This window comes from Streptomyces sp. NPDC029216 (assembly GCF_040648015.1).
Taxonomy (GTDB): domain Bacteria; phylum Actinomycetota; class Actinomycetes; order Streptomycetales; family Streptomycetaceae; genus Streptomyces.
The window spans coordinates 1-56387 of sequence record NZ_JBEZWL010000009.1; the positions used below are offsets into that span (position 1 = coordinate 1).

The window sequence follows — 56387 nt, forward strand, 5'->3', positions numbered from 1 at the left end:
CGCGCCGACTGGCTCCAGGAGGCCGAGCCGTACCTCGCCGGGGGCGGGGCCTCCCGCACGGTGGCCCGGCGGGAGGACGGCGGCGTCGACGTCGAGTGGCACACCACCGCCGCCCGCCACGAGGCCGGCTCCCCGAACGTCATCGGCGTCTACTCCATCGCCTCCGCCTGCCGGGCGCTGGAGGAGGCCGGGTTCGAGGACCTCGTCGCCCGCGAACGCCACCTCATCGCGAAGGTCCGCGAGGGGCTGGCGGAGGTCCCCGAGGTGCGGATCCTCTCCCTCTTCGGCGACGACGCCCCGCGCGTCGGCGTCATCTCCTTCGTCGTGGACGGCTGGAACAGCTCGCACTTCGCGGCCGCGCTGTCGGCGGAGTACGGGATCGGCGTCCGCGACGGCCTGTTCTGCGCCCACCCGCTGGTCCGCACCCTGCTCGGCAGCGAGCCGCAGGCCCAGGGCGAATGCGGGGCCCCCGAGGCGGCCCCGGGGGAGCGATCGCTGAACGCGATCCGCGTCAGCTTCGGGGCGGGGACGCCGGACGAGCACGTGGACCGCTTCGTGCGGGCGGTCAAGGAACTCGTCGTGGACGGCGCGAAGTGGCAGTACCGCACGGAGGACGGCCGCTGCGTTCCGGCCGTGTAGGCCGGGTGCGCCGCTGCGCGGGGCTGGAATTGCCGCGCAGCGGCAGAATCCAGCCCCGCCGGCGATTGAGGCGGGAACGGTGAAAGGGCGGGGCGGGGAGAGAGAACTACGCGTCGAGCCCGATGGCGAAGGCGGCTTCCAGGTCGTGCTGGGAGTACGTGCGGAACGCCACGTGCGTGTCGGTCGCCTCGACGCCCGGGATCTTGCTGATCCGGCCGGGGATGATGTCCGCCAGGTTCTCGTGGCGGGCCACGCGGACCAGCGCGATCAGGTCGTACGTACCGGTGACGGAGTAGACCTCGCTGACGCTGTCCAGCTGGGCGATGGACTCGGCGATCTCGGGGATCCGGTCCACGCTGGTCTTGATGAGAACGATCGCGGTGATCACGGTTGGCTGTCTCCCTCGGTCGCCGTCGCTGGTCGCCTCACTCTAGTCGTACGCCGGTACCGCGCCCACGCGTAGCAGAACCCGACGGAGAAGCCCACGACGTGGGCGAGGTACGCCACCCCCGGCCCGCTCCCCGCCCGGTGCGCGGCCAGCCACTGCAGCCCGAACCAGAACATCAGCACGATCCACGCCGGGAACCGCAGCGGCAGGAACAGCAGGAAGGGGAACAGGCTCGTCACCCGGGCCTGCGGGAACAGGCACAGGAACGCCCCCAGCGCCGCCGAGATCGCGCCGGACGCCCCGACGAGGGTCTGGTCCGAGGAGGAGTTGGCCGCCGCGTACGCCGCCAGGGCCACGTAGCCGGTGCAGAGGTAGAAGACGAGGAACGCTGGCCGGCCCATCCGCTCCTCCGTCATCGCGCCGAAGACGTAGAGGAAGAGCATGTTCCCGAGCAGGTGCGGCCAGCTGCCGTGGACGAAGAGGGCCGTCAGCGGGGTCAGCAGCGGGCGCGCGGCCCCCGAGAACAGCTCGTCGGGGACCACGCCCCAGTGCCGGAAGTAGGCCGTCCCCGTCGCCATCAGCCGGTCGCCCGTACCGAACGACGGGTTCAGGCCGGATGCCGGACTCGTCAGGAACACCGCGCAGCAGCCGGCGATCAGCGCGTACGTGACCACGGGGCCCCGGGCGGCCTCCCGCACGGCCCGCCACTTTACGATCATGCGACAGAGCATGACGCAGGCGGACCCCCCGGAGGGTGGTGCCAGGCCGTAGGGTTACGTGCTGCGGTCCTGCGGCCGCCGCGGAAGGCTTTAATTGAATGAGCTACGAAGGAGAGAGCGGCCTGATGACGACGGTTCCCCTGCCGACCGACACCACCCGGTGGCGCTGCACCCTGTGCGGCAACCTCACGCGGTTCGATGTCACCCGATCGTCGAAGGTGGTGGAGTACGTCCACCTCGACCTCGCCGGGGAGCCCAAGGTCGAGGAGCGCGAGGTGGTCAGTGAGACCATCGAGTCGGTCCGCTGCCGCTGGTGCAACGCGGTGGACCAGATCGAGCTCGTCGACAGGCCGGGCACCGACTCCTGACGGAGCCGGGCCCACGGTAGATCACGGTAGGGGTGACGGATTGTGGAGCCAGCAAGCGGCGCCGGGGCGGCCGACGCGGCCGGCGACTCCGCGGAGGTCCTCGACCGCCCGCTGCCGGAAGGCGTGCGGCGCCGGGTCGTCTCGCTCGTCTCGGACGCCTTCGGCGGCCTGACGGTCGCCGACCTCCCGGCGCAGCTGCGCCAGTACGCCCGGTTCACCCCGACCCGGCGCGCCAAGTTCGCGGGCAACGCCATGGCCGCCGCCGTGGAGAGCGACGGCGTCTTCCGCAGCCGGGTCGCGGAGAAGGTGCGCGAGGCCCAGCCGGAACTGGCCGGGGCGCTGGACTCCGGTGCCCCGCCGGCCGCCGCGGACCCGCTGGACGTGGCGGCCGCCGCGTACGTGCTGCGTCCGGCAGGCTGGGTCAAGCTGGTGGCCGCCGCCGGCGAGGAGGCGCTGCGCGCCGACGCCGAGCGGATCGGTGACGAGAACCGCCGCGAGCTGGAGCGGCTGCGCGAGGAGCTGGCCCAGCTGCGGGAGGCCCAGCGCAGCGGCGGTGAGCACGTACGGGCCGAGCTGGACGCCGCCCGCAAGGAAGCGGAATCGCTTCAGCGCAAGCTGCGCAGCGCCCTGAGCGACGTCAAGCGGGGCGAGGCGGCCCTGCGCAAGCTCGGCTCCGAGATCGACGGGATCCGCGGTGAGGCGGCCGCGCAGGTGGCCGCCGCCGAGAGCGAGTCGCGTCGGCTGAAGTCCCGCCTGGCGGAGACGGAGTCGGCGCTGGAGACCGCGCGCCGGGCCACCCGTGAGGGGCGCAGCGTCGAGGACATGCGGCTGCGGCTGCTGCTGGACACCGTGCTCGACGCGGCGGCGGGGCTGCGCCGCGAGCTGGCGCTGCCGCCGGTGTCGACGCGGCCCGCGGACACCGTGGACGCCGTGGAGCCGGGCCGGATGACCCCGAAGGACATCGCGGCGCGGGCCCTGTCGGAGACCGATCCGGCGTTGCTGGACCAGCTGTTGGCGCTGCCGCAGGCCCATCTGGTGGTCGACGGGTACAACGTGACGAAGACCGGCTACCCGACGATGCCGCTGGAGAAGCAGCGGCTGCGGCTGCTGGGCGGGCTGTCGATGCTGGCCGCGCAGACCGGCGCCGAGATGACCTGCGTTTTCGACGGGGCGGAGCTGGCGGCGCCCGTGCTGCTCGCACCGCCGCGCGGGGTGCGGGTGCTCTTCTCCAAGGCCGGGGTGACGGCCGACGAGCTGATCCGCCAGCTGGTGCGGGCCGAGCCGCCCGGCCGTCCGGTGGTCGTGGTCTCCACGGACCGCGAGGTGGCCGACGGGGTGGCGAAGGCGGGTGCCCGGCCGGTGGCGTCGGCGCTGCTGCTCAAGCGGCTCGCGCGCGTTTCGTAGCACTTGGCGGCTTGTGCCGCCGATGTAACTCCTGGGCGGGATGCCCGGATTGACGGTGCGGGCGGGAGACGCACCGTCAAGGGCGCGGCACACAGCGTGGGCCCCGGGTAAAGAAGCCGGAAGGGCAGCGGATTTTTACGTTCCGGGATTTGAACTCCTCACCGGCGGGTCACTAGGGTCTGTTCAAACCTTCGTGCGGTAGCGCACCCATTCGGGTGCGTGCGGAGGCCTGCCGCCGATCGTCCGCGGCGGTTCCAGGAATGAAGGAGCTCGCGTTCGTGGCGTCCCACCGTCGACCCAAGCCGCCGACCCGCACCCGCGTGAGCATCCTCACCGCCCTCGCCACCGCGGCCGTCGCCCTCTCCGCCCAGTCCGCCTCGGCCGCCCCGGACAAGCCGAACAAGGACGAGGTCAAGACCAAGGTCGACGCCCTCTACGAGGAGGCCGAGCAGGCCACCGAGAAGTTCAACGGGGCCAAGGACCGCCAGGACAAGCTGGAGAAGGAGATCGGCTACCTCCAGGACCAGGTGGCGCGCGGCCAGGCCGACCTCAACGACCTGCGCAACACGCTCGGTTCGATGGCCGCCGCCCAGTACCGCGGCGGCGGCATCGACCCGTCGGTGGAACTCCTGCTCTCCGGCGACCCGCAGACCTACCTCGACAAGTCCGCCACGCTCCAGCAGCTGAGCGGCCGGCAGGTCGAGGCGATATCCAAGATCCAGGCCAAACAGCGGGCCCTGGCCCAGCAGCGCGCGGAGGCCGCCGGCAAGCTCGGCGACCTGGACGCCGTCCGCAAGGAGCTCGCCGAGAAGAAGGCGACCGCCCAGAGCAAGCTCGCCGACGCCCAGGCCCTCCTCAACTCCCTGACCGCCGAGGAACGCAGCCAGCTCAAGAGCGACGCGGCCAAGGACGGCGCGACCGCGGAGAAGGCCGCCGGCGGGGGCACCAAGACCGCCCCGAAGGGGTCGGGACGGGCCGCGGCCGCCCTCGCCGCCGCCATCACCCAGGAAGGCGACGCCTACCACATGGGCGACACCGGCCCCAATTCCTGGGACTGCTCGGGCCTGACCCAGTGGGCGTACGGCCAGGCCGGCGTCGACATCAGCCGCACCACCTACACCCAGGCCAACGACGGCACCCGCATCGGCCGCAGCGAACTCCAGCCCGGCGACCTGGTCTTCTTCTACAGCGACCTGCACCACGTCGGCCTCTACGCGGGCAACGGCCAGGTCTTCCACGCCTCCAACCCCACCGGCGGCGTGCGCTACGAGGCCATGAGCAACATGCCCTTCCAGTTCGGCGTCCGCGTCGGCTGACCCGCCCCCGCCCGGGACGCGCCGCACACCGCCCATCCGGGCGAATTGCGCGGACCCGCCCTGACCGCGCGCCCCGCCCCTGACCTGTGTCAGAGGCGGGGCGCCGTCGTACGGGCCCTCCCGCGGTCGTTGGCCGGTGTGTCGTCGCGCGGTTACTGTCTGCCAGCGCGGAACCCGGTACACGGCCGTCCACGGGGGCGGACCCGGGCCCCGCAGCGGAAGGGAGCGGTGCCACGTGGGGTCCCATCGCAGGCCCGGGAGCGGCGGCCTCGACCGCAACGCCAAGGTCACCGTCCTCACCGCCGCCGCGGCCACCGCCGCCGTGGCCATGACGGGCACACCCGCCGGTGCCGCCCCCGGCCTCCCGCGGGAACCCGCCACGAGCTCCCGCGCCCAGGTCGACCGGCTCTTCGAGGAAGCCGAGCAGGCGACCGAGAAGTACAACCGGGCGGGCGAGAAGGCCGACGCCGTGCGCGCCGAGATCAGCCGCGCCCAGGACGCCGTCGCCCGCGCCCAGGACCGCGTCAACACCATGCGCGGGGTCCTCGGCACCTTCGCCGGGGCCCAGTACCGCTCCGGCGGCCTCGACCCCACCGTCGAGCTGATGCTCTCCGAGGACCCCGGCGCCTACCTCGACAAGGCCGCCGTCCTCGACCGGCTCAGCGGCCGCCAGGCCCGCCAGCTCGCCGAACTGCGCGAGGAACAGCGCCGGATCGGCCAGCAGCGCCAGGACGCCACCCGCAAGCTCGCCGAACTGGAGGCCCTGCGCACCGAGGTGGCCACCCAGAAGCGCGCCGTCACGGCGAAGCTCGCCGCCGCCCGCAGGCTCCTCGACGTCATGCCGTCCGAGGAGCGGGCCGACTTCGAGCGGGCCTCGCGCTCCGGCGGCCGTGCCGACGCCCTGCCGGACCTGCCCGGGGGCGGCGGCCGGGGCTCCGGCCGGGGCATGGCCGCCGTGATGGCCGCGCGGGCGGCGCTGGGCAAGCCATACGTATGGGGCTCCACCGGCCCCTCCGGCTTCGACTGCTCCGGGCTGATGGTGTGGTCGTACCGGCAGGCCGGGGTCTCCCTGCCGCGCACCTCGCAGGCGCAGCGGCACGCGGGCCGCCAGGTGCCGCTCTCGCAGGCCCAGCCCGGGGACCTGGTCACGTACCGCTCGGACGCCAGCCACGTCGGCATGTACGTCGGCAACGGCCAGGTGATCCACGCCCCCTACCCGGGGGCGCGGGTGCGCTACGACCCCGTCGGAATGATGCCGGTGTCCTCCGTCACCAGGCCCTGACCCCCGCGGTGCGTACGATCGGCGGGTGAACGCCGCCCGCCGTGCCCTCGTGCGCCTGCTCGCGCCGGCCCTGTGCCTGCTCGTGGCGGTGGCCGGGTGCGCGGCGCCCGCCCCGCCCGTCGACGCGCAGGTGCGGCGGGCCGTCGCCGACTGGGCGGCGGCCCCGCCCGCGCGGCTCGCCGGGATCCCGCTGGAGGGCTGGACCTACGAGGTCACCTCCGTCCGGCGCGAGGGCGCGCGGGCGCACGCGCACGCCGAGCTGCGCTACCGCCTCGCCGGCTACGACTCCGCCCCCACGGGGTCGGCCCGCGAGCTGCTGCTGGCCCGGAACGGGGGCGGCCCGACCTGGCGGGTCATCGCCGAATGGTCCGCCCAGGGGGCCCCGTCGCAGCTGTGGGACCAGCCGGAGCCCGTCGCCGTCGTACGGGGCGCCCACTCCCTGGTCCTCGGCGTCGGCCAGAGCCGGCAGACCCTGTCGGAGATCGCCGCCGAGGCCGACCGGGCCGTCCCGGCGGCCGGCGCCGCCTGGCCGGGACCGTGGGCGCGGCGGGTGGTGGTGCTGGTCCCCGCCACCCTGAACGCGATGGCCGAGCTGCTGGGCCGCCCGGCCGACACCTACCGGGGCCTGGGGGCCGTCACCACGGGAGCCACCGGCGGCGGCCCCGCCCCGGCCGACCGGGTGGTGGTCAACCCCGAGGGGTACGCGGAGCTCTCGCAGGCCGGCCGGCAGATCGTCCTCACCCACGAGACCACCCACGTCGCGACCCGCACCGCCACCACCGCCCGCACCCCGCAGTGGCTCTCCGAGGGCTTCGCGGACTGGGCGGCGTACCGGCAGAGCCCCCTCGGCCCGACGGAGGCCGCCCCCACCCTCGCGCGGGCCGTCCGCCTCGGCGACCTCCCGGCGGCCCTCCCGGCGGACGCCGCCTTCGCCTTCGGCGGCGACCGGGACGCCACGGCCCGCGCCTACGAGGGCGCCTGGCTCGCCTGCCGGCTCGTCGCCGCGCGCTGGGGTGACGCGGCCCTGGTCCGGCTCTACGAACTCGTCGGCCGCGAACCCCTGCCGGCCGCCCTGGACCAGGCCCTGGGCACGGACCTGCCCACCCTGACCGGGGCCTGGCAGCAGGCACTGCGCGAGGAGCTCGGCTAGCCGTCCGGTACGTTGGCGGGGATGCACAAGACGCTGATCGTGACCAACGACTTCCCGCCGCGCCCGGGCGGCATCCAGGCCTTCCTGCACAACATGGCCCTGCGGCTGGACCCGGACCGGGTCGTCGTCTACGCCTCCACCTGGAAGCACAGCGCCGAGGGCCGCGAGGCCACCGCCGCCTTCGACGCCGAGCAGCCGTTCACCGTGGTCCGCGACCGCACCACGATGCTGCTGCCGACGCCCCGCGTGACCCGGCGTGCGGTGTCCCTGCTGCGCGAACACGGCTGCGAGTCGGTGTGGTTCGGGGCCGCCGCCCCGCTGGGCCTGATGGGCCCGGCGCTGCGCCGGGCGGGCGCGCGGCGGCTGGTCGCCACCACCCACGGGCACGAGGCGGGCTGGGCGCAGCTGCCGGCCGCGCGGCAGCTGCTGCGGCGGATCGGCGAGGGCACGGACACCCTGACGTACCTGGGCGAGTACACGCGCTCGCGGATCGCCTCGGCGGTGACGGAACGGGCCGCGGCCCGGATGGTGCAACTCCCGCCGGGCGTCGACGAGAAGACCTTCCACCCCGGCTCGGGCGGCGCCGAGGTCCGGGCCCGGCTGGGGCTGACCGACCGCCCGGTGGTGGTGTGCGTCTCGCGCCTCGTCCCGCGCAAGGGGCAGGACACCCTGATCGAGGCGATGCCGGGGATCCTGGCGGAGGTCCCCGACGCGGTCCTGCTGATCGTGGGCGGCGGCCCGTACGAGGCGGACCTGCGGGCGCTGGCCGCGGCCACGGGGGTCGCGGACTCGGTGGTCTTCACGGGCGCCGTCCCGTGGTCGGAGCTGCCGGCCCACTACGGGGCCGGGGACGTCTTCGCGATGCCGTGCCGGACGCGGCGGGGCGGGCTGGACGTGGAGGGCCTCGGGATCGTCTACCTGGAGGCCTCGGCCACGGGGCTGCCGGTGGTCGCCGGGGACTCGGGCGGGGCGCCGGACGCGGTGCTCGACGGTGAGACCGGGTGGGTGGTCCGCGGCGGGGACCCCGCCGCGGCCGCGGACCGCATCGTCCCCCTCCTCAAGGACCCGGACCTCCGCGCCCGCATGGGCGCGGCCGGCCGCGCCTGGGTCGAGGAGAAGTGGCGCTGGGACCTCCTGGCGAACCGCCTCCGCGAGCTGCTGTAGCCCTCGGGGGTGCCGCTGAGGGACAGGGCTGACTGTTACTCAGATGCGTGGCACCCCTCCTTATGGCCGCTTCGGCGGAATCCGCTCATGATGCGCCCATGACCCCCGACCTGACGCGCCGTCAACTCGGCCTCGCCGCCCTCCGGACCGCCGCCGCCCTCGGCCTCACCCGTATCGGCCTCACCACCGCCACCGCGCAAGAGGCACCCCCCGCCGCCCGCTACGCCCCCGCCATCGTCGTCGGATCCGGCTACGGATCCGCCGTCGCCGCGCTCAGACTCGGGCGGGCCGGCGTCCGTACCGTCGTCCTGGAGATGGGGCGGCTGTGGGACACCCCCGGCCCCGACGGCAAGGTCTTCCCCTCCACCACCGCCCCCGACCAGCGGTCCATGTGGTTCCGCCACCGCACCGAGGCCCCCCTCGCCACCTTCCTCTGGCTGGACGTGGTCAACCGCGACATCAGCCCGTACCCCGGCGTCCTCGACCGCGTGAACTACGGCGACATGTCCGTCTACGTCGGCCGCGGCGTCGGCGGCGGGTCCCTCGTCAACGGCGGCATGGCGCCGACGCCCCGCCGTTCCTACTTCTCCGAGGTGCTGCCCCAGGTCGACGCCGAGGAGATGTACGCCACCTACTACCCGCGCGCCCGCGCCATGCTCGGCGTCAACACCGTCGACCCCGACTGGTTCGAGTCGACCGAGTGGTACCGCTTCGCCCGCGTCTCCCGCAAGCACGCCCAGAACACCGGCCTGAAGACCACCTTCGTGCCCAACGTCTACGACTTCGGGTACATGCAGCGCGAGGCGGCCGGCACCGCCACCAGATCAGCGCTCGCCGGCGAGGTCATCTACGGCAACAACCACGGCAAGAAGAGCGTCGACAAGACCTACCTCGCGGCCGCCCTCGGCACCGGCAACGTCACCATCGAGACCATGCAGCGCGTCATCGGCGTACGCCAGGACCCCGCCGGAGGGTACGTCCTCACCGTCCAGACCAGCGACGTCACCGGCAAGGTCACCCAGGTCCGCGAACTCGGCTGCGCGCAGCTCTTCCTGGGCGCCGGCAGCCTCGGCACCACCGAGATCCTGCTGCGGGCCCGCGAGACCGGCACCCTGCCCGCGCTCAGCGACCGCGTCGGACAGGGCTGGGGCACCAACGGCAACGTCATGACCGCCCGCGCCAACCACCTCTGGGACACGGTCGGCGCCAACCAGGCCACCATGCCCGCCCTGGGCATCGACGACTGGGACAACGCCGCCAACCCGGTCTTCGCGGAGATAGCCCCGCTCCCCATGGGCATCGAGCACTGGATCTCGATGTACCTGGCCATCACCAGGAACCCGGAGCGCGGCCACTTCACCTACGACGCCGCCACCGACTCGGCCCGGCTCCAGTGGACCCGGGACCAGAACACCCCGTCGGTGCAGGCGGCCAAGAACCTCTTCGACCGCATCAACCTGAGGAACTTCACGATGTACCGCTACGACCTGTTCGGCGACAACAAGGCCTTCGCCGACACCTTCACGTACCACCCGCTCGGCGGCTGCGTCCTCGGCGAGGCCACGGACGGCTACGGGCGGGTCAAGGGGTACCGGGGGCTCTACGTCCTCGACGGGTCGCTCGTCCCCGGCTCGCTCGGCGTGAACCCGTTCGTGACGATCACGGCCCTCGCCGAGCGGAACATGGAGCGGATCCTCGCCGAGGACCCGCGCTAGAGCGGGTACCGGCTCAGGAGCGGTACAGGGCCTCGATCTCGTCCGCGAAGTCCTTCGCCACCACATTGCGCTTGAGCTTCAGCGACGGCGTGATGTGGCCCGACTCCTCCGTGAACTGGGAGGGGAGGATGCGGAACTTCCGCACCGACTCCGCCTTGGAGACCGCCGCGTTGCCGTCGTCCACGGCCTTCTGGACGGCGGCCATCAGATCCGCGTCCTCGCGCAGGTCGGCCGCCGTCGAACCGGCCGGCTTGCCGTTCTCCGCGGCCCACCGGCCGAGGAACTCCTCGTCGATGGTGACCAGCGCCGCCACGAACGGCTTGCCGTCGCCGACCACCATGCACTCGGCGACCAGCGCGTGGGCCCGGATCCGGTCCTCGATCACGGCGGGGGCGACGTTCTTGCCGCCCGCCGTGACGATGAGCTCCTTCTTGCGGCCGGTGATCTTCAGGTAGCCGTCCTCGTCGAGGGTGCCGACGTCACCGGTGTGGAACCAGCCGTCGGACATCGCCTCGGCGGTGGCCGCCTCGTTCTTCCAGTACTCCTTGAAGACGTGCTCGCCGTGCACCAGCACCTCGCCGTCGTCGGCGATGCGCAGCACCGAGCCCGGGAGCGGCTGGCCGACCGTGCCGATCTTCTGCTTGTCCCAGGGCAGGAACGCCGTGGCCGCGCAGGTCTCCGTCAGGCCGTAGCCCTCCAGCACCGTGAAGCCGATGCCGCGGAAGAAGTGGCCGAGGCGCTCGCCCAGCGGGGCGCCGCCGGAGATCGCGTACTCGCCGCGGCCGCCGAGGACGGCGTGCAGCTTGCTGTAGACCAGCTTGGAGAAGATCTTGTGCTTGAGCTTCAGCCCGAAGGACGGGCCCGAGGGCAGGTCCAGCGCGCGGCTGTACGCGATCGCCGTCTCGGCGGCGGCGTCGAAGATCTTCCCCTTGCCGTCGGCCTGGGCCTTGGCGCGCGCCGAGTTGTAGACCTTCTCGAAGACGCGCGGCACGCCGAGGATCAGCGTCGGCCGGAACGACTGCAGCTCGTCGGTGAGGTTCTTGATGTCCGGTACGCAGCCCAGCCGGATCGGCGCCAGGACCGCCGCGACCTCCACCAGGCGGCCGAAGACGTGCGCGGCCGGGAGGAACAGCAGCACCGAGCACTCACCGGTGCGGAAGAGCGGCTTCAGCCGCTCCACGACGTTGCCGCACTCGGCGAAGAAGTTGCGGTGGGTCAGCACGCAGCCCTTGGGGCGGCCGGTGGTGCCCGAGGTGTAGACGATGGTGGCCGGGTCGTCGGCGTTCGCGAGGGAGCTGCGCGCGTCCACGTCGGCGTCCGGGACCTCGGCCCCGGCGGCCTTCAGCGCGCCGAAGGCGTCCTGCTCGATCTCCCAGACCTCGCGCAGGTCCGGCAGCCGGTCGCGCAGGGCGGCCACGTTCGCCTTGTGCCCCGGGCTCTCCACGATCGCCGCGACGGCGCCGGAGTCGCCGAGGATCCACTGGATCTGCTCGGGGGAGCTGGTCTCGTAGACCGGCACGGTGACCGCGCCGGCGGTCCAGATCGCGAAGTCGAACAGGACCCACTCGTAGCGGGTGCGGGAGATCAGCGCGACCCGGTCACCGGGCTGGATGCCCGCCGCGATCAGGCCCTTGGCGGCGGCCCGCACCTCGGCGAGGAACTCCGTCGCGGTCACGTCCTGCCACCGGCCGCCGACCTTGCGGCTCATGACGGCGGTGTCTGGGTGCTGGGCGGCGTTGCGGCGGATGAGATCCGTCAGGTTCCCGTCCGACGGGACCTCGTACAGGGCCGGAAGGCTGAACTCGCGCAAGACTGCTGCTCCTCTGGGCGCCATCGCCACCGTGTGGACCGACCGGACGTTACCCACCGGTAGTGGGTTCCCGATAGAGGGAACCGGCCAGATGTTCCGTGCGTCACATTCTGGACTTCGCCGTGCATCGCAAACGCCGCCACAGCGCTGCCGACAGTAGTCGACCGTGCTCAGGACTCGGAAGTAACCGCAGGTCCGGCCGCCTGCGAGCCCCGCTCTACCCGCCGGGCACGCCCACCCCTAGGGTGGCGGCATGGGTGCCAGCAAGAGGCGTACACGGGTCCACGTCGTCAGCGACGTCCACGGCAACACCGAAGCGCTCGCACGCGCCGGCGACGGCGCGGACGCCCTCGTCTGCCTCGGTGACCTGGTCCTCTTCCTGGACTACGCCGACCACTCGCGGGGGATCTTCCCGGACCTCTTCGGCGTCGAGAACGCCCACCGGATCGTCGAACTGCGCACGGCGCGCCGCTTCGCCGAAGCACGCGAATTCGGCCGCCGGCTGTGGGACGGGCTGGACAGGGAACGGATGATCGAGGAAGCGGTGCGCCGCCAGTACGCGCAGATGTTCGCCGCCTTCCCCAGCCCGACGTACGCCACGTACGGCAACGTCGACATGCCCGGCCTGTGGCACGAGTACGCCGGACCCGGCACCACCGTCCTCGACGGACAGCGGGTGGAGATCGGCGGCCGCGTCTTCGGCTTCGTCGGCGGCGGGCTGCCGTCGCCGATGCGGACCCCGTACGAGGTCGACGAGGACGAGTACGCCGCGAAGGTCGAGGCGCTCGGCGAGGTCGACGTGCTGTGCTCGCACATCCCGCCGGAGGTCCCGGAACTCTGCTACGACACGGTCGCCCGCCGCTTCGAACGCGGCAGCGCCGCCCTGCTGGCCGCCATCCGCCGCACCCGGCCGCGGTACGCCCTCTTCGGGCACGTGCACCAGCCGCTGGCGCGGCGGATGCGGATCGGGGCCACGGAGTGCGTGAACGTCGGACACTTCGCGGCGACGGGGAGGCCGTGGGCCCTGGAGTGGTGAGCGCGCGCGTGGGCCAGGGCCCCGGACCGGCGGGGCCCGTGCGCGCGATAGCCTTCACGCGGCGGCCGGAGGCCCCCGCACCCTTGCCGAATTCTCCCTGGAGGAGCGACCGCGATGGCGGAACACACCAGCTCTAGCATCACGATCGAGGCCGCACCGGCCGAGGTCATGGCCGTCATCGCCGACTTCGCCCGCTACCCCGAGTGGACCGGTGAGGTGAAGGAGGCCGAGGTGCTGTCCACCGACGCCGAGGGCCGCGCCGAGAAGGTACGGCTGCTGCTGGACGCGGGCGCGATCAAGGACGACCACACGTTGGCGTACAGCTGGAAGGGCCAGGACGAGGTCAGCTGGACCCTGGACAAGTCCCAGATGCTGCGGCAGCTGGACGGCTCCTACCGGCTCGCTCCGCTGGACGGCGGGCGACGGACCGAGGTCACCTACCAGCTGACCGTGGACGTCAAGATCCCGATGCTCGGCATGATCAAGCGCAAGGCCGAGAAGGTCATCATCGACCGCGCCCTGGCGGGCCTGAAGAAGCGCGTCGAAGCCCCGGCGTCCTGACGCGCCGGCGGGCTGGATTTCGCGCAGCGGAATTCCAGCCCGCGCGGCATGTGAGCGCACCGGGCGCGCAGCGCACGGTCTCCGGGTCCGGGGCGCAGCCCCTGGGGGCACCTCCCCGCGGTAGCCGGGGGAGGAACGGTGGAAGGGCGGGGAGGGACCGGCCCCGCGCAGCGGCACACCCACAGCCACCGGCGACGCCCCCGCCCGGCAGGGCGACGGCCGACCCCACGAAACCGGCGGCGGCCGCCCGGCGTAGCGTTCCGCCGAGGACGATCTACCACCCGGAGCCCCGCACCATGCCGCACACCCTGCTCATCACCGGCCCCGGAGGGTCAGGCCGCACCACCGTCGCCGCCGCCACCGCGCTCGCCGCGGCCCGCGCCGGCCGGCGCGTGCTCCTGCTGGGCACCGAAGACCCCTGGGCCGGCGCGGACGCCCCCGTCCCCGACCGGCTCCGTCTCGCCCGCATCGACTCCGGCGAGGAGTTCCGTACCGAACTCGCCGCCCTCCAGGAACGCGGCGCCTCCCTCCTCGGCATGCTCGGCGGCAGCCCCCTCGGCGCCGAGGAACTCACCGAACTCCCCGGCGCCGAACAGTTCGCCCTGCTCCGCGGCCTGCGCCGGGCCGCCGCCACCCCCGCCACCGACCTCGTCGTCGTGGACATGCCCCCGATCCACCAGGCCCTGACCACCCTCGCCCTCCCCGCCCAGCTGCGCCGCTACCTGGCCCGCCTGCTGCCCGCCGAGCGCCAGGCGGCCCGCGCCCTGCGCCCCGTACTGGCCCAGCTCGCCGGCGTCCCCATGCCCGCCCAGTGGCTCTACGAGACCGCCGCCCGCTGGGACGAGGAGCTCGCCGCCGTCCAGGCCGTCGTCGAGGCCCCCACCACCCGGGTCCGGCTCGTCGCCGAACCCGGACCCGCCGCCGACGCCGCCCTGCGCGCCGGCACGCTCGGCCTCGCCCTGTACGAACTGCCCGTGCAGGACCTGGTGGCCAACCGCCTCGTCCCGCAGGACTCCGCCGACCCCTGGCTGGCCGGGCTCGCCGCCCAGCAGCAGACGTACCTGGCGGAGTGGGAGCGGGAGACCCCGGTCGTCCCCCTCGCGCACCTCGGCCGGGACCCCGAGCGGCCCGACGCGCTCGCAGCCGCCCCCGGGCTCGCCCCGGACCCCGCCGCCCCCGCGCCCCGCCCCGGCTGGACCGTCGAGGACCGGCTCGCCGACGACGGGGTGCTGGTCTGGGCGGTACCCCTGCCCCGCGCCCGCAAGAGCGAGCTCGACCTGATCCGGCGCAGCGACGAGCTGCTGCTCGCGGTGGGCCCCTACCGCAGGACCGTTTCCCTCCCCTCCGCCCTGCGCCGCTGCACCGTCTCCGGCGCCGCCCTCACCGACGGGGTGCTCCGCGTCCGGTTCACCCCCGATCCGCAGCTGTGGCCCCGCTCGCGCTGAGACGCGTACACGGGCGCGTACCCCCGTTCGGGTACCGTCGGAAGTAGCCCCTACCGCAGCCGCCGCAGGAGAGTCCGCCATGAGCGAGGCCACCGACCGCCCCACCGAAGACGACGCCTGGGCGAAGGCCTGCGCCGAGGACCTCGCCGCCGAACGGGAGCGCCGCCGTGCCGAGCGCGAGCAGGGCGCGGGCACCGGCGCGGGAGCCGCCACCGGCACTGCCGCCGAGGAACTGTTCAAGCTCTTCGGCGCCGTCGCCGACAAGGTCTCCGCCCTCAACAACCCCGAGCTCGCCGCAGCCGCCCAGGACGCCGTACGCCAGTTCGTCAACCAGGCCAAGACCGCCGCCAAGCCCGTCATCGAGCGCAATCCGGAGGTCTTCGGCCACCTCGCGGCGGCCGGATCGGAGCTGCTCGCCGCCTACCGCTCCGCCGTGGAAAGGCATGAACGCCGCTGGACCCGGGACGAGCCCCCGGCCCCCCGCCGGCACACCGACGGCGACGAAGGGGGACCCGACGAGGGCCCGGCCCAGCGGATCGATCTCGACTGAGACTCCGTCGGCCTCGGGTACGGTTGGCCGTGGCGGGGCTTGACCGGAAACCGAGGGACTAATGGGACTCACCATCGGCGTCGACATCGGCGGCACGAAGATCGCGGCCGGCGTGGTCGACGAAGAGGGCACCATCCTTGAGACGTACAAGGTGCCCACCCCGCCGACCGCGGACGGCGTGACGGAGGCGATCTGCGCCGCCGTCTCCGAGGTCAGCAGCAACCACACCATCGACGCCGTCGGCATCGGCGCCGCCGGATACGTGGACGACAAGCGCGCGACCGTGCTCTTCGCGCCGAACATCAACTGGCGGCACGAGCCCCTCAAGGACAAGGTCGAGCAGCGCATCGGCCTGCCGGTCGTCGTCGAGAACGACGCGAACTGCGCCGCCTGGGGCGAGTACCGCTTCGGCGCCGGCCAGGGCCACGAGGACGTCATCTGCATCACCCTCGGCACGGGCCTGGGCGGCGGCATCATCATCGGCAACAAGCTGCGGCGCGGGCGCTTCGGCGTCGCCGCCGAATTCGGGCACATCCGCGTCGTCCCCGACGGCCTGCTGTGCGGCTGCGGCAGCCAGGGCTGCTGGGAGCAGTACGCCTCCGGCCGCGCGCTCGTCCGGTACGCGAAGCAGCGCGCCAACGCCACCCCCGAGAACGCGACGGTCCTGCTGGGGCTCGGCGACGGCACCCCCGAGGGCATCGAGGGCAAGCACATCAGCGCGGCCGCCCGGCAGGGCGACCCGGTGGCCATCGACTCCTTCCGCGAGCTGGCCCGCTGGGCGGGCGCGGGCCTGGCCGACCTGGCCTCCCTCTTCGACCCGTCGGCGTTCATCGTCGGCGGCGGGGTCTCCGACGAGGGCGACCTCGTCCTCGACCCGATCCGCAAGTCCTTCAAGCGCTGGCTGATCGGCGGCGCCTGGCGCCCGCACGCCCAGGTGCTGGCCGCGCAGCTCGGCAGCAAGGCCGGGCTGGTCGGCGCGGCGGACCTGGCCCGCCAGGGCTGACCCGCACTCGGGCACACCTGGAGCCGCCCGCCGCGCCCCCTGTGGGAGCGGCGGGCGGCTGCGTATCTTGCGGAGCATGGTGCCTGACACGTTGCCGATGCCGCTGCCCCTGCCCGACGCGGTGCCCGACGCACTGCCCAAGTCCGTGACGGAGCCGGACGGTTCCGCCGTGATCCGGGTCCTCAGCTACAACGTCCGTTCGCTGCGCGACGACGAGGAGGCGCTGGCCCGGGTGATCCGGGCCTGCGCGCCCGACCTGGTCTTCATCCAGGAGGCCCCGAGGTTCTTCCGCTGGCGCAAGCACGCGGCCCGGCTGGCCGCGAAGACCGACCTGGTGGTCCTGAGCGGGGGAGCGACGGCGGCCGGCCCGCTGCTGCTGTGCTCGCTACGGGCCTTCGTGGAGCGGACGGAGGACGTCCTGCTCCCGCTCACCCCCGGCCTGCACCGACGCGGCTTCGCGACGGCGGTGGTCCGCTTCGGGGCGGCCCGCGTGGGGGTGGTCAGCGCCCACCTGTCACTGGACGCCGCCGAGCGGGCGGCACAGGCCGGCCTCCTCCTGGAGCGGGTCGAGGGCCTGGACACCCCGCACGCGATCGCCGCGGCCGACGTCAACGAGCCCCCGGGCGGCCCCGCCTTCGGCCGCCTCGCGGGGGCCCTCCAGGACTGCTGGACGGTGGCCCCCTGGGGCGGCGGCCCCACCTTCCCGTCGGCCGCCCCGGACCGCCGCATCGACGCGGTGTTCGCCTCCCGGGGGGTGGAGGTCCTCGCCTGCGGAGTCCCGACGGGCCTCCCGGCCACCGACCTCCGCACGGCAACGGACCACCTCCCGGTCCTGGCGGCGGTGCGGCTGGCGGCGGGGGCGTAGGGGTTCCTCGCGGCGCGGGCCCGCCATCTCCCCCGCGAGGGGCCGGGGGCGGGCCGGTGTTCGCCCACCCGCCTCCCCGTCTGCGGGCCGGTGGGCCGGGGGCGGGGTCCCGACGGGGCGGCACTGGCCGGCCGGCCGGAAGCGGGGAGGGCGGTGCCTGGGCGCGGCGGTCTCAGAGACGGTCGGGGGGTTCCCGCCAGTCTCATCGTCCTTCCGCGTCGGGCCGGCCTGTCAAGGGCGCTCCCTTCGGTCGCGTCGCTGCGCGATCGCCTGCGGCGACCCTTGACAGACCGACCCGCCGCGAAATGCCGAAAACTGCCGGGAACCCCCCAAAGGAACGGGACGGACGACAGTCATGCAATCGGCTCCCTCAGCGATCAGGCGGGGTGGCCGGGCCCGCCCCGCCAGGCATCCGGGCCCCATCAGGCGCAGCCGGGGCCTCCGCCCGCGTCAGATCGCTACGCGCTTCTCCCGTCTCGGCGTCCGGCGGCCGGCCGGGGTTGCTACCTGCACCACATGCCAACCAGATCGGTATCGGGGGCCGGTGGGCGCGTCAGATCGCTACGCGCTCCTCAGATCTCAGCGTCTGGCGGCCGCCTTGGGCTGATGCCAGCAGCGAACGAGATCTCGTGGGAGGCCCACTCCCTTACATCTGCGAGGTGATTCGGCTGGAGCCCGCAGTGGGGGTCCGGTTGGACGAGGAGGGTGGGGTGGCCTCGGGCGGTCCGATCGGCGGCCCAGGCGTGGTCGAGGTCCGTGAAGTCGTCGTCGATCCAGGCGACCGCTGATCCGCCGAGCCACGGTTCGACATGGTCGCGCTTCCAGAGGTAGCCGTTGGGGTGGCTGGTGGTGATCCGGGGGCGGGGGAGGTCGAGGTACGGGAAGCCGGGCAGGCCGAGGAGCGGGCCGACGATGGTGGTGGCGTCCTTGCGCCAGCTCGTGCACCACACCGGACTGACGAGACCGCCGGCCAGGAAGCCGTTGAGCATCGGGCCGTGGGCGGGGTTGAGCCAGATGGCCACGGGGTCTTCGGGGTTGCGGCCCGTGGGGAGGACGGTGTGGCGGGCGTGGGTGGGTGGGGTGCTGCCGTCGGGCTTCGGGAAGGGGATGAGGACGCCGTCGATGTCCAGGAGGAGGTGCGGTAGGGGCATCGGTGCCTCCGGTGGCGGTCAGCGTTTGCGGGCGGTGATCAGGAGGGTGGTGGGCCACGGGTCCAGGCGCGGGTGGCGCAGATCGAGGGCGGCGGTGATGCGCAGGCCGGTGCGGGAGAGGTGGGCGGCCCAGCGGTGGGCGTCGTACTCCCAGCGGGCGATGGGGTGGCGGGTGCGGTCGGGCATGGTGACGTAGTCCTCGCGGGGGCGGTCGTCCGGCGAAGGATGTCTTCCGGCCCGGGCCGGGTGGGGGACCGAGAAGGCCAGGACGCCGCCGGGTGCCAGGCGGCGGGAGATCTCGGCGAGGAGGAGGCCCGGGGCGACCAGGCCTACGGCGCCGAAGACGGAGTAGATCCCGTCGAAGGTCCGGGTGGTGGCCTGGAGGTGGTGCAGGGCGTGGCCGGCCGAGAAGGTGGTGCCGGTGATGTGGCCGTAGTGGGAGCGTGCCCGGCGGACCTGGAGGCCGACCAAGTCGACGCCAGTCGTGGGGGCCTGGTGGTGGTGGGCGAGGTGGGCGACGTTGTGGCCCGGGCCGCAGCCCAGTTCCAGCAGACGCTTGCCGCGCAGGTCCCGGCCGAGGAGCTCCGCGCCGGGGCCCAGGCCCGGGCGGGTGGTCCACTCCATCCGTGCGGGAGGACTGAGGGCGTGCGTCGGGGCGCCGGCGAGGCGCTGCACGGCGTGGGCGTACCAGGGGGAGACCTGGGCGAGCACTAGACCTCCAGGAAGCGGACCACGTCGCCCAGGTGACGGCGGACGACGGGGATGTACGCGAAGTCCCTGGTCGGGTCGTTGATCCAGCGGATCGCCTGCTCCATGAACCACTCGACGGCCCACATGCGGTGCCAGCCCAGGGCCCATGCCTCGGCGGTCAGGCCGCCCCGGCTGGCGAGGGCGTCCTCGTGGCCGCCTGCGGTGACGTACTGCTCCAGGAAGACCCGGAGGCGGACGGGGTCCGGTGTGCCGGTGGTGCCGTGGTACGAGGCGAGGTCGATCAGGCCGGGGCCGGTGAAGGCGCGGGCGAAGTCGAGCAGGTGCCAGCCGTTCTCGCCGATGTGGAGGCTGGTGGGGTGGAACTCGGAGTGGACCCAGCCGAACGGGTCCAGTGTCGCTCCCCGGGCGCGGGGCCCGGCCGCGGCGGAGGTCTTTCGCAGTGCGGTTTCGATGTCGTCGCATTCCGTCCACCGACCGGCTTTGCGGAGGCGCTGGAGGTGGTCGAGGGCCCGGGTGGGGAGGGACACCAGACCGTTGCCGTCGAGGAAGGGCAGACCGTTGGCCGGACGGGCCCGGTGGAGCAGGACGGCGGCGGTGGCAGCGTCTACGTCGTCGGCCTCACGCACCGGAGTGCCGAGGTCGTCCATGAGCATCCCGAGCCAGTTGTCCTGCATGGCGGTGGCGTGGAGCTCGGGGACCGGCAGGCCGCGCTGGTGGGCGATTCGCAGGGACTGGGCCTCGCGGTCGAAGGGTTCCTTGGCGTACTTGAAGACGGAGGTGGTCCCGTCGGGGAAGGTGACGCGTTCGACTCCGGACATGCCCCAGACGCGGATTTCGGTGCGTTGGGGGACGGGCTTGTGAAGGAGGGTGCACAGGTCGCCGAGGAGGGCGGTGGTCAGGCTCTGGTCCATGGGGGGGGGTCTCCGGGGGACGGTCGGCTTCGGGGCGAGCGTGTCGTCCGCCCCGAAGCCGTACGGGGGGTTACTCGGGGGCGGTCACGCGGTGGGCGTAGACCTGCTCGATCCAGCCCGCCTTGAACGCGGCGAGGTCGTCTCGGAAGCTGGCCATCAAGGCGCCGTAGGGAGCGACGACGCCACCGGTCTGGTCCGGTACGGACTGGCAGCCGTGCACGAGGCGGCCGCCGAGGGCGGCGTGGGCCTTGATGGACTCGATGCGGCGGTGCTCGTTGAACCAGCCGCCGTGGTAGACCTCGTCGAGCATGCCGCCCATCTCGTCCTCCAGGTCGAAGACGACGGAGGTGGCGGCGGGGAAGAACCAGCACGGGCCGACGTTGGAGATGTGCCCGTCCAGCTCGACCTTGTTGAGCGCCATGAGCGTGGCGGCCTCGCGGAGCATCCGCAGGTGGTCGGCGGTGATCTGCGGCAGACCGAGGCCGGCGAGGTGCTCGTCGCGGAAGAGGTACGCGTACACCTCGTACGCCGTCGTCAGGACGCGGGCGGCATCCGACGTGGACGCGGCGTGGTTCTTGATGAAGTCGAGGGCCAGCTGCTCGACCGCACTCTCGGTCGTCTCGTCGACGTCCAGGAGCTGGGCCTTGACCAGCTCCCAGTCGGCGAGGAGCCAGCTGCTGGACTCGAAGCGGAAGAAGTACTCGGCCGGGTCGATGGTGATGCGTCGCCCCTCGACCTGGATACCGGGCAGCCGGCTCCAGCGCGGGTCGAAGGCGTCAGGCAGCTCGACCGTGATGGTCGTGGTGTCGATGATGGTCACCGTGTCTCCGTCTCTGATCGTCCGGGCCAGGGCATAGGAATGCCCGAGCCCGTTAGGGCGTACGGAACTTGGGGGCCGCCCGGCCCGAAAGTGGGGCGGCTGTCGATAAGTGAACCGTCCGCTACGCAGAGTGGGTACCGTGTGACCGGGCCCAAGCGGTATACGCGGTTTACAGCTCCGGGACGGAGGAACGTGCCAGCGCCGACCGACGCCAACTCCCGCCTGCGCGAGACGATCCACGAGGCCGGATGCACATATGAATCGCTCGCCCACGACGTCCGCCGCATTGCCGCCGAGAACGGTGAACTCCTCCAGACCAACAAGTCCGCGATCTCCCACTGGGCCAACGGCACCCGCGAGCCCTCAGGCCGGACCGGCCAGTACTTAGCCGAAGCCCTCTCCCGCCGCCTCGGCCGCATCGTCACCCCGACCGAGATCGGCCTTCAGCCCGGCGACGCCGAAGCCACCTCCAACGGCGACCCGGTCCTGACCGTCACCGATCTCGGCCGCGCGGACGTCGAACGCCGCCGTTTCCTCGCCATCGCCGCCTTCACCACGGCAGGCGTCGCCATGCCGCTGCTCCACGACCACGAGGCGACCTCCCGGATGCTCCGCGCCCGTACCGGCCGCTCCCTGGTCGGAACCGAGGACATCGACGTGGTACGCCAGATCACCGCGGCCTTCAGTGCCGCCGACGAGCGCCTGGGCGGCGGGCATGGTCTGACCACCGTCACCGCTTACCTGGCCGACACCGCCGCCCCGATGCTCCGCGGCCGCTTCCCCTCTGAGCCGTTACGCCAGGCCGCCTTCGGCGCCGTCGCCGAACTCGCCTACCTCGCCGGCTGGAAGCACCACGACCTGGGTCACGAAGGCGCTGCCCAGCGCTACTACCAGGTCGGCTACCAGCTCGCCTGCGAATCCGACCCCCACGGCCACGCCGCCTGGATGATGCGCGCCCTCGCCCACCAGGCCCTGAGCCTCAAACAGCCCCACCACTGCGTCGACCTCGTCGAAGGCGCCCTGCGCCGCGGCCTCGGCCATGTCGACGGCCAGACCGAAGCCCTTCTCCACATCACCCACGCCCGCGCCTACGCTGCCACCGACGCGAGCCCCTCGGCTGCACGCGCCCTCCTCGCCGCCGAAGACGCCCTGCTACGGGATGACGGCCCGCAGCCCAGTTACTCCCGCGTCAGCGGGCCGGCCGCCGGAACCGTAGCCAGCCATACCGCCCGTACCCTGACCGACCTCGCCGACCACGTCGGCACCGAACAGCAGCACCGCGACGCCCTCACCCGCTGGGACCCCGACAAGTACAAGCGCGTCCACGCCCTCACCCATGCCGACCTGGGCGACAGCCTCGCCGCCCAGGCCCGCGCCGACGAAGCGGTCTCCGCGTGGACCCAGGCCCTCGTCCTCATGGAGGGCATGACCTCCGACCGCACCCGCAAGGCGATCACTTCCATCCGTTCCACCCTCGCGGTCTATCAGCGCCGCCGCGTCCCCGGCGCCGCCGATCTCGCCCGCAGAGCCCGCGAGGCCCTCGCCTAACATGCCCAACAACCGTCCGACGAAGGGAACACCGTGGCCCAGCAGACCGACGACCGCTCCCAAGCCCTCAAGCCGGCGCTCGAATCGATGACCCTGCTGGTCGCGGCCGTCATCGTCCACGACAAGGCCACGAACCGCGTCGTCCTCCTCCAGCGGAGCGAAAACGCCAAGTTCGCCCAGGGCATGTGGGACCTCCCCGTCGGCAAGAGCGAACCGGGCGAACCCATCACAGAGACCGCAGTCCGCGAGCTTTACGAGGAGACGGGCCTCACCGTGAAGCCCGAGTCCCTCAAGGTCGCCCACATCATCCACGGCGCTTGGGGCGTCGAAGCCCCCAATGGCTTCCTCACAGTCGTCTTCGCCGCCCACGAATGGACCGGCGAACCCCAAAACCGCGAGCCCCGCAAGCATTCCCAGGTCCGTTGGGTCGACGCCGATGCCATCCCCGACGCTTTCGTGGACACCACGTCAAGCGCTCTTCGTCAGTACTTGAACGCCGGCCCGGAGGTCTCGCTGAACGGGTGGTGAAGCCGCAGACAGCTCGCAGGCGCTGAGACGAGGGGTATCAGCCCCAGACGGGCTGCGGACGCTGAGAAATGAGGAGCGCGTAGCGATCTGGCGCGGACCGGGGTGCTGATTGGCTGGACTGGGGGCCGGATGCCCGGTCTGCCGGGCCCCGACCGCCCGCCTCCTCGCTTCCGCCCGGCCAAGGCTCCGCCGAGCCGTCGGCCCCCCACCCGCGCCCCCTACACCACCGCCCCGCGCCCCGGGTCGTCGTCGCCGTCGTCCGTGTCGCCCGACATGCGGGCCACCAGGGTGGCGAAGCCGCCCAGGAAGCCGCCGATGCCCAGGGTGGTCAGCCACCAGGTCATGTCCCACTGGAGCAGTACCGCCAGCAGCAGGAGGACCGGTCCGCCGACCACCGCGAGCCAGGCGAACTTCGCCGTCGTGTCCGCTGGCGGGAGCTCCGGCTCCGGGGGGACGAAGTGGCCCTCGTCGGAGGCGCCGCCCGCCGGGTCGTCGTCCTTCGGCTCCGCCGGCGCGTGGTCGCGGGGGCCGAGGCCCACGCCCGGGGCGAAGACCACCGAGCTGCCCAGTGGGGCCGTCGGGGCCGCCGGGGCCGCCGGGGGCTCGGGCTGGACGTCCTCCTCGGGCAGCATCAGGTTCTCGATCGGCCGGAACGGCCGCGCACCCGGCGGGTCCGGCGGCTCCTGCCCGTACCCGGCGACGATCGCGGCCCACGCCGCTTCCTCGTCCAGCGGGGGAACACCCCCCGAGGACTCCTCGTGCTCAGCCACCGCTGGCCGCCCCCTCCCTGCCGACACTCTCCGCGAGCCGCCCGACGAACGCATAGCTGTCCGCGAAGATCCGCTCCGCGTCATGGTCCAACGTCGCGACGTGGTAACTCTGTTCCAGCAGGGTCTCGGTGACGTCCGTCGACGACACCCGCGCCAGGATCCGCTCCGAGTCCACCGGCGGCACCACGTGGTCCTGGGGGCTGTGCAGCAGCAGCAGCGGCTGCGTGACCTGAGGCAGCTCGGTGTCCACCAGCTGGAAGAACTTCCGCAGCGAGTGCGCGGCCTTCGTCGGGACCCGGTCGTAGCCGACCTCCGCCGCGCCCGGCTTCGCGATGTCGCTGGCGATCCCGGCCGTCGACCGGATGAAGTGCTTGGCCACCGGAAGGGCGACGGCGAGCGGGTCGTGCACCTTGTTGGCCGGGTTGACGAGCACGATGCCGCTGATCGCGTCCCCGTGCTTGGCGGCCAGCCGCAGCGTCAGCGCGCCGCCCATCGACAGCCCGAAGACGAAGACCTGCGAGCACCGGTCCAGCAGCTCCCGCAGCGCCCGGTCCACCTCGGCGTACCAGTCCTGCCAGCCGGTGAGCTGCATGTCCTGCCAGCGCGTGCCGTGCCCCGGCAGCAGCGGCAGCGAGACCGTCAGTCCGCGCTCGGCCAGGTACTCGGCCCAGGGGCGCAGCGACTGCGGGGAACCGGTGAAGCCGTGGCAGAGGAGCACGCCCACCTCTCCGCCCTCGTGGCGGAACGGCTCTGCTCCAGGGAGGACGGGCACCACAGTCTCCTTGTTGGTGAGGACGATGACGATGACGTATCGACTCGGCATGGGCCATGACGCGTGCGGGGTACGGGTACGTACGGTTGCGTCGCGCTGTGTGACTTCACGGTACGCGACCGGGGTGACACCGGCCAGGGTCGTCGGGGGCTCTCGGTGTAGCCACGGGATAAGGTCTGTTCGACAGACACAGGAAGGCTTTCGAGTTGATCTACGGCGCAATGAAGTTCTCCATCGGCGGATCCCTGAAGCTCGCCTTCAGGCCGTGGGTGGAGGGCCTCGAGAACATTCCCGCGGAGGGGCCGGCGATCCTCGCGAGCAACCACCTGTCCTTCTCCGACTCCTTCTTCCTGCCGGCCGTGCTGGACCGGAAGGTGACCTTCATCGCGAAGGCGGAGTACTTCACCTCCCCCGGGGTCAAGGGCAAGCTGACCGCGGCCTTCTTCAAGGGCGTCGGCCAGCTCCCCGTGGACCGCTCCGGCGCGCGCGGTGCGGGCGAGGCCGCCATCAAGAGCGGTATCGAGGTCATCGAGCGCGGGGAGCTGTTCGGTATCTACCCCGAGGGGACCCGTTCACCCGACGGCCGCCTCTACCGGGGCAAGCCCGGTGGCCTGGCCCGGGTGGCCCTGGCCACCGGCGCTCCCGTGATCCCGGTGGCGATGATCGACACCGAGAAGATCCAGCCGCCCGGCAAGGTGGTCCCGAAGCTGATGCGCCCGGGCATCCGGATCGGCAAGCCGCTGGACTTCAGCCGCTACCAGGGCATGGACGGGGACCGCTTCATCCTGCGCTCGGTGACCGACGAGGTCATGTACGAGATCATGAAGCTCTCCGGCCAGGAGTACGTCGACATCTACGCGACGGCCGCCAAGCGGCAGATCGCGGAGGCGGAGAAGGCCGCGAAGGACGCCGCCAAGGCGGCGGACAAGGTCGCGGACAAGGCCTCCGACAAGGACGGCAAGGGCGCGGAGTAGTTCCCGCGGGCGGCTGCTGCCGTCCGTGCGGCGGGGGTGGGGGAGATGGCGAAGCGCGAGCGCGTCGTACGGATGTCGGTCGAGCAGCCGCTGTGGCGGGCCCTGACCGCGTACCGGCTGCTGACCATGGTCTACGCGGTCCTGCTGTTCGCTTCGGCGTACAAGGACTTCGTCCGCCCCGGGGTCGCGGCCGGCTACCTGGCCGTCCTCGTGGTCTGGACGCTGGCCACCCACCGCCGGGTGGGCAGCGCGGCCGGCTGCACCAGGGGTTTCCTGGCCGCCGACCTCACCGTGGCCCTCGCCGGCATCGCCCTCACCCCGCTCGCCGACACCCATGCCCGCATCCAGGCGGGCGGCCCCACCCTCCCCAGCATCTGGACGGCCGGCTCGGTCCTGGCCTTCGCCCTCAAGGGCGGCTGGCGCTGGGCCGGGATCGCCTCGACGTTCGTGGCCGTCGCCAACATCGCCATCCACGGCGGCGACCCCACCCGGGACACCCTGCACAACGTGCTGCTGGTCTGGGTCGCCTCCATAGCCCTCGGCTACGTCGTCGAGGTCGCCCGGGCCAGTGAGGCGACCCTCGCCCGCGCCCTGGAGATCGAGGCCGCCACCCGCGAGCGCGAGCGCCTCGCCCGCGACATCCACGACGGGGTCCTCCAGGTCCTCGCCATGGTCCAGCGGCGGGGCACCGAGCTGGGCGGGGAGGCCGCGGAGCTCGGCCGGATGGCCGGGGAGCAGGAGGTGGCGCTGCGCACGCTGGTCTCCAGCGGGCTGGTCCGCCCCTCCCGGGTCTCGCGCGACGAGGCGCTGGGCGCGCTGGTGGACACGTACGAGGTGGAGGAGCCGGGCGCCGACGAGGGCGAGCTGGACCTGCGCTCGCTGCTGGCCCCGCACGCCGGCTCCCGGGTGAGCTTCGCCGAGCCGGGCTCCCCGGTGCCGCTGCCGGCGCCCGCCGCGCGGGAGCTGGCCGCGGCGGCCGGCGCCGCCCTGGACAACGTGCGCAAGCACGCCGGGGAGGGGGCGCGCGCCTGGATCCTGGTCGAGGACTGGGGCGACGAGGTGATCGTGACCGTACGGGACGACGGCCCGGGCATCCCGGCCGGCCGGCTCGACCAGGCGGAGGGCGAGGGACGGATGGGCGTGGCCCTGTCCATCCGGGGCCGGCTGCGCGACCTCGGCGGCAGCGCCGAGCTGGTGTCCGTCCCCGGACAGGGCACCGAAGTAGAACTGAAAGTACCGAGGGGGAGGACCCAGTGAACGACAACGGCAGCGGCAGCGACGGCGGCGAACTCCACACCATCAAGGTGATGGTCGTCGACGACCATCCGATGTGGCGGGACGCGGTGGCCCGCGACCTGGCCGCCGCGGGCTTCGACGTCGTCGCCACCGCCGGGGACGGCCCGGAGGCGGTGCGCCGCGCCCGCGCCGCCGCCCCGCGGGTGCTGGTCCTCGACCTCAACCTGCCCGGTATGCCCGGGGTCCAGGTCTGCAAGGAGCTGGTCGGCACCGATCCGGCGCTGCGGGTGCTGGTCCTGTCGGCCAGCGGGGAGCACGCGGACGTGCTGGAGGCGGTGAAGTCCGGGGCGACCGGCTACCTGATGAAGTCCGCCGGGGCCCAGGAGCTGATCGACGCGGTCCGCCGCACCGCCGTCGGCGACCCGGTGTTCACCCCGGGCCTGGCCGGGCTGGTCCTCGGCGAGTACCGGCGCCTGGCCACCGACCCGGCGCCGGCCGCCGCCGACGAGCCGAAGGCCCCGCAGCTGACCGACCGGGAGACGGAGGTGCTGCGGCTGGTGGCCAAGGGGCTGTCGTACAAGCAGATCGCCGAGCGGCTGGTCATCTCCCACCGCACGGTGCAGAACCACGTCCAGAACACCCTGGGCAAGCTCCAGCTGCACAACCGGGTGGAGCTCGTCCGGTACGCCATAGAACGCGGGCTCGACGACGCGTAAGACGACGCGTAAGGGGGACGCGCAAGGCCGCAGCGGTCGTACTTACTTCCCCTTACGAGTGAACACGCGTACGCAACGCCCCGTAATTCCACCGGAATTGGCCACTCCAGGCCCCTCGCTGTGACCTGGGTCACCACTAGCGTGACCGTCATGGCGAAGGGAGATTCCATGAAGGTCGGAGTGCTCACGGGCGGCGGCGACTGCCCCGGGCTCAACGCGGTGATCAGGGGCGTCGTCCGCAAGGGCGTCCAGGAGTACGGATACGGGTTCGTCGGCTTCAAGGACGGCTGGCGGGGTCCCGTCGAGGGGGACACCGTCCCGCTGGACATCCCCGCCGTCCGCGGGATCCTGCCCCGCGGCGGCACCATCCTCGGCTCCTCCCGCACCAACCCGTTCAAGACGGAGAACGGCGTCCGCGACATCAAGGACAACCTCGCCAAGACCGAGGTCGACGCGCTCATCGCGATCGGCGGCGAGGACACCCTGGGCGTGGCCGCCCGGCTGTACGAGGAGTACGGCGTCCCGTGCGTGGGCGTGCCCAAGACCATCGACAACGACCTGTCGGCCACCGACTACACCTTCGGCTTCGACACGGCCGTCGGCATCGCGACCGAGGCCATCGACCGGCTGCACACCACCGCCGAGTCCCACATGCGGGTGCTGGTCGTCGAGGTGATGGGCCGGCACGCCGGCTGGATCGCCCTGCACTCGGGCCTCGCGGGCGGGGCCAACGTCATCCTCATCCCCGAGCAGCGCTTCGACGTGGACCAGGTCTGCGCCTGGGTGACCTCCCGGTTCAAGGCGAGCTACGCCCCGATCGTGGTGGTCGCGGAGGGGGCCATGCCCAAGGACGGGGACCTGGTCCTCAAGGACGCCGTCTCCCGGGACTCCTTCGGGCACGTCCGGCTGTCGGGCGTGGGGGAGTGGCTGGCCAAGGAGATCGAGGCGCGGACCGGCAAGGAGGCCCGTACGACGGTCCTCGGGCACGTCCAGCGCGGCGGCACCCCGAGCGCCTTCGACCGCTGGCTGGCCACCCGCTTCGGGCTGCACGCGATCGACGCGGTGCGCGACGGGGACTTCGGGAAGATGGTCGCACTGAAGGGGACGGACATCGTCCGTGTCCCGATCGCCGAGGCCACGGCGAAGCTGAAGACGGTCGACCCGAAGCTGTACGAGGAGGCCGGGGTCTTCTTCGGCTGAGCCGCCGCTGAGCCGCCGCTGATCCCCGCTGATCCACCGCTGAGCCTCTGCATGGGGTCGGGTCACGGGCCATATCGTGGCGAAGCCGACGATATGGCCTGCCTGTGGCCCGACCCTGGGGAGCGAGCGTGGAGATCCTGGCCTTCGGAGTGACCGCCGACGAGCAGCCGCTCCTGGAGCGGGCCTTCGCGGGGGAGGGGCAGCACGAGGTCCGCTGCCTCGACGTCTTCCTCAGCGAGGACACCGCCCCGATCGCCGCCGGGTACGAGGTCGTCTCCTCCAGCGTCAACGCCGACCTGGGCGGACGGGTCCTGAACGTCCTGGCGTCGGGCGGGACGAAGCTGATCGCCCAGCGGTCCACCGGGTTCAACAACATCGACCTCGACGCGGCGCGGCGGCTGGGGCTGACCGTCAGCCGGGTCTCGTACTACTCCCCCTACTCGGTGGCCGAGTTCGCCTGGACCCTGGCGCTGGCCGTGAACCGGCGGATCGTCCGGGCCTCCAACCGCACCCGGGACTTCGACTTCCGCCTCAACGGGCTGATGGGCCGGGACATGCGGGGCCGCACGGCGGGGGTGCTGGGTACGGGCAAGATCGGGGAGGCGTTCACGCGGATCGCGCACGGATTCGGGATGCGGCTGCTGGGGTGGGACGTCGCGCCGAACCCGGCGTGCGTGGAGCTCGGCATGACGTACGTGGAGAAGGAGGAGCTGTTCGCCTCCGCGGACCTGATCAGCCTGCACGTGCCGCTGCTGGACGCGACCCATCACATCGTGGACGCGGGCGCGCTGGCGGTGATGAAGGACGACGCGATCCTGGTGAACTCCAGCCGGGGCGGGCTGATCGACACGGAGGCGCTGGTCGGGGAGCTGCGGGCGGGGCGGTTCACGGGGGTGGGGCTGGACGTGTACGAGGCGGAGGCGGGGGTGTTCTTCCTGGACAAGTCCCTGGAGGCGGTACCGGACGACACACTCGCGCGGCTGATCACGTTCCCGAACGTGGTGGTGACCTCGCACCAGGCGTACTACACGCACGATGCGGTGGGGCAGATCATCGAGGCGACGGTCCGCAACGTGGCGGATTACTTCGCGGGCCGCCGCTCCGAGAACACCCTGGTCCCGGGCCCGGCCTGAGGTCCCGCCTCAAACGCCGCGCGGGCTGCACACGGCCGCGCCGGCGTTTGGGGCGTGGGGTCCGGGGCGGCTGCTACCGCCGCCCCGCCGGGGTCAGGGAGCGGACCAGGTCGGACACCAGCTCCGCACCCCGCAGCGTGAGGACCGACTCCGGGTGGAACTGGACGCCCGCGAAGCCCCGCGCCGCGCAGCGGAGGGCGTGGACCTCCCCCGTGAGCGGGTCGCGGGAGACCTCCACCCCGTGCGCCGCCAGCTCCGCCTCCGCCTCCGCGTCACAGGCGGCGGTGTACGTGTTGTAGAAGCCGACCACCTCCGGCGTGCCGAAGAAGTCGACGCGGACCTGCGCCCCCTGCGCCGGCTCCGCCTTGCGGACGAGCGGGAGGCCGATCTCCGCGGCCAGCAGCTCGTGCCCCAGGCAGACCCCGAGCAGGCCGCCCCGGTGCGAGGCGAGCAGCTCCCGCGCCAGCCCGCGCAGCAGCCGCATCTTCGGGTCCGTTGCGTCGCTGGGGTCGCCCGGGCCCGGGCCCAGCACGATCGGCCCGTCCCAGGCCAGGGCCTCCTCCCGCAGCCCCGCCGCGTCGTAGCGGCGTACCGTCACCGACAGGCCGGCCGCCCGCAGCACGTGCGCCAGCATCGCCGTGAACGTGTCCTCCCCGTCCACCACCAGCGCGTGCCCGCTCACCGCCGGCACCCGCTCCTGCATCCGCAGCCAGAACGGCGCCAGGTCCGCCCGCCGCGAGGCGAGGGCCGCCTGCACCCGGGGATCGTCCGCCAGCCGGGCCGCCCCGTCGAAGGCGGGCCGGGGCGCGGCCTCCCGTACGCCCAGGGCCGCCAGGACCCCGGCGGCCTTGGCGTGGGTCTCGGCGACCTCGCCCAGCGGGTCGGAGTGGCGGACCAGGGTGGCCCCGACCGGGACCCGCAGCCGTCCGTCCGGGGCGATGTCGGCGGTGCGGATCAGGATCGGGGAGTCCAGCGTCTGCGCCCCGGCGGCGTCCAGGCCGAGCAGGGCCAGCGCGCCCGCGTAGTAGCCGCGGCCCCCGGTCTCGTACCGCTCGATCACCCGGCAGGCGTTCTGCACCGGCGAGCCCGTCACCGTCGCCGCGAACAGGGTCTCCCGCAGGACCTCCCGGACGTCCAGCGAGGAGCGCCCCCGCAGCTCGTACTCGGTGTGCGCGAGGTGGGCCATCTCCTTCAGCCGGGGGCCGACGACCGTCCCGCCCATGTCGCCGACGGTGCACATCATCTTCAGTTCCTCGTCGACCACCATCGACAGCTCCTCGGTCTCCTTGCGGTCGGCGAGGAAGGCGAGGAGGGAGTCCGCCGTGGGGCCCTCGGCGGGGTAGCGGTAGGTGCCGCTGATGGGGTTCATCACGACCGTGCCGCCCGTCATGCGGACGTGGACCTCGGGGCTGGCCCCGACCAGGGTGCGGTCCGGGGTGTGGACCACGTACGTCCAGTACGCGCCCCGCTCGCCCTCCAGCAGCCGCCGGAACAGGGCCAGGGCGTCGGCCCGGCCGAAGCCGTCGATCCGGCCCCCGTAGGTCCGCCGGATCACGAAGTTGGCGCCCTCGCCGCGGCCGATCTCGTCGCGGATCACCCGCTCGACGGTGGCCGCGTACTCCTCGTCGCCGACGTCGAAGCCACCCCCCTCGACCCGTACGCGGTGGTCCGGGAGCGCGGCCAGGGCCTCCGCGAGCGGGATCTCGTACGCCTCCTCGGCGGCCAGCACGCTCAGCGGGGTGCCGTCGTCGCGGACGTCGAACCCGCGCTCGCGGATTTGCCGGAAGGGGACCAGGGCGAGGGTGGGCAGCTCCCGGACGGGCAGGTCGGCGAGGAGGGAGGCCTCGTGGACCGGACCGAGGAGCACCTCGACGGTGTCGTGGTCCCGGCCGGGGGTGCGCCGGCGCAGCAGCGCGAAGGGCGGGGCGGTCTCGTCGAGGAGCCGGGAGAGGAGGAGGGCGGGCTGGGGCATGGGCATGGGCTGGGCGTCCTTCCGGTGGGGTGTCGGGAAGGAGGGGCGGCCGGCCCGTGCGCGTCGGCACATGCGGAAGGCCGCCCCTCGGGGCGGCCTTCGGTTCGCTCGTGTCAGTGGGTACGCGCGAGGGGTGGGCCGCCGGGAGCGGACCACCACCAGTTCTGGGTCAGGCTGGAATGCGCGTACATGGGGGGCACCCTAGCGGACGGCGGCGCCGTTCCGCTGCATCCCAATCCTTCCGCCATGTGAACCTTGCGTTCCGTTCATCTGCCGCCCGTGGGCCTTCGAACGACACCGTCTCATCAGGTGGGCGTCCGGCCGGACACGGCGAATGACGACGTAATGTGTACGAGGTGACCGTGAACGCTGAAAACCACGCCCTCGCCGCCAAGGCGACCTGGCGAGACCTTCCCGCGGCGCAGCAGCCTTCGTACCCCGATGCCGAGGCCCTGCGCGCTGTCGTCGCGGACCTCGAGTCGTATCCTCCGCTCGTCTTCGCGGGCGAGTGCGACCAGCTGCGCGCCCGTCTGGGAGCCGTCGCCAAGGGCGAGGCGTTCCTGCTGCAGGGCGGCGACTGCGCCGAGGCTTTCGACGCCGTCTCCGCCGACCACATCCGCGCCAAGCTGAAGACCCTGCTCCAGATGAGCGCCGTCCTGACGTACGCGGCCTCCGTGCCCGTCGTGAAGGTCGGCCGCATCGCGGGCCAGTACTCCAAGCCGCGCTCCAAGGACACCGAGACCCGCGACGGCGTGACCCTGCCGACCTACCGCGGTGACTCCGTCAACGGCTTCGCCTTCACCGAAGAGGCCCGCGTCCCGGACCCCGAGCGGCTCAAGCGCATGTACCACGCGTCGGCCTCCACGCTGAACCTGGTCCGCGCCTTCACCACCGGCGGTTACGCCGACCTGCGCCAGGTGCACGCCTGGAACCAGGACTTCGTGAAGTCCTCCCCGTCCGGGCAGCGCTACGAGCAGCTCGCGCGGGAGATCGACAACGCGCTGAACTTCATGAAGGCCTGTGGCACCGACCCGGCCGAGTTCAAGGCGGTGGAGTTCTACTCCTCCCACGAGGCGCTGCTCCTCGACTACGAGGGCGCCCTCACCCGTACGGACTCCCGCACCGGCAAGCTGTACGACACCTCCGGCCACATGGTCTGGATCGGTGAGCGCACCCGCCAGCTGGACCACGCGCACATCGAGTTCTGCTCGCAGATCGCCAACCCGATCGGCATCAAGCTCGGCCCGACCACCACCGTGGACGAGGCGCTGACGTACATCGACCGCCTGGACCCCGAGCGCGAGCCGGGCCGGCTGACCTTCGTCGTCCGCATGGGCGCCGACAAGGTCCGCGACAAGCTCCCCGAGCTGGTCGAGAAGGTCACGGCCTCGGGCGCCACGGTCGCCTGGGTCACCGACCCGATGCACGGCAACACCTTCGAGGCGGCCTCCGGCCACAAGACGCGCCGTTTCGACGACGTCCTGGACGAGGTCAAGGGCTTCTTCGAGGTCCACAAGGCGCTGGGCACCCACCCGGGCGGCATCCACGTCGAGCTCACCGGTGACGACGTCACCGAGTGCGTGGGCGGCGGCGACGAGATCTTCGTCGACGACCTGCACCAGCGCTACGAGACGGCCTGCGACCCGCGTCTCAACCGCAGCCAGTCCCTGGACCTGGCGTTCCTGGTGGCGGAGATGTACCGCGACCAGTGATGAGCTCTGAGTGAGGACGGGGCGCGGATCGATGTGATCCGCGCCCCATCCTCGTCTCCGGGCCTTTTAGGCAACCCTAACTTTGGGTACGGTTAGGTAAGCCTCACCGCACAGGGGATGGCTGTAGGACCATTCCGCTGAGGAGGTGAACCGCGTGTACGTCTGCTCTTGCTTCGGGATCACCGACAAGCAGGTCAAGGAACACGCGGCCGCCGGGGCCTGTACCCCCCGCCAGATCGCCTCGGCCACCAAGGCCGGCACCGACTGCGGCTCCTGCGTGCGGACCATCCAGGGTCTCCTGGGCCGCGGCGCGTGCCCCCGCCGGGAGCTGCTGGAGAAGGGCAACAAGGCGGCCGTCCTCGCCGCCGACCCGCAGCCCGTACTCGCGGACGCGGCCTAGCCCCCGGCTCCGGTCTCCGGCCCTCGGATCCTCGGGCCCCCGGGTCTCAGCTCTCCGGCTGCTCGATCAGCTGCGCGATGTAGAGCGGCTCGCCGATGCTCTCGATCAGTTCCAGCTGGGTGTCGAGGTAGTCGATGTGGTGCTCCTCGTCCTCCAGGATCTCCTCGAAGAGCCGCGCGGAGGTGACGTCGCCCTTGCCGCGCATGACCTCGATGCCCCGCTTGAGGCGGTCGATCGCCTCCACCTCGACCTGCCGGTCGGCCTGGAACATCTCCGTCAGGGTCTGGCCGACCCGTACGTGGAAGAGGCGCTGGTAGTTCGGGAGCCCGTCGAGCATCAGGATGCGCTCGGTGAGCTTGTCCGCGTGCTTCATCTCGTCGATGGACTCGGCACGGGTGTAGTTGGCGAGCTTCGTCCACCCCTTGTTGTCCTGGATGCGGTAGTGCAGCCAGTACTGGTTGATGGCGGTCAGCTCGCCGGTCAGCTGCTCGTTCAGAAACTCAAGGACCTCGGGGTCGCCCTGCATCGCAGAGGCTCCTTCCAGGCAATGTCAGCTAGGTGACTGGGCAGTGCGCGCATCTTTGCACCGCCGTCGGGGGTCGTCCAGTAAGTGCCTCCTTAGTGGGAGTTGCCGTGACTTGCCCGTTTCGGCTCGTACCTGGTCGTGACCACCCCGCCACGTCTGTCACCATGGAGGCATGGGTCAGCCGGAAAGCCGGGAATCTCCGGGAGCAGAGCAGGTTGAGCTCCCTCCGGGGCAGCGGTTGCAGAGGGGCTGGCCCGTCACCCACTACGGTCCCGTGCCCAAGTTCAAGCCGGACCGCTGGGAGTTCCGCGTCTTCGGCGCGACGGCCGACGGTGAGAAGCACTGCTGGAACCACGAGGAGTTCGCGGCGCTGCCGTTCAACTCGGTGGTGGCCGACCTGCACTGCGTCACCAAGTTCAGCATGCTGGGTGCCGAATGGGGCGGGGTGCTCGCCCGTGACATCCTGGCCCTGGCCCCGCCGGCCCCGCAGGTCACGCACGTGATGGTGTGGGCGGAGTACGGCTTCAGCTCCAACATGAGACTGGCCGACTTCGCCTCCGAGCGGACCGTCTTCGCCACCCATATGGGTGGCGAACCGCTGACGGCCGAACACGGCTTCCCGCTGCGCCTGGTGGTCCCGCACCTGTACGCCTGGAAGGGTCCCAAGTGGGTCCGGGGCATCGAGTACATGACCGCCGACCGCCGGGGCTTCTGGGAGGAGCGCGGCTACCACAACATCGGCGACCCCTGGCGCGAGCAGCGTTACTCGTACCAGGAGGAGCCGGGCGACGGTCCGGAGCTGTGACCGCTCCTAGTGGTGGTACTGGTGGACGACGGCGTGGCCCTTGCCGCGGCCGATCATCCACTTGTTGACCGGGGTCGTCACCACGAAGGCGAGCGCGAGCGAGATCGCGAGGGCGATCCAGAACAGCGCCTCCGACAGGTGGGCGTCCATGGCGCCCGGCCAGAGGGCGATGACGCCGTTGTCGATCAGCTCCATGACGGCGATCGACAGGGTGTCCGCGGCCAGCGCCACCCGGACGGCCGAACGGAAGTCCACGCCGGCGGCGAGGATCCCGCGCAGGGTGAGGGCGTAGCCGAAGAAGAACGCCAGGACGATCGCCAGGACCATCGTGGGGAGGTTCCCCCAGCCCAGGGCGGTGCCGACGATCATGCCGAGGACCTCGCCGATGGCGCATCCGGTGAGGCAGTGCAGGGTGGCCTTGGCCGCCATTCCCCAGCCGACGGGGCCGGCGCCGTGGCTGTGGTGGCCCTCGTGTCCCTGGTGGCCTTCGTGTCCGTGGGGACCCTCGTGCCCGTGATGTTCGTGGTGTTCGTGGTGCGCGTGTGCCTGCTCCATGACAACCCCTTGAAGGTCTGGCGGAACGCCGGGTGACGGTCCCGCCGACTGGTGGAACCGTATACCCCCCGGGGGTATTCCTTCAAGGATGTGGGGAACCGTCAGTGCAGCTCGCGCAGCTCCTTCAGCAGGGCCACGTCCGCCGCGTGACCCTCCTTGCCGCCCGGCGTCTCGATGATCAGCGGTACGCCGTCCATCTCGGGGTGGGAGAACAGCTCCGCGAAGGCGTCCCGGCCGATGTGGCCCTGCCCGATGTTGGCGTGCCGGTCCTTGTGGGCGCCGACGCCCTCCTTGGAGTCGTTGGCGTGGATCAGCTTGAGCCGGCCCGCGCCGACCGTGTCCACCAGCAGGTCCAGCGTCTGCTTGGTGCCGCCGGGCTCGGCCAGATCGTGGCCGGCCGCGAAGATGTGGCAGGTGTCCAGGCAGATGCCGAGCTTCTCGTGGTGGTCGAGGGCCTCGAAGTACGGGCCGAAGTCCCAGGTCCGTGAGCAGAGCGAGGAGCCCTGGCCGGCCGTGGACTCCAGCAGCAGGAACGGGTCGTCCTCGTGCGTCAGCTCGTCCAGCAGCGGCAGCATGTGCTCCCTGACCTGCGCGTACGCCTCCTCGCGCGGCCGGCCCCCGGTCGCCGAGCCGGTGTGCACGACGACCCCGAGCGCGCCGATCTCCCGGCCCCGGCGCAGCGAGTGGCGCAGGGAGTCCACCGACTTCTCCACCGTCGCCCCGGTGTGGGAGCCGAAGTTGATCAGGTACGGGGCGTGCACGTACACCGGGAGGGACTCCTCGGCGCACTGCGCGCGGAACAGCTCGTCCTGGGCCGGGTTCCCGGTCGGGGTGGCCCAGCCGCGCGGGTTGGCCACGAAGACCTGGACGGCCTCGGCACCCATCTCACGGGCGTAGGTCAGACCCACCGAGGCGAGCCCGCCGGCGACGGGCACGTGCCCGCCCACGGGATTGCGAAGCAACGGTGCTCAGAGCCCCTTGGTCTTGATGGTGATCGTGCTGCCCTCGGGGACGCTCTGGCCGGCGGGCACCGACTGGGTGTCCACCGTGCTGCTGAAGGACAGGAAGGGGCGCTCCACCTTCACCTTGAAGCCGAGGGCCTCCAGCGTCTTGCGGGCCACGTCCACGTCCTGTCCGGCCACGTTCGGTACCTGGACCGGGCGGGGGCCCTTGGAGAGGGTCAGCGTGACCGTGTCCCCGGCGGCCGCCTGGGCGCCGGCGCCGACCGACTGGGCCGCGACCGTACCGGCGGGCGCGGGGGAGTTGACCTGGTCCGGGGCGGTCGCGGCCTTCAGGCCGACGGCCTCCAGCGCGGCCCGTGCCTGCTCGGCGGGCTGGCCGGTGACGTTCGGTACCTGGACCGGGCGGCCCTTGCTGACCTGGAGGGCGACGGCGGTGTCGGGTGCCCGCTTCTGGCCGCCGGCCGGGTCGGTGCCGATCACCGAGCCCTGCGCCACGTCCTGGCTGAAGGCCTGGGTGACGATGCCGGGGGCCAGCCCGGCCTTGGTCAGCTCGGCCTTGGCCTCCTCCAGCGGGCGGCCCTTGAGGTCGGGCACGCTGACCAGCTCGGGGCCGCGGGAGACGGTGAGGGTCACCGCGCCGTTGCCGCGGATCTTCTTGCCGCCGACGGGGTCGGAGTTCATGACCGTGCCGCGGTCGAAGGCCTCGCTGAACTTCCGGTCGACCTTCTTGACGCCGAGGCCGGCGGCGGAGAGCTCCGCCCGGGCCTGCTCCTCCGTCTTGCCGAGGAGGTTGGGGACCTTGGTGAACTGCCCGGAGTTGATGTACCAGACGCCGGCGCCCAGGCCGAGGGCGAGCAGGATCCCGGCGATGACGAGGATCATGCCGCGGCGCTGCCGGCGGGGTGCGGGGGGCGGGGGTGTGTGCGGGCGTTCCAGACGGGAGGTGTGGTGCACCTCGTGCACCGGCTGCTCCTGCGCCTGCCCCGCCAGCGGGCGCGGGATCACGCTGGTGCGGTCCTCGGCGACGGAGCGCTCGGCGGCCCGCGCCTGCGGCGGTACGGCGTCCAGCTCGGCCTCACCGATCCGCGCCCGGGCCTCGCGGGCCAGGCCCAGCAGGGCGGCGGCGTCGGAGGGGCGCAGCTCGGGGGCGCGGGCGGTGGCGTGGGCGACGAGCTCGTCGAGGGCGGCGGGGAGCCCGGGGACGGCGGCCGACGGGGGCGGGACGTCCTCGTTGAGGTGCTGGAAGAGCACCTGGGCGGGGCTTCCGCCGGTGTGCGGCTTGGAGCCGGTGAGCATCTCGTACAGCACGACGCCGCAGGCGTAGACGTCCACGCGGGTGTCGTAGATCCCGTCCTCGATCTGCTCGGGGGCGAGGTAGGAGACGGTGCCGAGGATCGAGCCGGTGGTGTGGGTGGCGGCGTCCACGGAGCGGACCAGGCCGAAGTCGGCGACCTTGACGCGGCCGTCGTCGCCGATCAGGACGTTCTCGGGCTTGATGTCCCGGTGGACGAAGCCGGCGCGGTGCGCGGTGCCGAGGGCGGCGAGGACGGGTTCGAGGATGTCGAGCGCCGCCCGCGGCTGGAGCGCGCCGCGCTCGCGCAGGACGTCGCGCAGGGTGCAGCCGGAGACGTACTCCATGGCGAGGTACGTGTACGGCCCGTCGGTGCCCTGGTCGAAGACGGCGACCACATTGGGGTGCGCGAGGCGGGCCACGGACTTCGCCTCACGGATGAACCGGTCGACGAAGGCGGCGTCGGCGGCCAGGTCCGGATGCATGATCTTGAGCGCGAGGACCCGGTCGAGGCGGGTGTCGAGGGCCCGGTAGACCGTCGCCATGCCGCCTGCGGCGATGCGGGCGTCGACGCGGTAGCGGCCGTCGAGCAGGCGTCCGACGAGGGGGTCTTCCAGGGTCGTATCCACCCGGCGATTCTACGAGGGGCTGCGCCGGCGCCGGCCGGGGTGTCCACGTCTTGCAGCGCAGCCGTGACACGGGGCCCGGCATCGCCCCCGCGAGGGGCCGGGGGCCGGGCGGTGGCTGCCCACCCGCCTCACGGCGGGCTCCCCGCCCCTCCCCGACCCCGGTCAGCCGTTCCCGTCCGCCCCCGGGCCACCGCCGAACCCCCGACCCCGCCTCGCCGTCGGGGAAGCCGGGCGACCCCTCAGAACGCCGGCCGCTCCGGGTCCAAGGCGGCGCGGCCGTCCGCCGGGGAGGAGGCGTGGGCGAAGCGGCGTTGGGGGATGCGGCCCGCGCGGTGGGCCAGGCGGCCCGCCGAGACGGCGTCGCGCATGGCCGCCGCCATGAGGACCGGCTCCTGTGCGCGGGTCACCGCGGAGGCCAGCATGACCCCCGCGCACCCCAGCTCCATCGCGAGCGCGGCGTCCGACGCCGTCCCCGCCCCCGCGTCGAGGATCACCGGCACCCCGGCCCGCTCCACGATCAGCTCGAAGTTGTGCGGGTTGCGGATGCCCATCCCGGAGCCGATCGGCGAGCCCAGCGGCATGATCGCCGCACAGCCCACGTCCTCCAGCTTCCGGGCGAGGACCGGGTCGTCGTTGGTGTAGGGGAGGACCGTGAAGCCCTCGTCGACCAGCACCTCCGCCGCGTCCAGCAGCTCGACGCCGTCCGGCAGCAGCGTCCGCTCGTCCGCGACCACCTCCAGCTTGATCCAGTCCGTGCCCAGCGCCTCCCGTGCCAGCCGGGCCGTCAGTACGGCCTCGCCGGCCGTGAAGCAGCCCGCGGTGTTCGGCAGGACCGCGATGCCGAGCTTGGACAGGACCGACAGGACCGAGCCCTGCACCGTCGGGTCCAGGCGGCGCATCGCGACCGTGGTCAGTTCGGTGCCGGAGGCGATCAGGGCGCGTTCCAGGACGTCCAGGCTCGGGGCCCCGCCCGTGCCCATGATCAGGCGGGAGGAGAAGGTCCGGCCGCCCAGGGTGAACAGATCGTCGGCCATCGCGCTCAGCCTCCCTGGACCGCGGTGAGGATCTCCACCCGGTCGCCGTCGCCGACCGCGGTGTACGGCCACTGCCCGCGCGGGACGACCGTCTCGTTGAGGGCGGCGGCCACGCCGGAGGCGGCGGCGGTCAGGGTGGCGACCACGGCGTCGAGGGTGGTGCCGGCCGCGACCTCGCGCGGCTCGCCGTTGACGGAGATGGTCATGCGAGGGACTCCTGACGCGTGGAGGAGAAGCGGCGGGGGGTGAAGGGGCGGGCGATCTCCGGCACGGTGCCGGTGGTCAGCAGCTCCGCCATGACGTCGCCGGTGAGCGGGGTCAGCAGGACCCCGTTGCGGTAGTGGCCGGTGGCCAGGTGCAGGCCGGGCAGGTCGGTCGGGCCGAGGAGCGGCGCGTTGTCGGGGGAGCACGGGCGCAGCCCCGCCCGGGTCTCGACGAGCGGGAGCTCGGTGATGCCGGGGACCAGCTCGTGGGCGTCGCGCAGCAGCTCGTAGACCCCGCCGGCGGTGACGGTGGTGTCCCAGCCGAGCTCCTCGCTGGTGGCGCCGAGGACGAGCTCGCCGTTCTCGCGCGGCACCAGGTAGACGTGGCTGCCGCGCACCACGGCCCGTACCGTCCGCGACAGGAACGGCGCGTAGGCGGGCGGTACGGCGAGCCGCAGCACCTGCCCCTTCACCGGCCGTACGGGCGGCAGGACGTGTGCCGGTACGCCCTCCAGCCGGCCGCTGAGCGAGCCCGCGGCGAGGACCACCTGGTCGGCGCGCAGCTCCGTGCCGCCGTCGAGCAGTGCGCCCGAGGCCCGGTCGGCGGTGACGAGCAGCCGGCGGGCGCTCGCCCGGTGGATGGCCACGCCGGCCCGCTCGCAGGCGGCCAGCAGCGCGGCCGCGAGGCGGCGCGGGTCCACCTGGTGGTCCCCGTCGACGCGCAGCCCGCCGCGCACCCCCGGGGCGAGCATGGGTTCCAGGCGGCGGCACTCGCGGCCGGTGAGCCACTCGGACTCCAGGCCGCAGCGGCGCTGGAGGGCGTGGAGTTCCCGCAGGTGGAGGCGGTCGTCGGCGTCGAGGGCGACGGCCAGGGTGCCGCAGGCGCGGTAGCCGAGGTCCATACCCCCGCTGGCCTCGGTGAGCTCGGCGGCGAACTCCGGGTAGCGGGCGGCGGAGGCCACGTTGAGCCCCAGCAGGGTTTCCTCGCCGTAGTGCAGCTCGGTGACGGCGGCGAGCATGCCGGCCGCGACCCGGGCGGCGCCGCCGCCGGGGTCCGGATCGGCGAGCGCGGTGCGCAGCCCGCGCCGGGCCGCCCGCCAGGCGGTGACCAGGCCGATGATCCCGCCACCGATGACGAGGACGTCGTGGCCCCGGTGGTCGGATCCCTTGTCGGATGCGTGCATGGGCGTCCAGCCCCTCCCTTCGCCGGCATGACCCGGATCAGGTTCGTACGGTCGGAGGCCGGCCAGCCTCCCTCTCAGCCCGGTGCGCCCGGACTCCCGCGATAGGTACGGTGGCCAGCGTAACCCCGGGGAGGGTGCCGGGTAAGGCTGCCTCCCTGCGTCACCCCGACCCGCCTTTCCTGACGGGTCGTCAGCTGGCTAGGCTGGCCGCGTGAGTGAGCAGACGGAACAGACGAAGCCCGGTGTCGTGATCGTCGGCGCCGGAATGGCCGGGGTGCAGACCGCGGTGGCCCTGCGGGAACAGGGCTGGACCGGCCCCGTGACCCTGCTGGGCGCCGAACCCCACCAGCCCTACGACCGCCCCCCGCTGTCCAAGGCGGTGCTGCTCGGCAAGGCCGAGGACTCGGCCTTCGACGTGGACTTCGAGGGCCTGCGCATCACCCTGCGCCTGGGCACCGAGGTCACCGGGCTGCGCGCCGCCGACCGCGAGCTGGACACCGAAGCCGGCCCGGTCCCCTACGAGGTCCTCGTCCTGGCCACCGGGGCGACCCCGCTGACCCTGCCCGGCACCGGGGGCGTCCCCGGCGTCCACCTGCTGCGCACCCTCGACGACGCCGCCCGGCTGCGCCCGGTGCTGGCCGCCGCCCCCGAGATCGTCGTCGTCGGGGCCGGCTGGATCGGCGCCGAGTTCGCCACCGCCGCCCGCGAGGCCGGCTGCGCCGTCACCGTCGTCGAGGCGGCCGACCGGGTCCTCGCCGGGGCCCTGCCCGCGGAGGTCGCCGCCCCCATGGCCCGCTGGTACGCCGGAGCCGGGGCCACCCTGCTCACCGGTGCGAAGGTCGCCGGGATCGAGGAGGGCCGGGTGCTCCTCGCCGACGGCCGCGAGCTGCCCGCCGGGGCCGTCGTCGTCGGCATCGGCGCCCGCCCCGCCACCGACTGGCTCGACGGCAGCGGGATCGAGCGCGGCCCCGACGGCTCCGTCACCGCCGACGCCCACCTGCGCACCTCCCTGCCCGGGGTGTACGCCGTCGGCGACTGCTCCTCCTTCCCGTCCGCCCGCTACGGGGCCCGGCTGCTGGTCCACCACTGGGACAACGCCCTCCAGGGCCCCCGCGTGGTCGCGGCGAACATCGTCGCGGGCGAGGCCGTCCAGGCCTACGACCCCGTGCCGTACTTCTGGTCCGAGCAGTTCGGCCGCTTCGTCCAGTACGCGGGCCACCACGGCGGCGCCGACACCCTGCTGTGGCGCGGCGACCCCGACGGCGACGCCTGGTCGGTGTGCTGGCTGCGCGCGGGCGCCCTCGTCGCCGTCCTGGCCGTCGGCCGGCCCCGGGACCTGGCCCAGGGGCGCAAGCTGATCGAGTCGGGCGTCCCCGTCGACCCGGCCAAGGCCGCCGACGAGACCGTGCCGCTGAAGTCCGCCACCCTCTGACCGCCCCTCCGGCAGGGGCCCGTACCCGGACGCGGGCCCCGATCCGGGCGGATCCGCGTCTACGCGGACGGACTCGGACGGACGGGGCCAGGTACCGGCCGCCCCGCGGAGGTGGCAGGCTTGTGTCCGTGACCGAGATTGACGCAAAGATCGATGCCCTCGTCCCCTCCTGGCTGTACCTCCCCGACATCGCGGAGATGCTCGACATCGAGGTGACCCGGGTCCGCCAGATGGTCAAGGAAGGGCAGCTGATCGCCGTACGCCGGGGCGAGAACCGCGCCCTGCAGGTTCCGGCCCAGTTCATCGACGGCGACAAGGTCGTCAAGGGACTCGTCGGCCTGCTGACGGTGCTGCGCGACGACCGCTTCTCCGACGAGGAGATGCTGGAGTGGCTCTTCACCGAGGACCCCTCCCTGCCCGGAACCCCCGTGCAGGCGCTGCGCGAGAACCGCGGCACGGAGGTGAAGCGCCGCGCCCAGGCGCTCGCCCTCTGAGCGGCTGAACCACGGAAGCGGGCGGGCCGGGTAACCTCGGCCCGCCCGCATTCCTTCACCACCAGGGGGTCCTCCCATGCAGCAGCTGTCCGACGCCCGGCTCTACCTGTGCACGGACGCCCGCAAGCGGCAGGGCGACCTCCCCGAGTTCCTCGACGCCGTCCTGGCCGGCGGAGTGGACGTCGTCCAGCTCCGCGACAAGGGCATGGAGGCCGGCGAGGAGCTCGAACACCTCCAGGTCTTCGCCGAGGCCGCCCGCCGCCACGGCAAGCTCCTCGCCGTCAACGACCGCGCCGACGTCGCGCACGCCATCGGCTCCGACGTCCTGCACCTCGGCCAGGGCGACATCCCCGTCCCCGCCGCCCGCGCCATCCTCGGCCGGGACGTCCTGATCGGACGCTCCTGCCACGCCGAGTCCGAGGTGGACGCCGCCGTCGCCGAACCCGGCGTGGACTACTTCTGCACCGGCCCCTGCTGGCCCACCCCCACCAAGCCCGGCCGCTACGCCCCCGGCCTCGGCCTCGTCCGCTACGCGGCCTCCCTGGAGCAGGACCGCCCCTGGTTCGCCATCGGCGGCATCGACGCCGGCAACCTGGACGAGGTCCTCGACGCCGGCGCCACCCGTGTGGTCGTCGTCCGCGCCCTCACCGAGGCCTCCGACCCCGGCGCCGCCGCCGCCGACCTGGCCAAGCGGATCCGCGCCCGCCTGGCATAACGCGTCACTCCGCCCGCCGGACTCGCGGCGCACTCGCACGGACCTCGTGCCGCGATCGCGCCCGCGCCAGGGTGTCCAAAAATCTGTCCAAGGGATGGACAACGCTTCGACGTCCGCCGGGGCCCGTCTAACCTGCCCGTATGGCCCTTGGTACCGCTTCCACCTGGTCGGACCGTGCACACACGGTCCGCGACCTCCTCGCGTCCGGAGCCTCGTATTCCTTCGAGTTCTGGGCTCCCAAGACCGAGAAGGGCGAGCGCAACCTCTGGAACGCGCTCCGCCGCATCGAGGCGGTCTCCCCGAGCTTCGTATCCGTCACGTACGGAGCCGGCGGCTCCACCCGGGGCGGCACCGTCCGCGCCACCGAGCAGATCGCCGCCAACACCACGCTGACCCCCGTCGCGCACCTCACCGCCGTGGACCACTCCATCGCCGAGCTGCGCCACGTGATCGGCCAGTTCGCCGACGCCGGCATCCGCAACATGCTCGCGCTGCGCGGCGACCCGCCGGGCGACCCCATGGGCCCCTGGGTCAAGCACCCCGAGGGCGTGGACTACGCGGCCGACCTGGTGCGCCTGCTCAAGGAGTCCGGCGACTTCTGCGTCGGCGTCGCGGCCTTCCCCGAGATGCACCCCCGCTCGGAGAACTGGGATACGGACATCCGGCACTTCGTGGACAAGTGCCGCGCCGGGGCGGACTACGCCATCACCCAGATGTTCTTCGATCCCGAGAATTATCTGCGGCTGCGCGACAGCGTCCAGAAGGCGGGCTGCGAGACCCCGATCATCCCCGAGGTCATGCCCGTTGTGGGCATCAAGCAGCTCGACCGACTGCCCCAGCTGAGCAACGCGGTCTTCCCTGACGCCGTGAAAGACCGCATGCTCGCCGTCAAGGACGATCCGGCCGCTGTACGCTCCATTGGCATCGAGTTCGCCACGGAGTTCTGCGCGCGGCTGCTGTCCGAAGGTGTTCCGGGACTGCACTTCATCACGCTGAACAATTCCACGGCGACCCTCGAAATCTACGAGAACCTGGGCCTGCACCAGCGGGCCTGATCGGCCGTCTCCCGTCTCCCGCGCGGTTCGGCCGTACCGAGAGGGGCCTTGCATGGGAATGACGGTCCTCTACATCGCGTTCGCTTTCGTCGCGTTGTGGCTGCTTGCCGAGGTCCTGATGCAGTACAAGGCCCGGCTGCGCTGGCGCCTGCTCGCCTTCGCCGGGTTCCTCGGCGTCGTGGCCGGGGTCGTGCTGCCGTCGGTGCTGGTCATCGCCGTCGGCGCGACCGCCTTCGCCGTCGGCCAGACCCTGGTGACGCTCTCCTTCCGCAAGGGCTTCGTCGCCGGCTGGGCCCTGCGCAAGGGCAAGGGCGGCGAGCCCGTGCGCCAGGCGGCGCAGAGCAGACGCCGCCGCTCCGGGAACGCCGCGCCGCGCCCGGAGCCCGCGCTGGAGGTGACCGGGCTGGAGGTGACCGGGCTGGAGTACGGCTCCCAGGGCCCGGACCCCTCCCGTGACGCCGACGACGCCGGCCGGGCCGAGGACAACGTCTTCATCCCGCAGCCGGTGCCCGAGGACACCGGCTCGTACGGGATACAGAGCTTCGCCCCCCAGCAGCCCGACGCCACCGCCGCCTTCGCCTCGCCGTTCGCGGCGGACGGGCAGGGCGGCGGGCAGCACGCCGCCTACTACGACCCCCAGCAGGGCCAGGGCGGCTACGACTACACCGGCGGCTACCCGGGGGGCGAACAGCAGGTCTACGCCGCCTACTCGGACCCGTACATCGGCACCGGCGGCGCGGTCTCCCCGGGCCAGCCGTACGACTACCAGCAGTACGCCGACCCCGCGCAGCAGCAGTACTCCATGGACACCCCGCCCGGCGGGGTCTGGGTCCCGCAGCAGCGCGCCACCGACGCCGCCCCGCAGCCCTACCCGGAGCAGGACCCGCAGCAGCCGCCGCAGGGGTACCCGTACCAGGGCAACGGCGAGTACGGGCAGTACCGCTACTGACGCACGCAGGGGGAGGGCCCGGCTCGCACGAGCCGGGCCCTCCCCCTTCTGCGTCGGCGGTGGCGGCTCACTGCGAGCCGCGGAACTCCGCCCCCTCCACGATCAGCCCGGCCACCAGGGCCCCGGTCATCCCCGCGTGCGCGAGCCCGCCGCCGGGGTGCGCCCAGCCGCCCGCGAGGTACAGCCCGGGCAGCCCGGTCGCGTTCGCGGGGTACAGCAGGCGCCCGCCGTCGCCCGGCAGGGCCGGCGCGGGCACCGAGCCGCCCCTGGCGCCGGTGGCCGCCTCCACGTGCGCCGGCGTACGGACCTCCTGCCACAGCAGCCGCTTGCGCAGGTCCGGGACGGCCCGTGCGGCCAGGTCCAGCAGCTTCTCCGGGTCGGGGACCGCGGCCCCGCCCGCGGGGCCGCACACGGCGCTCACGGTCACCGCCTCGTGGTCCGCGTCGGGCCGGGTGGACGGGTCGTCCGGGCGCAGCACCGTGACCAGCTGGACGGCGGCGGAGCCGGGGGAGTGCACCAGCGTGCGGTGGACGGCTTCCGCCGGGCGGCCGCCGCGCAGGGCGAGCAGCAGGGTCAGCCGGCCGGGCACCGAGCCGCCCCGGGCCTGCACGCTGCCGCGCGGCCAGGACACCGAGCCGGCCGGGAGCTGCCTCGGGTCGATGCCGCAGACGACGGAGTCGGCCCCGGCCTCGGTGCCGTCGGCCAGCCGCACCCCGGCCGCCCGCCCGTCGCGGGTCAGCACGGCCTTCACGGGGGCGCCGAAGACGAACTCCACCTTCCGCTCCAGGCAGCGCTCGTACACGGCGGTGGCCAGCTCGCGCATGCCGCCCCGGACGTACCAGGTGCCGAAGGTCTGCTCCATGTACGGCAGGGCCGCCGCGGCGGCGGGCGCCGAGTCGGGGTCGAGCCCGTACGCCAGGACACGCCCGCGCAGCAGCTCCCCGAGCCCGCCGCCCAGTTCGCGCCGGGCCACCTCGGCCAGGGTCGGCTGACGGCGGCGCAGCAGGCCGCTGCCGCGCAGGGCCGGGTAGGGGTCGCGGCCCAGGACCTGCCAGTCGGGGCGCAGCGGCTCCTCCAGCAGGGGGCGGCGGGTGGCGTCCCAGGTGTCGCGGGCGCGGCCCAGCAGGTCGTTCCAGCGCTCGCCCGCGCCCGCGCCGAAGGTCTCGTCGAGGGCGGCGGCGACCCCGCCGCGGGAGGCGCCGGGGAGGGTGACGGAGGCGTGGTCCAGGACGTGGCGGACGGCCGGGTCCACCTGGAGCATCTCGACCCTGTCCTCCAGCGGCTGCTTGCCGGTCTTCACGAACAGGTCGCGGTAGACGGCGGGCAGGTGCAGCAGCCCCGGTCCGGTGTCGAAGGCGAAGCCGTCGCGCTCGTAACGGCCGAGCGCGCCGCCGTAGGTGGAGCCGCGCTCGTACACCGTCACCTGGTGGCCCGCCACGGCCAGCCGGGCCGCCGTCGCCATCGCGCCCATGCCGGCGCCGATCACCGCAATTCTTGCCATGGCGCTGAGCCTATCGAGCGAGCGCCGGGCCCATCGAGCGAGGTCAGCGGGTCAGTGCGGCGGGCCTCCTCGGACTGCTGCCATTCGCTTCTCCTCGCGGCGTTGGGCCCGGCGCCGGCGGAAGCGCCGGATCCGGCTCCAGAGGAAGACCAGTATCGCCAGGCCGGCGGCGAGCAGTACGGCCGCGATGACGGCGGCGGCCGTCGGGTGGAATATGGCGAAGGTGAGGATGCCGCCCACGCCGAGGTCCTCGGCGGTGCTCAGCGCGATGTTGCTGAACGGTTCGGGCGAGGTGTTGACGGCCATCCTGGTGCCGGCCTTGACGAGATGGCTGGCCAGCGCGGTGGAGCCGCCGAGGGCCCCGGCGGCGATGTCGGGGAGCGAGCCGCTCTGCCCGGCGAGGAGGGCGCCGACCACGGCTCCGGAGGCCGGGCGGATCACGGTGTGGACGGAGTCCCAGACGGAGTCCACGTACGGGATCTTGTCCGCGACCGCCTCGCACAGGAACAGCACCCCCGCCACGACGAGCACGTCGGTGCGCTGGAGGGAGGCCGGGACCTCGTCGGTCAGGCCGGTCGCGCCGAAGATGCCGAGCAGGAGGACCACGGCGTAGGCGTTGATCCCGCTGGCCCAGCCGCTGGTGAAGACCAGGGGGAGCACACTCACACCGGCATCATGCCGCAGCGGGACGGAAACGGTGAGGGGACGGCCCCCATCACGCGGCCGTCCCCTCACCGGACGGAATGGGTACGGGGGCTAATGCCCCTGTTCGTCCCGGCGGCGCTGCCACCGTTCCTCGATACGGGTCATCATCGACCGACGCTGCCGGTTCTGGCCACGGGCCGAACCGCCTGCACTTCCGGAGACGGGCTGCTCGCCGGGCTTGGGTGCCTTGCGCCAACCGGTGACCACGAGGACCGTACAGGCCAGCATGACGAGGAATCCCACCACGCTGATCCAGAGCACTTCCTGCCAGATCACACCGGTCATGAGGAGCGCGATACCCACCACAATGCCTGCGACTGCCTGGTATACCCGGCGCCGGGTGTACGTGCGCAGTCCACTGCCCTCAAGCGCTGTCGCGAACTTGGGGTCTTCGGCGTACAGCGCTCGCTCCATCTGCTCGAGCATTCGCTGCTCGTGCTCCGAGAGCGGCACGGGAGTCCTCCTCATCCGTCGGTCGCGGGGGGTAGCGACCAGGGGTCCCCTTCAGGATAGGCGGGGAATCGCCCCCGTGATACCCGCCCTCTACGCCACATTCTGCAAATCGCTGAGCGAGAAAACCACTGCGTGGACAACCACTGCGTGAAACGTACCGTCGCCAGCGCGGTCACTGAGGCGCTTATTCCCCAATGAGCGGTCCGCCATGCCGAGCGGTGTTCCGATCATACGGGTCACGGCGCGGGAACGGAGGGGTCTCGCTTGAGCCCGCCCGGGCCGGGTCCGCAGATCAGGCGGGCTTCTCGCCGAGGACGTGGAGCTGCGTGGCCACCGCGTGGAAGGCGGGCAGCTCGGCGGCGGCCTCCTCCAGGCGCTGCAGCGCCTCCACCGCGCCGGGTTCGGTGTCCACCAGGACGCCGGGCACGAGGTCGGCGAAGATCCGCACACCGTGCACGGAGCCGACCTCCAGGCCGGCTCCGGCGACGAGGTCCGTCAGCTGCTCGGCGGTGAAGCGGCGCGGCACCGGGTCGCCGGAGCCCCAGCGGCCGGCCGGGTCGGTGAGCGCGGTGCGGGCCTCGGTGAAGTGCCCGGCCAGGGCCCGCGCCAGGACGGCTCCGCCCAGGCCGGCGCCGAGCAGGCTGAGGACGCCTCCGGGGCGCAGCGCGGCGACGGCGTTGGCCACGCCCTCGGCCGGGTCGTCCACGTACTCCAGCACGCCGTGGCAGATCACCACGTCGTACGCGCCCTGCTCGACGACGTCCAGCAGGCCCTGGGCGTCGCCCTGGACCCCGCGCACCAGGTCGGCGACGCCTTCCTCGGCGACCCGGCGCTCCAGCCCGAACAGCGCGTTCGGGCTGGGGTCGACCACGGTCACCCGGTGGCCCAGCCGGGCCACGGGCACGGCGAACCGGCCGGTGCCGCCTCCGGTGTCGAGGACGTCCAGCACATCCCGCCCGGTCGCCTTGACCCGGCGGTCGAGGGCCTCCTTGAGGACCTCCCACACCACGGCGGTGCGGAGGGAGGCGCGGGGGCGGGAATTGTCCGACACGACTGATGACTCCTCGGTGGCGTGAGAGGCGGGAGGCGCTGCGTGCCCCACCCTATTGCCTCAGCCGACCGCGCAGCTCATCCCGCGTCCGGACGCTCCGGGCGGGGCTGCGGCAGGGGCTGCGCCACGGGCTGCAGGGCGAGCATCCGCTCCACCAGGCGCAGGAACATCCCGGCCTCGCGCACGAGGTCGTCCGCGTCCCGGCTGGTGGCCGCGTCCCGTATCCCCGCCTCGGCCCGGGCGCGGCGGGCCGCGCCGGAGGCGAACAGGGCGCTCCACTCGGTGAGCTCCGGCGCTATCTCCGGCAGCACCTCCCACGCGCTGCGGATCCGGGGCCGGCGCCTCGGGTTGACCGGCTCGGGCCTGCCGCGCGCGGCGAGCACCGCCGCGGCGGTGCGCAGGGCGGCGAGGTGGGCGGTGGCGTACCGCTCGTTGGGCCGGGGCAGCAGGGCGGCCTCGGCCAGGCCGCTGCGGGCCTTGGCGAGCAGGTCCAGGGCGGCCGGGGGCGCGGCCTGCCTGCGCGGGACGGGGTGGACAGGGGACGGGGACGGTGTGGCCATGACGAACCTCCTGTCGTTGCGTGGTGCTCGGCGGTGCCGGATGTGCGTGCGTTCGTGGATCCATCCTGACGGCCCCCACTGACAATCGCCCTGACCTGCACTTTTGCCCCCAAACTCCCCCTCCTGTGGGGCTCTTGGCCCCGAACCTGCTAGTTTTTGAACTGACTGGTCAGTTCAAAAGAAGGGGGAGGGGCGTGGACAGCCCGCACGGAGCCGCCGTCAAGGCCGAGGGCTTCGGACTCAAGGGCCCGCGCGGCTGGGCCTTCCGGGGCATCGGCATCGACGCGGAGCCCGGCTCGCTCATCGCGGTCGAAGGCCCCTCCGGCAGCGGCCGCACCTGCCTGCTCCTCGCCCTCACCGGGCGGATGAAACCCACCGAGGGCCACGCCGAGATCGGCCGCCACCGGCTGCCGAAGAAGATGGCCGCGGTACGCCGCATCACCGCCCTCGGCCCGGTCCCCGGCGTCAACGAGCTCGACCAGGCCCTCACCGTCGCCGAGCAGCTGCGCGAGGGCGCCATGCTCCAGCGCCGCTACGACGCCCCCCTCCGCACCCTGCTGCGCCCGCGCGGCGCGCACGGAGCCTCGGCCCCGGCCCGCATCGAGGAGGCCCTGGCCGCCGTCGGACTGGACCCGGCCACCCTGCCCAAGGGCCTGCGCACCTCCGTACGGGACCTGGAGCGGCTGGAGGGCATCCGGCTTTCGGTGGCCATCGCCCTGCTGGGCGCCCCCCGGCTGCTGGCCCTCGACGACCTCGACATCAAGCTCTCGGACGCCGAACGCGCCGAGGCCTGGGCCCTGCTCCGCTCGGTGGCCGCCCGCGGCACCACCGTCCTCGCGGTGTGCAGCGAGGCCCCGCAGGACGTGACGGTGCTCCGCACGGGCCCGACGGCCCAGGAGCAGCCCGCCGCCGGGCCGGCCGCCTCCGCGCCCGCCACCTCCCGCCCCGAGACCCCGAAGGTCACCTGGGGCACCCCGGCGGAAAAGGAAACCGACGCCGAAACCCGCACCGACAACGACGACGAAGACGCGGACGAAGACACGAAGGGGGCGGACGATGCGATCGCCGAAACTGGCCGCGCTTGAGCTGAAGAGGTTCGGTCGGGGGAAGCTGCCCCGGGCCGCCCTCGTCGCGCTGCTCCTGCTGCCCCTGCTCTACGGGGCCCTGTACCTGTGGTCGTTCTGGGACCCGTACAAGCGCCTCGACCAGGTGCCCGTCGCCCTCGTCAACGCCGACAAGGGTGCCACCGTCAACGGCGAGCACCTCGACGTCGGCGGTGAGATCACCAGGAACCTGCGCGAGCGCAAGACCTTCGACTGGCGCGTGGTCGACGCCGACGAGGCGGCGAAGGGGCTGGAGGACGGGAAGTACTTCCTCTCCCTGACCATGCCCGCCGACTTCAGCGAGAAGATCGCCTCCAGCGGCGGCGCCGACCCCACCACCGGGGCCCTCCAGGTCCGCACGAACGACGCCAACAACTACATCGTCGGCTCGATCTCGCGCACCGTCTTCTCCGAGGTCCGCTCGGCCGCCTCCGCCAAGGCCTCCCGCAAGTTCCTCGACAAGATCTTCGTCAACTTCTCCGACCTGCACGACAAGACCGCCGAGGCCGCCGACGGCGCCGACCAGCTCAAGGACGGCGCGGACAAGGCCCAGCAGGGCGCCAAGGACCTGGCCGACGGCCTCGACACGGCCAAGGAGAAGTCCGGCGAGCTCACCGGAGGCCTGAACAAGCTCAACGAGGCCGCCGGCAAGCTGGAGACCGGCTCCCGGCAGGTCGCCGAGGGCACCCAGAAGGTCGCCGACCTCGCGAACGGCGCCGCCGACAAGGCCCGTCCCTTCGTCAAGGACCCCAAGAACCTCGCGGACACCGCCAAGCTGGTCGCCGACACCGCCCGCGTCGTCAACAACCACCTCGACAAGGCCGTCGAGCGGGCCCCGGCCGCCGCCGCGGTCACCAAGCGCCTCTCGGGCCTCGCGGACTCCAACTACACCAAGTACTGCGCCAAGCCCGACCCCAAGCTCCCCGCGGGCTTCTGCGAGACGCAGAAGAAGATCAAGGACGACGCGGCCGAGGCCGCCCTGCTGACCGCCGACACGAACACCGTCCTCGGCAACGGCAAGGGCGACATCACCAAGCTCCGGGGCCAGCTGACCGACCTGGAGAACAAGGCCCGCGAGCTCGCCGACAAGGCCCCCGGCCTCGCCGGAGACCTCAACGCCGCGGTCGCCAAGGCCAACGCCCTCAACAGCGGCGCCCACCAGGTCGCCGACGGCATGGTCAAGCTGCACGCCGGCATCGGCACCGCCGCCGGCGGCTCCGGCAAGCTCGGCGAGGGCGTCGGCAAGCTCGGCGACGGCGCCCAGCAGCTCAACGGCGGCATGTTCAAGCTGGCCGACGGCACCGGCCAGCTCGCCGGCGGCCTCCACGACGGCGCCGGCAAGATCCCGGACTACGACCAGAAGCAGCGCGACGCCCGTACGCAGGTCATGGCCGACCCCGTCCAGCTCGCCAGCCAGGCCTCGCACAAGGCGCCCAACTACGGCACCGGCTTCGCCCCGTACTTCATCCCGCTCTCCCTCTGGGTCGGCGCGATGGTCGCCTACATGCTGATCGCCCCCATGAACAAGCGGGCCCTGGCCGCGGGCGCCTCGCCCTGGCGGATCGCCCTCGCGGGCTGGCTGCCCGTGGTCGGCCTCGGCGCCGCGCAGGTGGGCGCGCTGATGTCCGTACTCCACTGGGCCCCCGGCCTCGGCCTGCAGATGGCCCACCCGGCCCTGACCATCGGGTTCCTGGTGCTGGTCACCGCCTGTTTCGCGGCGATCGTCCAGTGGCTGAACGCCAAGTTCGGCGCGGCCGGCCGCATCCTGGTCCTCGCCGTCCTGATGCTCCAGCTGACCTCGGCGGGCGGCACCTACCCCGTCCAGACCAGCCCGGACTTCTTCAACGCGATCCACCCGTACCTGCCGATGTCGTACATCGTCGCGAGCCTGCGCCGCCTGATCACCGGCGGCGACCTCACCCCGGTGTGGCAGGGCGGCGCGGTCCTGCTGGCCTTCACGGCCGGGGCCCTGGCCCTCACCACGCTCGCCGCCCGCGGCAAGCAGGTGTGGACGATGGACCGGCTGCACCCCGAACTGAGCCTGTAAGGGGCTGTTGACCTGTGAGAATCAGCGCCATGGAAAGCAGCAGCACCACCGCCGGCGGGGCCCGGCGGCAGGCCACGCGACAGAAGCTGTACGAGGCGGCCGTCACCCTCATCGCGGAGCAGGGCTTCTCCGCGACCACGGTCGACGAGATCGCCGAGCGGGCGGGCGTGGCGAAGGGCACCGTCTACTACAACTTCGCGAGCAAGACCGAACTCTTCGAGGAGCTCCTGCGGCACGGGGTGGGGCTGCTGACCGCCTCGCTGCGGGCGGCGGCGGACGAGACGGAAGCGCGCGGCGGCAGCCGGATCGAGGCCCTCGACGCGATGATCCGGGCGGGCCTGGTCTTCATCGACCGCTACCCGGCCTTCACCCAGCTCTACGTCGCCGAGCTCTGGCGCACCAACCGCGCCTGGCAGGGCACCCTGATGGTGGTCCGGGGCCAGGCGGTGGCGGTCGTCGAGTCGGTGCTGCGGGAAGGGGTCGAGCGGGGGGAGCTCAGCGGGGAGATCGACGTGCCGCTGACGGCGGCCGCGCTGGTGGGGATGGTGCTGGTGGCCGCGCTGGACTGGCAGGCCTTCCAGAGCGAGCGCTCGCTGGACGACGTCCACTCCGCGCTGTCGCTGCTGCTGCGGGGCCGGGTCAGCGGGAGCCGGTGACCCCCGGTCGGCGGTGCCGTGGCCGCCGTCGGCGGCGTAGAACTGAGTATCCGTACTCAGCCGTACAGATGAGTACGGATACGGATGGGCTCCCACCTGCGGAAACAGCAGACTGGGGGTGCAGGACAAGGGCAGGTCGCCCCGCACCGCGGACACGGGGCCGCGGAGCGGGCCGGCTACCTGCCCGGTGAAACACACGCCGGTGCGTCCGGGCTCGGGGGGAACGAGCCCGGCCGCACCGGCGTTTTTCCGTCTCCCAGCCCCGCGCAGCGGCGCCCCCAGCGGCTCAGCCCCGGTTGCGGAGCGGGAGGCGTACGCGGCCGACGGCGCGGGAAAGGACCGCCGAGGCGGCCGACAGCCGAGCCGACACGGCGGAGCCGACCCGCGCCCCCGACCGCGGCAACAGCAGCGCCCGCAGGCGGGCGAACCGCCCGACCCCGGCCAGCAGCGCCGCCCGGGCCGCGAGGACGTCCGCCGCCAGCCCGGGGTACGAGACCTCCGCGCCGGGCGGGGCGTACAGCACCCGCTCCACCGCGCCCGCCACCCGGTGCACCGCCTCGGCGGCCTCACCCTCCAGCCGGCCCAGCACCACCACCCGGCCGGCCGCGCCGCGCGGCGACAGCGCCTCGTCCGGCGGGATGCCCACGTCCCAGGCGCAGTCGCCCAGCTCCCGCCAGGCCTGCGGCACACCGCCCGAGCCCAGCCGCCGCCCGCGTACCCGGCGGCGCCACAGCAGCGGCAGCAGCGGAAGCCCCAGCACCAGCAGCGCCACCGCGACCCAGCCCAGGACCGTGCCCGCCGACACCCCGCCGGAGCCCGACGCGGTGTTCTGCCCGGCCACCGGCCCGCCGCACTCGCCGAGCTTCTTCAGCTCCGGCGTGCAGGCGTCGGTCTGCGCGGACGGCATCGGCGCCGGAGCCGACGCCGACTGCGAGGGCAGCGCGGACGACGCGGACGGCTGCGGGGCCGGGGTGTCGGTGCGGCTGTAGTCCGGGACCGTGATGCCCGAGCGCGGCGTGGGCTCGAACCGGGTCCAGCCCACCCCCTCGAAGTACAGCTCCGGCCAGGCGTGCGCGTCCCGCATCGAGACGTTCACCGTGCCGTCGGACTGCTTCTCGCCCGGGGTGAAACCGACCGCGACCCGCGCCGGGATCCCCAGCGTCCGCGACATCGCCGCCATCGAGAAGGCGAAGTGGACGCAGAAGCCCTCCTTGTCCTCCAGGAAGCGGGCGATGGCCTGCGAACCCGTACCCGAGGACACCTTCGTGTCGTAGCGGAAGCCGCCGTTCACCGCGAAGAAGTCCTGGAGCTTCACCGCCCGCGTGTAGTCGTCCTTCGCGCCCTGCGTCACCCGCCGCGCCGTCTCCGCCACCACCGGCGGCAGGTTGTCCGGCAGCCTGGTGTACTCCCCGTGCACCGCCGGGTTCGCGGCCGGGGCCGACTGCAGCTGCGCCGCCGTGGGCCGCAGCAGCAGGCTCCGTACGGTGTACTGCGCGCCCTGCACGTTCTGGAAGCGGTCCTTGCCCAGCTGGTCGCCGACCAGGGTCCGGCCCACCGGCTCGAAGCGCCACTTTCCGCCGATGTCCACCTGCGTCGCCGGGTACGGCATCGGCAGGTAGCGCTGGGCGTAGCTGTCCGCCGCCGAGACCGTGGTGCGCACCTCGACCGCGTTCTCGCGGACCTGCTCGGCGAGCCCCGCCGGGTTCGGCAGCCGCTGCGGGACGTCCGTCAGCGGGCGGGCGGACGCCTCCCACTTGACCCCGTTGAACTCGTCGAGGGCCAGGATCCGCAGGTACTGCTCGGCGAGCTGCGGGCTGTCCGTGCGGTACTTCATGACGACCCGGTTGTCCTGCGCGTTCAGGCTGCTCTGCAGCGAGACCAGCGGGTTCACCGCGGAGATCGTCCCGCCGCCCCCGCCCGCCGCGGCGGAGTCCTCGCCCGGGGTTCCCAGCAGCCCGCCGCCGAGCGACGGCAGCGCGGCCGGCACCGCCAGCGCCAGGCCCAGCGCGACCGCGCCGATCCGGCGCCCGGTGCGTACGGGGGCCAGGGCGCGCGTGCCCCCGGCCCCGCCGGCGCCGTAGCCGGAGGCGGCCGAGGCGGGCGTACGGGCGTTGGGGGCCCCGCCGAAGACCCGGCCCCACTGGGCCAGCCGGTCGCGCCCCTCCGACAGCAGCATCATCAGGTAGCCCGCGCCGGCCAGCAGGAACGCGATCCAGGTCCGGCCGTGCCCGGCCGACAGCCCGGCGGCCACCGAGTACAGCGCCAGCAGCGGCAGACCGGCCGCCGCGGCCGTCCGCAGCGTCACCGCCAGCGCGTCCACCAGCAGCCCGATCAGCAGCACCCCGGACAGCAGCAGCAGCCGGATGCCGTCGGTCAGCGGCGCCGGTATGGCGAACTCGCCCACGTCCCGCACGCCCTGCTGGAACAGCCCGGCGAAGTCGGTGACCAGGAAGGCCAGCGGCCCGCTCCCGGTGGACTCGGCCTTCCCCGCGAAGAGGAAGGCGAGCA

55 protein-coding genes and 1 riboswitch (1 of these 56 running past the window's edge) are annotated in these 56387 nt (G+C 73.0%); of the genes, 32 read left to right on the plus strand and 23 right to left on the minus strand.

Annotation, left to right across the window (positions count from 1 at the left end; genetic code table 11):
* The coding region (locus AB0F18_RS05720; RefSeq protein ID WP_362055342.1) for an aminotransferase class V-fold PLP-dependent enzyme at positions 1 to 639 on the plus strand (639 nt) is incomplete at its 5' end.
* A gap of 106 nt (positions 640 to 745) precedes the next feature.
* Here the strand turns inward: AB0F18_RS05720 and AB0F18_RS05725 are convergent.
* A complete protein-coding gene (locus AB0F18_RS05725) occupies positions 746 to 1027 on the minus strand; it encodes an Lrp/AsnC ligand binding domain-containing protein (protein ID WP_007263678.1) in 282 nt (93 codons plus the stop codon).
* Positions 1024 to 1758 carry a rhomboid family intramembrane serine protease gene (locus AB0F18_RS05730; RefSeq protein WP_362055344.1) on the minus strand — a complete coding sequence of 245 codons (735 nt, stop codon included), beginning with the start codon at positions 1756 to 1758 and terminating at the stop codon, positions 1024 to 1026. Before AB0F18_RS05730 ends, AB0F18_RS05725 begins: the two co-directional genes overlap by 4 nt.
* A 113-nt stretch (positions 1759 to 1871) precedes the next feature.
* Between AB0F18_RS05730 and AB0F18_RS05735 the strand changes: the two genes are divergently transcribed.
* From AB0F18_RS05735 to AB0F18_RS05765, 7 genes are all read left to right on the plus strand, one after another.
* Positions 1872 to 2114 (plus strand): hypothetical protein, encoded by a 243-nt coding sequence (locus AB0F18_RS05735; RefSeq protein WP_042813634.1) that lies wholly within the window; start codon positions 1872 to 1874, stop codon positions 2112 to 2114.
* Between the two features lie 39 nt (positions 2115 to 2153).
* Positions 2154 to 3518, plus strand: a complete 1365-nt coding sequence (locus tag AB0F18_RS05740; RefSeq protein ID WP_362055506.1) for an NYN domain-containing protein — start codon at positions 2154 to 2156, stop codon at positions 3516 to 3518.
* 278 nt (positions 3519 to 3796) lie between these two features.
* Entirely contained in the window at positions 3797 to 4834 is a 1038-nt protein-coding gene (locus AB0F18_RS05745) for an NlpC/P60 family protein (protein ID WP_362055346.1), read from the plus strand.
* Positions 4835 to 5069: 235 nt separating this feature from the next.
* Entirely contained in the window at positions 5070 to 6116 is a 1047-nt protein-coding gene (locus tag AB0F18_RS05750) for an NlpC/P60 family protein (RefSeq protein ID WP_362055348.1), read from the plus strand.
* A gap of 25 nt (positions 6117 to 6141) precedes the next feature.
* Positions 6142 to 7266: a hypothetical protein gene (locus tag AB0F18_RS05755; RefSeq protein ID WP_362055350.1), complete on the plus strand. Its 1125-nt coding sequence runs from the start codon at positions 6142 to 6144 to the stop codon at positions 7264 to 7266.
* A gap of 21 nt (positions 7267 to 7287) precedes the next feature.
* On the plus strand, positions 7288 to 8430 hold the full coding sequence (locus AB0F18_RS05760; RefSeq protein ID WP_362055352.1) for a glycosyltransferase family 4 protein: 1143 nt from the start codon (positions 7288 to 7290) through the stop codon (positions 8428 to 8430).
* 98 nt (positions 8431 to 8528) lie between these two features.
* Entirely contained in the window at positions 8529 to 10145 is a 1617-nt protein-coding gene (locus tag AB0F18_RS05765; protein ID WP_362055354.1) for a GMC oxidoreductase, read from the plus strand.
* A 13-nt stretch (positions 10146 to 10158) separates the two neighbouring features.
* Here AB0F18_RS05765 and AB0F18_RS05770 read toward each other — a convergent pair whose 3' ends face one another.
* Positions 10159 to 11955, minus strand: a complete 1797-nt coding sequence (locus AB0F18_RS05770; RefSeq protein ID WP_362055356.1) for an AMP-dependent synthetase/ligase — start codon at positions 11953 to 11955, stop codon at positions 10159 to 10161.
* A gap of 253 nt (positions 11956 to 12208) precedes the next feature.
* Between AB0F18_RS05770 and AB0F18_RS05775 the strand changes: the two genes are divergently transcribed.
* The 6 genes from AB0F18_RS05775 (at position 12209) to AB0F18_RS05800 (ending at position 17415) form a co-directional block, all read left to right on the plus strand.
* The gene (locus AB0F18_RS05775) at positions 12209 to 12991 is read left to right on the plus strand and encodes a metallophosphoesterase (RefSeq protein WP_362055358.1); all 783 of its coding nucleotides are present in this window, start codon (positions 12209 to 12211) and stop codon (positions 12989 to 12991) included.
* A gap of 114 nt (positions 12992 to 13105) precedes the next feature.
* Entirely contained in the window at positions 13106 to 13552 is a 447-nt protein-coding gene (locus AB0F18_RS05780) for an SRPBCC family protein (RefSeq protein WP_362055360.1), read from the plus strand.
* A gap of 296 nt (positions 13553 to 13848) precedes the next feature.
* Positions 13849 to 14997: an ArsA-related P-loop ATPase gene (locus AB0F18_RS05785; protein ID WP_362055362.1), complete on the plus strand. Its 1149-nt coding sequence runs from the start codon at positions 13849 to 13851 to the stop codon at positions 14995 to 14997.
* A gap of 79 nt (positions 14998 to 15076) precedes the next feature.
* Positions 15077 to 15547: a DUF5304 family protein gene (locus AB0F18_RS05790; protein WP_362055363.1), complete on the plus strand. Its 471-nt coding sequence runs from the start codon at positions 15077 to 15079 to the stop codon at positions 15545 to 15547.
* Between the two features lie 61 nt (positions 15548 to 15608).
* Positions 15609 to 16550 carry an ROK family glucokinase gene (locus AB0F18_RS05795; protein WP_362055365.1) on the plus strand — a complete coding sequence of 314 codons (942 nt, stop codon included), beginning with the start codon at positions 15609 to 15611 and terminating at the stop codon, positions 16548 to 16550.
* A gap of 76 nt (positions 16551 to 16626) precedes the next feature.
* Positions 16627 to 17415 carry an endonuclease/exonuclease/phosphatase family protein gene (locus AB0F18_RS05800; RefSeq protein ID WP_362055367.1) on the plus strand — a complete coding sequence of 263 codons (789 nt, stop codon included), beginning with the start codon at positions 16627 to 16629 and terminating at the stop codon, positions 17413 to 17415.
* Positions 17416 to 17987: 572 nt separating this feature from the next.
* On the opposite strand, the gene AB0F18_RS05805 is transcribed toward AB0F18_RS05800, so the two are convergent.
* The 4 genes from AB0F18_RS05805 to AB0F18_RS05820 all read right to left on the minus strand — a co-directional run bounded on the left by AB0F18_RS05805 (position 17988) and on the right by AB0F18_RS05820 (position 21008).
* The gene (locus tag AB0F18_RS05805) at positions 17988 to 18566 is read right to left on the minus strand and encodes an HAD domain-containing protein (RefSeq protein WP_362055369.1); all 579 of its coding nucleotides are present in this window, start codon (positions 18564 to 18566) and stop codon (positions 17988 to 17990) included.
* An 18-nt stretch (positions 18567 to 18584) separates the two neighbouring features.
* Positions 18585 to 19277, minus strand: a complete 693-nt coding sequence (locus AB0F18_RS05810; protein WP_362055371.1) for a class I SAM-dependent methyltransferase — start codon at positions 19275 to 19277, stop codon at positions 18585 to 18587.
* Positions 19277 to 20188 carry an aminoglycoside phosphotransferase family protein gene (locus tag AB0F18_RS05815; protein ID WP_362055373.1) on the minus strand — a complete coding sequence of 304 codons (912 nt, stop codon included), beginning with the start codon at positions 20186 to 20188 and terminating at the stop codon, positions 19277 to 19279. Before AB0F18_RS05815 ends, AB0F18_RS05810 begins: the two co-directional genes overlap by 1 nt.
* 70 nt (positions 20189 to 20258) lie before the next feature.
* A complete protein-coding gene (locus AB0F18_RS05820) occupies positions 20259 to 21008 on the minus strand; it encodes a hypothetical protein (protein ID WP_362055375.1) in 750 nt (249 codons plus the stop codon).
* 192 nt (positions 21009 to 21200) lie between these two features.
* On the opposite strand from AB0F18_RS05820, the gene AB0F18_RS05825 reads away from it, so the two are divergent.
* Together AB0F18_RS05825 and AB0F18_RS05830 are read left to right on the plus strand one after the other, a co-directional pair.
* Positions 21201 to 22556, plus strand: coding sequence for a helix-turn-helix transcriptional regulator (locus tag AB0F18_RS05825; RefSeq protein WP_362055377.1), 1356 nt, complete (start codon positions 21201 to 21203; stop codon positions 22554 to 22556).
* A 33-nt stretch (positions 22557 to 22589) separates the two neighbouring features.
* Entirely contained in the window at positions 22590 to 23084 is a 495-nt protein-coding gene (locus tag AB0F18_RS05830; protein ID WP_362055379.1) for an NUDIX domain-containing protein, read from the plus strand.
* A 218-nt stretch (positions 23085 to 23302) separates the two neighbouring features.
* Here AB0F18_RS05830 and AB0F18_RS05835 read toward each other — a convergent pair whose 3' ends face one another.
* The gene (locus AB0F18_RS05835) at positions 23303 to 23854 is read right to left on the minus strand and encodes a hypothetical protein (RefSeq protein WP_362055381.1); all 552 of its coding nucleotides are present in this window, start codon (positions 23852 to 23854) and stop codon (positions 23303 to 23305) included.
* Positions 23847 to 24626, minus strand: coding sequence for an alpha/beta fold hydrolase (locus AB0F18_RS05840; protein WP_362055508.1), 780 nt, complete (start codon positions 24624 to 24626; stop codon positions 23847 to 23849). Before AB0F18_RS05840 ends, AB0F18_RS05835 begins: the two co-directional genes overlap by 8 nt.
* Before the next feature lie 221 nt (positions 24627 to 24847).
* On the opposite strand from AB0F18_RS05840, the gene AB0F18_RS05845 reads away from it, so the two are divergent.
* The 5 genes from AB0F18_RS05845 to AB0F18_RS05865 all read left to right on the plus strand — a co-directional run bounded on the left by AB0F18_RS05845 (position 24848) and on the right by AB0F18_RS05865 (position 29885).
* Positions 24848 to 25600 (plus strand): lysophospholipid acyltransferase family protein, encoded by a 753-nt coding sequence (locus AB0F18_RS05845; protein ID WP_362055510.1) that lies wholly within the window; start codon positions 24848 to 24850, stop codon positions 25598 to 25600.
* Positions 25601 to 25645: 45 nt separating this feature from the next.
* Entirely contained in the window at positions 25646 to 26857 is a 1212-nt protein-coding gene (locus AB0F18_RS05850) for a DUF5931 domain-containing protein (RefSeq protein WP_362055383.1), read from the plus strand.
* Positions 26858 to 26907: 50 nt separating this feature from the next.
* Entirely contained in the window at positions 26908 to 27552 is a 645-nt protein-coding gene (locus tag AB0F18_RS05855) for a response regulator transcription factor (protein ID WP_362055512.1), read from the plus strand.
* Positions 27553 to 27720: 168 nt separating this feature from the next.
* Entirely contained in the window at positions 27721 to 28752 is a 1032-nt protein-coding gene (locus AB0F18_RS05860; RefSeq protein WP_362055514.1) for a 6-phosphofructokinase, read from the plus strand.
* A gap of 128 nt (positions 28753 to 28880) precedes the next feature.
* Complete coding sequence (locus AB0F18_RS05865; RefSeq protein ID WP_362055385.1) at positions 28881 to 29885, plus strand: 2-hydroxyacid dehydrogenase; 1005 nt, start codon at positions 28881 to 28883, stop codon at positions 29883 to 29885.
* 73 nt (positions 29886 to 29958) lie between these two features.
* On the opposite strand, the gene AB0F18_RS05870 is transcribed toward AB0F18_RS05865, so the two are convergent.
* Positions 29959 to 31857, minus strand: a complete 1899-nt coding sequence (locus AB0F18_RS05870; protein ID WP_362055516.1) for an anthranilate synthase family protein — start codon at positions 31855 to 31857, stop codon at positions 29959 to 29961.
* 347 nt (positions 31858 to 32204) lie between these two features.
* Between AB0F18_RS05870 and AB0F18_RS05875 the strand changes: the two genes are divergently transcribed.
* Both AB0F18_RS05875 and AB0F18_RS05880 read left to right on the plus strand, forming a co-directional pair.
* Complete coding sequence (locus AB0F18_RS05875) at positions 32205 to 33569, plus strand: class II 3-deoxy-7-phosphoheptulonate synthase (protein WP_362055387.1); 1365 nt, start codon at positions 32205 to 32207, stop codon at positions 33567 to 33569.
* Positions 33570 to 33714: 145 nt separating this feature from the next.
* Positions 33715 to 33969, plus strand: coding sequence for a (2Fe-2S)-binding protein (locus tag AB0F18_RS05880; RefSeq protein ID WP_362055389.1), 255 nt, complete (start codon positions 33715 to 33717; stop codon positions 33967 to 33969).
* A gap of 46 nt (positions 33970 to 34015) precedes the next feature.
* Here the strand turns inward: AB0F18_RS05880 and bfr are convergent, their stop codons facing one another.
* Positions 34016 to 34495 carry a bacterioferritin gene (gene bfr / locus AB0F18_RS05885; protein WP_362055391.1) on the minus strand — a complete coding sequence of 160 codons (480 nt, stop codon included), beginning with the start codon at positions 34493 to 34495 and terminating at the stop codon, positions 34016 to 34018.
* 172 nt (positions 34496 to 34667) lie between these two features.
* Here bfr and AB0F18_RS05890 point away from each other — a divergent pair, with 172 nt between their 5' ends.
* Complete coding sequence (locus AB0F18_RS05890) at positions 34668 to 35300, plus strand: sulfite oxidase-like oxidoreductase (RefSeq protein WP_362055392.1); 633 nt, start codon at positions 34668 to 34670, stop codon at positions 35298 to 35300.
* Positions 35301 to 35306: 6 nt separating this feature from the next.
* On the opposite strand, the gene AB0F18_RS05895 is transcribed toward AB0F18_RS05890, so the two are convergent.
* From AB0F18_RS05895 to thiO, 6 genes are all read right to left on the minus strand, one after another.
* The gene (locus AB0F18_RS05895; protein ID WP_362055394.1) at positions 35307 to 35855 is read right to left on the minus strand and encodes a DUF4396 domain-containing protein; all 549 of its coding nucleotides are present in this window, start codon (positions 35853 to 35855) and stop codon (positions 35307 to 35309) included.
* 101 nt (positions 35856 to 35956) lie between these two features.
* Complete coding sequence (locus tag AB0F18_RS05900; RefSeq protein ID WP_362055396.1) at positions 35957 to 36817, minus strand: deoxyribonuclease IV; 861 nt, start codon at positions 36815 to 36817, stop codon at positions 35957 to 35959.
* Positions 36818 to 36823: 6 nt separating this feature from the next.
* Complete coding sequence (gene pknB / locus AB0F18_RS05905) at positions 36824 to 38737, minus strand: Stk1 family PASTA domain-containing Ser/Thr kinase (protein ID WP_362055398.1); 1914 nt, start codon at positions 38735 to 38737, stop codon at positions 36824 to 36826.
* Positions 38738 to 38976: 239 nt separating this feature from the next.
* Positions 38977 to 39771 carry a thiazole synthase gene (locus tag AB0F18_RS05910; protein WP_362055399.1) on the minus strand — a complete coding sequence of 265 codons (795 nt, stop codon included), beginning with the start codon at positions 39769 to 39771 and terminating at the stop codon, positions 38977 to 38979.
* Positions 39772 to 39776: 5 nt separating this feature from the next.
* Positions 39777 to 39977, minus strand: coding sequence for a sulfur carrier protein ThiS (gene thiS, locus AB0F18_RS05915; protein ID WP_362055401.1), 201 nt, complete (start codon positions 39975 to 39977; stop codon positions 39777 to 39779).
* Positions 39974 to 41158 carry a glycine oxidase ThiO gene (gene thiO, locus AB0F18_RS05920; RefSeq protein ID WP_362055403.1) on the minus strand — a complete coding sequence of 395 codons (1185 nt, stop codon included), beginning with the start codon at positions 41156 to 41158 and terminating at the stop codon, positions 39974 to 39976. Before thiO ends, thiS begins: the two co-directional genes overlap by 4 nt.
* A riboswitch (TPP riboswitch) is annotated at positions 41156 to 41268 on the minus strand. Its footprint overlaps the gene before it by 3 nt.
* A 101-nt stretch (positions 41269 to 41369) precedes the next feature.
* On the opposite strand from thiO, the gene AB0F18_RS05925 reads away from it, so the two are divergent.
* The 5 genes from AB0F18_RS05925 to AB0F18_RS05945 all read left to right on the plus strand — a co-directional run bounded on the left by AB0F18_RS05925 (position 41370) and on the right by AB0F18_RS05945 (position 45803).
* Positions 41370 to 42590, plus strand: a complete 1221-nt coding sequence (locus AB0F18_RS05925) for an FAD-dependent oxidoreductase (protein WP_362055405.1) — start codon at positions 41370 to 41372, stop codon at positions 42588 to 42590.
* Between the two features lie 128 nt (positions 42591 to 42718).
* The gene (locus tag AB0F18_RS05930; RefSeq protein ID WP_042803199.1) at positions 42719 to 43084 is read left to right on the plus strand and encodes an Rv2175c family DNA-binding protein; all 366 of its coding nucleotides are present in this window, start codon (positions 42719 to 42721) and stop codon (positions 43082 to 43084) included.
* Between the two features lie 76 nt (positions 43085 to 43160).
* On the plus strand, positions 43161 to 43799 hold the full coding sequence (gene thiE / locus AB0F18_RS05935) for a thiamine phosphate synthase (protein WP_362055407.1): 639 nt from the start codon (positions 43161 to 43163) through the stop codon (positions 43797 to 43799).
* Between the two features lie 140 nt (positions 43800 to 43939).
* The gene (gene metF / locus AB0F18_RS05940) at positions 43940 to 44854 is read left to right on the plus strand and encodes a methylenetetrahydrofolate reductase [NAD(P)H] (RefSeq protein WP_362055409.1); all 915 of its coding nucleotides are present in this window, start codon (positions 43940 to 43942) and stop codon (positions 44852 to 44854) included.
* A gap of 52 nt (positions 44855 to 44906) precedes the next feature.
* Complete coding sequence (locus AB0F18_RS05945) at positions 44907 to 45803, plus strand: hypothetical protein (protein ID WP_362055411.1); 897 nt, start codon at positions 44907 to 44909, stop codon at positions 45801 to 45803.
* A 67-nt stretch (positions 45804 to 45870) separates the two neighbouring features.
* Here AB0F18_RS05945 and AB0F18_RS05950 read toward each other — a convergent pair whose 3' ends face one another.
* From AB0F18_RS05950 to AB0F18_RS05970, 5 genes are all read right to left on the minus strand, one after another.
* Complete coding sequence (locus AB0F18_RS05950) at positions 45871 to 47304, minus strand: NAD(P)/FAD-dependent oxidoreductase (RefSeq protein WP_362055413.1); 1434 nt, start codon at positions 47302 to 47304, stop codon at positions 45871 to 45873.
* 51 nt (positions 47305 to 47355) lie between these two features.
* Entirely contained in the window at positions 47356 to 47970 is a 615-nt protein-coding gene (locus tag AB0F18_RS05955; RefSeq protein WP_362055415.1) for a DUF4126 domain-containing protein, read from the minus strand.
* 90 nt (positions 47971 to 48060) lie between these two features.
* On the minus strand, positions 48061 to 48462 hold the full coding sequence (locus tag AB0F18_RS05960) for a DUF3040 domain-containing protein (protein WP_362055416.1): 402 nt from the start codon (positions 48460 to 48462) through the stop codon (positions 48061 to 48063).
* A gap of 292 nt (positions 48463 to 48754) precedes the next feature.
* The gene (locus tag AB0F18_RS05965) at positions 48755 to 49513 is read right to left on the minus strand and encodes a methyltransferase (protein ID WP_362055418.1); all 759 of its coding nucleotides are present in this window, start codon (positions 49511 to 49513) and stop codon (positions 48755 to 48757) included.
* A 77-nt stretch (positions 49514 to 49590) separates the two neighbouring features.
* A complete protein-coding gene (locus AB0F18_RS05970) occupies positions 49591 to 50073 on the minus strand; it encodes an SAV_6107 family HEPN domain-containing protein (protein ID WP_362055420.1) in 483 nt (160 codons plus the stop codon).
* Between the two features lie 194 nt (positions 50074 to 50267).
* On the opposite strand from AB0F18_RS05970, the gene AB0F18_RS05975 reads away from it, so the two are divergent.
* The 3 genes from AB0F18_RS05975 to AB0F18_RS05985 are packed head-to-tail and all read left to right on the plus strand — an operon-like array spanning position 50268 to position 53879.
* A complete protein-coding gene (locus tag AB0F18_RS05975) occupies positions 50268 to 51158 on the plus strand; it encodes an ATP-binding cassette domain-containing protein (RefSeq protein ID WP_362055422.1) in 891 nt (296 codons plus the stop codon).
* Positions 51130 to 53223 (plus strand): YhgE/Pip domain-containing protein, encoded by a 2094-nt coding sequence (locus AB0F18_RS05980; protein ID WP_362055424.1) that lies wholly within the window; start codon positions 51130 to 51132, stop codon positions 53221 to 53223. Before AB0F18_RS05975 ends, AB0F18_RS05980 begins: the two co-directional genes overlap by 29 nt.
* A gap of 29 nt (positions 53224 to 53252) precedes the next feature.
* On the plus strand, positions 53253 to 53879 hold the full coding sequence (locus tag AB0F18_RS05985; RefSeq protein WP_362055426.1) for a TetR/AcrR family transcriptional regulator: 627 nt from the start codon (positions 53253 to 53255) through the stop codon (positions 53877 to 53879).
* A gap of 286 nt (positions 53880 to 54165) precedes the next feature.
* On the opposite strand, the gene AB0F18_RS05990 is transcribed toward AB0F18_RS05985, so the two are convergent.
* Positions 54166 to 56387, minus strand: partial view of a DUF3488 and transglutaminase-like domain-containing protein gene (locus AB0F18_RS05990; RefSeq protein WP_362055428.1) — the 3' portion only. The gene runs 190 nt beyond the window's last position; 2222 of the gene's 2412 nt are visible here — the last part of the coding sequence; its start codon lies off the right edge, out of view — the gene reads right to left on this strand; its stop codon occupies positions 54166 to 54168.

Bases quoted from the DNA above. Each gene is read 5' to 3' on its own strand.
- AB0F18_RS05730 (WP_362055344.1), bottom strand. From the start codon at position 1,758: ATGCTCTGTCGCATGATCGTAAAGTGGCGGGCCGTGCGGGAGGCCGCC.
- AB0F18_RS05735 (WP_042813634.1), top strand. From the start codon at position 1,872: ATGACGACGGTTCCCCTGCCGACCGACACCACCCGGTGGCGCTGCACC.
- AB0F18_RS05760 (WP_362055352.1), top strand. From the start codon at position 7,288: ATGCACAAGACGCTGATCGTGACCAACGACTTCCCGCCGCGCCCGGGC.
- AB0F18_RS05765 (WP_362055354.1), top strand. From the start codon at position 8,529: ATGACCCCCGACCTGACGCGCCGTCAACTCGGCCTCGCCGCCCTCCGG.
- AB0F18_RS05775 (WP_362055358.1), top strand. From the start codon at position 12,209: ATGGGTGCCAGCAAGAGGCGTACACGGGTCCACGTCGTCAGCGACGTC.
- AB0F18_RS05780 (WP_362055360.1), top strand. From the start codon at position 13,106: ATGGCGGAACACACCAGCTCTAGCATCACGATCGAGGCCGCACCGGCC.
- AB0F18_RS05785 (WP_362055362.1), top strand. From the start codon at position 13,849: ATGCCGCACACCCTGCTCATCACCGGCCCCGGAGGGTCAGGCCGCACC.
- AB0F18_RS05790 (WP_362055363.1), top strand. From the start codon at position 15,077: ATGAGCGAGGCCACCGACCGCCCCACCGAAGACGACGCCTGGGCGAAG.
- AB0F18_RS05795 (WP_362055365.1), top strand. From the start codon at position 15,609: ATGGGACTCACCATCGGCGTCGACATCGGCGGCACGAAGATCGCGGCC.
- AB0F18_RS05800 (WP_362055367.1), top strand. From the start codon at position 16,627: ATGGTGCCTGACACGTTGCCGATGCCGCTGCCCCTGCCCGACGCGGTG.
- AB0F18_RS05805 (WP_362055369.1), bottom strand. From the start codon at position 18,566: ATGCCCCTACCGCACCTCCTCCTGGACATCGACGGCGTCCTCATCCCC.
- AB0F18_RS05815 (WP_362055373.1), bottom strand. From the start codon at position 20,188: ATGGACCAGAGCCTGACCACCGCCCTCCTCGGCGACCTGTGCACCCTC.
- AB0F18_RS05845 (WP_362055510.1), top strand. From the start codon at position 24,848: ATGAAGTTCTCCATCGGCGGATCCCTGAAGCTCGCCTTCAGGCCGTGG.
- AB0F18_RS05850 (WP_362055383.1), top strand. From the start codon at position 25,646: ATGGCGAAGCGCGAGCGCGTCGTACGGATGTCGGTCGAGCAGCCGCTG.
- AB0F18_RS05855 (WP_362055512.1), top strand. From the start codon at position 26,908: ATGGTCGTCGACGACCATCCGATGTGGCGGGACGCGGTGGCCCGCGAC.
- AB0F18_RS05860 (WP_362055514.1), top strand. From the start codon at position 27,721: ATGAAGGTCGGAGTGCTCACGGGCGGCGGCGACTGCCCCGGGCTCAAC.
- AB0F18_RS05870 (WP_362055516.1), bottom strand. From the start codon at position 31,857: ATGCCCCAGCCCGCCCTCCTCCTCTCCCGGCTCCTCGACGAGACCGCC.
- bfr (WP_362055391.1), bottom strand. From the start codon at position 34,495: ATGCAGGGCGACCCCGAGGTCCTTGAGTTTCTGAACGAGCAGCTGACC.
- AB0F18_RS05890 (WP_362055392.1), top strand. From the start codon at position 34,668: ATGGGTCAGCCGGAAAGCCGGGAATCTCCGGGAGCAGAGCAGGTTGAG.
- AB0F18_RS05895 (WP_362055394.1), bottom strand. From the start codon at position 35,855: ATGGAGCAGGCACACGCGCACCACGAACACCACGAACATCACGGGCAC.
- AB0F18_RS05910 (WP_362055399.1), bottom strand. From the start codon at position 39,771: ATGGCCGACGATCTGTTCACCCTGGGCGGCCGGACCTTCTCCTCCCGC.
- thiS (WP_362055401.1), bottom strand. From the start codon at position 39,977: ATGACCATCTCCGTCAACGGCGAGCCGCGCGAGGTCGCGGCCGGCACC.
- thiO (WP_362055403.1), bottom strand. From the start codon at position 41,158: ATGCACGCATCCGACAAGGGATCCGACCACCGGGGCCACGACGTCCTC.
- thiE (WP_362055407.1), top strand. From the start codon at position 43,161: ATGCAGCAGCTGTCCGACGCCCGGCTCTACCTGTGCACGGACGCCCGC.
- metF (WP_362055409.1), top strand. From the start codon at position 43,940: ATGGCCCTTGGTACCGCTTCCACCTGGTCGGACCGTGCACACACGGTC.
- AB0F18_RS05945 (WP_362055411.1), top strand. From the start codon at position 44,907: ATGGGAATGACGGTCCTCTACATCGCGTTCGCTTTCGTCGCGTTGTGG.
- AB0F18_RS05950 (WP_362055413.1), bottom strand. From the start codon at position 47,304: ATGGCAAGAATTGCGGTGATCGGCGCCGGCATGGGCGCGATGGCGACG.
- AB0F18_RS05970 (WP_362055420.1), bottom strand. From the start codon at position 50,073: ATGGCCACACCGTCCCCGTCCCCTGTCCACCCCGTCCCGCGCAGGCAG.
- AB0F18_RS05980 (WP_362055424.1), top strand. From the start codon at position 51,130: ATGCGATCGCCGAAACTGGCCGCGCTTGAGCTGAAGAGGTTCGGTCGG.
- AB0F18_RS05985 (WP_362055426.1), top strand. From the start codon at position 53,253: ATGGAAAGCAGCAGCACCACCGCCGGCGGGGCCCGGCGGCAGGCCACG.